The sequence below is a fragment of the Cytobacillus sp. genome, assembly GCF_964223445.1.
Lineage (GTDB): Bacteria > Bacillota > Bacilli > Bacillales > Cytobacillaceae > Cytobacillus.
Genome location: NZ_CAXQGS010000052.1, coordinates 1 through 57,671, shown reverse-complemented (window position 1 = coordinate 57,671; position 57,671 = coordinate 1). Strand labels below are relative to the sequence as shown.

At 37.4% G+C, this 57,671-nt stretch carries 54 protein-coding genes; 19 read left to right on the top strand and 35 right to left on the bottom strand.

From position 1 onward, the window contains the following. Positions 1 to 61: 61 nt before the first annotated feature. A complete protein-coding gene (locus ACEQ1T_RS09325; RefSeq protein ID WP_206839657.1) occupies positions 62 to 628 on the top strand; it encodes a sigma-70 family RNA polymerase sigma factor in 567 nt (188 codons plus the stop codon). Continuing rightward, a complete protein-coding gene (locus tag ACEQ1T_RS09320) occupies positions 621 to 1,700 on the top strand; it encodes a hypothetical protein (RefSeq protein ID WP_370222621.1) in 1,080 nt (359 codons plus the stop codon). Before ACEQ1T_RS09325 ends, ACEQ1T_RS09320 begins: the two co-directional genes overlap by 8 nt. Positions 1,701 to 1,742: 42 nt before the next feature. On the opposite strand, the gene ACEQ1T_RS09315 is transcribed toward ACEQ1T_RS09320, so the two are convergent. After that, complete coding sequence (locus tag ACEQ1T_RS09315) at positions 1,743 to 2,033, bottom strand: hypothetical protein (protein ID WP_206839652.1); 291 nt, start codon at positions 2,031 to 2,033, stop codon at positions 1,743 to 1,745. 140 nt (positions 2,034 to 2,173) lie between these two features. Between ACEQ1T_RS09315 and ACEQ1T_RS09310 the strand changes: the two genes are divergently transcribed. After that, complete coding sequence (locus ACEQ1T_RS09310; protein WP_206839651.1) at positions 2,174 to 3,235, top strand: AbrB family transcriptional regulator; 1,062 nt, start codon at positions 2,174 to 2,176, stop codon at positions 3,233 to 3,235. 43 nt (positions 3,236 to 3,278) lie between these two features. On the opposite strand, the gene ACEQ1T_RS09305 is transcribed toward ACEQ1T_RS09310, so the two are convergent. Further along, positions 3,279 to 4,031 carry a C39 family peptidase gene (locus ACEQ1T_RS09305; RefSeq protein WP_370222618.1) on the bottom strand — a complete coding sequence of 251 codons (753 nt, stop codon included), beginning with the start codon at positions 4,029 to 4,031 and terminating at the stop codon, positions 3,279 to 3,281. Between the two features lie 301 nt (positions 4,032 to 4,332). On the opposite strand from ACEQ1T_RS09305, the gene ACEQ1T_RS09300 reads away from it, so the two are divergent. Next, the gene (locus ACEQ1T_RS09300) at positions 4,333 to 5,268 is read left to right on the top strand and encodes a MerR family transcriptional regulator (protein WP_370222616.1); all 936 of its coding nucleotides are present in this window, start codon (positions 4,333 to 4,335) and stop codon (positions 5,266 to 5,268) included. A 156-nt stretch (positions 5,269 to 5,424) separates the two neighbouring features. Here the strand turns inward: ACEQ1T_RS09300 and speD are convergent, their stop codons facing one another. Next, positions 5,425 to 6,249, bottom strand: a complete 825-nt coding sequence (speD, locus tag ACEQ1T_RS09295) for an adenosylmethionine decarboxylase (protein ID WP_206839921.1) — start codon at positions 6,247 to 6,249, stop codon at positions 5,425 to 5,427. Positions 6,250 to 6,485: 236 nt separating this feature from the next. Between speD and ACEQ1T_RS09290 the strand changes: the two genes are divergently transcribed. After that, the gene (locus tag ACEQ1T_RS09290) at positions 6,486 to 7,628 is read left to right on the top strand and encodes a CAP domain-containing protein (protein WP_370222615.1); all 1,143 of its coding nucleotides are present in this window, start codon (positions 6,486 to 6,488) and stop codon (positions 7,626 to 7,628) included. A 148-nt stretch (positions 7,629 to 7,776) separates the two neighbouring features. Next, positions 7,777 to 8,205: a cell wall hydrolase gene (locus ACEQ1T_RS09285; RefSeq protein WP_019379782.1), complete on the top strand. Its 429-nt coding sequence runs from the start codon at positions 7,777 to 7,779 to the stop codon at positions 8,203 to 8,205. 445 nt (positions 8,206 to 8,650) lie between these two features. Here ACEQ1T_RS09285 and ACEQ1T_RS09280 read toward each other — a convergent pair whose 3' ends face one another. From ACEQ1T_RS09280 to ACEQ1T_RS09260, 5 genes are all read right to left on the bottom strand, one after another. Beyond that, the gene (locus ACEQ1T_RS09280) at positions 8,651 to 9,250 is read right to left on the bottom strand and encodes a YdcF family protein (RefSeq protein ID WP_370222614.1); all 600 of its coding nucleotides are present in this window, start codon (positions 9,248 to 9,250) and stop codon (positions 8,651 to 8,653) included. A gap of 122 nt (positions 9,251 to 9,372) precedes the next feature. Next, the gene (locus tag ACEQ1T_RS09275; protein WP_206839645.1) at positions 9,373 to 10,008 is read right to left on the bottom strand and encodes an FMN-dependent NADH-azoreductase; all 636 of its coding nucleotides are present in this window, start codon (positions 10,006 to 10,008) and stop codon (positions 9,373 to 9,375) included. A gap of 220 nt (positions 10,009 to 10,228) precedes the next feature. Continuing rightward, entirely contained in the window at positions 10,229 to 10,378 is a 150-nt protein-coding gene (locus ACEQ1T_RS09270; protein WP_370222612.1) for a hypothetical protein, read from the bottom strand. A gap of 190 nt (positions 10,379 to 10,568) precedes the next feature. Continuing rightward, positions 10,569 to 11,798, bottom strand: a complete 1,230-nt coding sequence (locus ACEQ1T_RS09265; RefSeq protein WP_370222610.1) for a CNNM domain-containing protein — start codon at positions 11,796 to 11,798, stop codon at positions 10,569 to 10,571. Positions 11,799 to 12,246: 448 nt separating this feature from the next. Next, positions 12,247 to 13,308, bottom strand: coding sequence for a multicopper oxidase domain-containing protein (locus ACEQ1T_RS09260; protein ID WP_206839640.1), 1,062 nt, complete (start codon positions 13,306 to 13,308; stop codon positions 12,247 to 12,249). A 356-nt stretch (positions 13,309 to 13,664) separates the two neighbouring features. On the opposite strand from ACEQ1T_RS09260, the gene ACEQ1T_RS09255 reads away from it, so the two are divergent. Beyond that, a complete protein-coding gene (locus ACEQ1T_RS09255; protein ID WP_370222608.1) occupies positions 13,665 to 14,495 on the top strand; it encodes an undecaprenyl-diphosphate phosphatase in 831 nt (276 codons plus the stop codon). Between the two features lie 334 nt (positions 14,496 to 14,829). On the opposite strand, the gene ACEQ1T_RS09250 is transcribed toward ACEQ1T_RS09255, so the two are convergent. Next, positions 14,830 to 15,393, bottom strand: a complete 564-nt coding sequence (locus ACEQ1T_RS09250; protein WP_370222606.1) for a DUF1836 domain-containing protein — start codon at positions 15,391 to 15,393, stop codon at positions 14,830 to 14,832. A gap of 143 nt (positions 15,394 to 15,536) precedes the next feature. On the opposite strand from ACEQ1T_RS09250, the gene ACEQ1T_RS09245 reads away from it, so the two are divergent. After that, positions 15,537 to 16,184 (top strand): hemolysin III family protein, encoded by a 648-nt coding sequence (locus ACEQ1T_RS09245; RefSeq protein ID WP_206839637.1) that lies wholly within the window; start codon positions 15,537 to 15,539, stop codon positions 16,182 to 16,184. Between the two features lie 44 nt (positions 16,185 to 16,228). Here the strand turns inward: ACEQ1T_RS09245 and ACEQ1T_RS09240 are convergent, their stop codons facing one another. Both ACEQ1T_RS09240 and manA read right to left on the bottom strand, forming a co-directional pair. Then, positions 16,229 to 17,602, bottom strand: coding sequence for an N-acetylmuramoyl-L-alanine amidase (locus tag ACEQ1T_RS09240; protein WP_370222603.1), 1,374 nt, complete (start codon positions 17,600 to 17,602; stop codon positions 16,229 to 16,231). Between the two features lie 365 nt (positions 17,603 to 17,967). Then, complete coding sequence (gene manA / locus ACEQ1T_RS09235; RefSeq protein ID WP_206839635.1) at positions 17,968 to 18,915, bottom strand: mannose-6-phosphate isomerase, class I; 948 nt, start codon at positions 18,913 to 18,915, stop codon at positions 17,968 to 17,970. A 236-nt stretch (positions 18,916 to 19,151) separates the two neighbouring features. Between manA and ACEQ1T_RS09230 the strand changes: the two genes are divergently transcribed. Further along, positions 19,152 to 19,766 (top strand): CotY/CotZ family spore coat protein, encoded by a 615-nt coding sequence (locus ACEQ1T_RS09230; protein WP_370222601.1) that lies wholly within the window; start codon positions 19,152 to 19,154, stop codon positions 19,764 to 19,766. An 89-nt stretch (positions 19,767 to 19,855) separates the two neighbouring features. On the opposite strand, the gene ACEQ1T_RS09225 is transcribed toward ACEQ1T_RS09230, so the two are convergent. Both ACEQ1T_RS09225 and ACEQ1T_RS09220 read right to left on the bottom strand, forming a co-directional pair. After that, complete coding sequence (locus ACEQ1T_RS09225; protein WP_370222600.1) at positions 19,856 to 20,227, bottom strand: hypothetical protein; 372 nt, start codon at positions 20,225 to 20,227, stop codon at positions 19,856 to 19,858. Between the two features lie 11 nt (positions 20,228 to 20,238). Then, a complete protein-coding gene (locus ACEQ1T_RS09220) occupies positions 20,239 to 21,426 on the bottom strand; it encodes a ParM/StbA family protein (RefSeq protein WP_206839632.1) in 1,188 nt (395 codons plus the stop codon). Positions 21,427 to 21,605: 179 nt separating this feature from the next. Here ACEQ1T_RS09220 and ACEQ1T_RS09215 point away from each other — a divergent pair, with 179 nt between their 5' ends. Both ACEQ1T_RS09215 and ACEQ1T_RS09210 read left to right on the top strand, forming a co-directional pair. Further along, on the top strand, positions 21,606 to 22,385 hold the full coding sequence (locus tag ACEQ1T_RS09215; RefSeq protein ID WP_206839630.1) for a CsxC family protein: 780 nt from the start codon (positions 21,606 to 21,608) through the stop codon (positions 22,383 to 22,385). Positions 22,386 to 22,981: 596 nt separating this feature from the next. Next, a complete protein-coding gene (locus ACEQ1T_RS09210) occupies positions 22,982 to 24,559 on the top strand; it encodes a hypothetical protein (RefSeq protein ID WP_372530242.1) in 1,578 nt (525 codons plus the stop codon). Between the two features lie 55 nt (positions 24,560 to 24,614). Here the strand turns inward: ACEQ1T_RS09210 and ACEQ1T_RS09205 are convergent, their stop codons facing one another. Continuing rightward, positions 24,615 to 25,325 carry a CsxC family protein gene (locus ACEQ1T_RS09205; RefSeq protein WP_206839626.1) on the bottom strand — a complete coding sequence of 237 codons (711 nt, stop codon included), beginning with the start codon at positions 25,323 to 25,325 and terminating at the stop codon, positions 24,615 to 24,617. A gap of 355 nt (positions 25,326 to 25,680) precedes the next feature. Between ACEQ1T_RS09205 and ACEQ1T_RS09200 the strand changes: the two genes are divergently transcribed. Further along, on the top strand, positions 25,681 to 26,472 hold the full coding sequence (locus ACEQ1T_RS09200; protein WP_206839624.1) for a CsxC family protein: 792 nt from the start codon (positions 25,681 to 25,683) through the stop codon (positions 26,470 to 26,472). A 355-nt stretch (positions 26,473 to 26,827) separates the two neighbouring features. On the opposite strand, the gene ACEQ1T_RS09195 is transcribed toward ACEQ1T_RS09200, so the two are convergent. Further along, on the bottom strand, positions 26,828 to 27,631 hold the full coding sequence (locus ACEQ1T_RS09195) for a CsxC family protein (protein ID WP_206839622.1): 804 nt from the start codon (positions 27,629 to 27,631) through the stop codon (positions 26,828 to 26,830). A gap of 287 nt (positions 27,632 to 27,918) precedes the next feature. On the opposite strand from ACEQ1T_RS09195, the gene ACEQ1T_RS09190 reads away from it, so the two are divergent. After that, positions 27,919 to 28,179 (top strand): DNA-binding protein, encoded by a 261-nt coding sequence (locus ACEQ1T_RS09190; protein WP_206839621.1) that lies wholly within the window; start codon positions 27,919 to 27,921, stop codon positions 28,177 to 28,179. Positions 28,180 to 28,333: 154 nt separating this feature from the next. Here the strand turns inward: ACEQ1T_RS09190 and ACEQ1T_RS09185 are convergent, their stop codons facing one another. From ACEQ1T_RS09185 to ACEQ1T_RS09165, 5 genes are all read right to left on the bottom strand, one after another. Further along, on the bottom strand, positions 28,334 to 28,513 hold the full coding sequence (locus ACEQ1T_RS09185) for a hypothetical protein (RefSeq protein ID WP_206839619.1): 180 nt from the start codon (positions 28,511 to 28,513) through the stop codon (positions 28,334 to 28,336). Positions 28,514 to 28,921: 408 nt separating this feature from the next. Then, positions 28,922 to 29,368, bottom strand: coding sequence for a Mov34/MPN/PAD-1 family protein (locus ACEQ1T_RS09180; RefSeq protein WP_370222595.1), 447 nt, complete (start codon positions 29,366 to 29,368; stop codon positions 28,922 to 28,924). Next, positions 29,343 to 32,636, bottom strand: coding sequence for a hypothetical protein (locus tag ACEQ1T_RS09175; protein ID WP_370222593.1), 3,294 nt, complete (start codon positions 32,634 to 32,636; stop codon positions 29,343 to 29,345). Before ACEQ1T_RS09175 ends, ACEQ1T_RS09180 begins: the two co-directional genes overlap by 26 nt. 337 nt (positions 32,637 to 32,973) lie before the next feature. Beyond that, entirely contained in the window at positions 32,974 to 33,657 is a 684-nt protein-coding gene (locus ACEQ1T_RS09170; protein WP_206839614.1) for a sulfotransferase family 2 domain-containing protein, read from the bottom strand. A gap of 41 nt (positions 33,658 to 33,698) precedes the next feature. Further along, a complete protein-coding gene (locus tag ACEQ1T_RS09165) occupies positions 33,699 to 34,802 on the bottom strand; it encodes a DUF563 domain-containing protein (RefSeq protein ID WP_370222591.1) in 1,104 nt (367 codons plus the stop codon). Between the two features lie 319 nt (positions 34,803 to 35,121). Between ACEQ1T_RS09165 and ACEQ1T_RS09160 the strand changes: the two genes are divergently transcribed. From ACEQ1T_RS09160 to ACEQ1T_RS09150, 3 genes are all read left to right on the top strand, one after another. Further along, positions 35,122 to 35,865, top strand: coding sequence for a hypothetical protein (locus tag ACEQ1T_RS09160; protein ID WP_206839612.1), 744 nt, complete (start codon positions 35,122 to 35,124; stop codon positions 35,863 to 35,865). A 180-nt stretch (positions 35,866 to 36,045) separates the two neighbouring features. After that, positions 36,046 to 36,537, top strand: coding sequence for a hypothetical protein (locus ACEQ1T_RS09155; protein ID WP_206839611.1), 492 nt, complete (start codon positions 36,046 to 36,048; stop codon positions 36,535 to 36,537). 9 nt (positions 36,538 to 36,546) lie between these two features. Next, the gene (locus ACEQ1T_RS09150) at positions 36,547 to 37,506 is read left to right on the top strand and encodes a glycosyltransferase (RefSeq protein ID WP_206839610.1); all 960 of its coding nucleotides are present in this window, start codon (positions 36,547 to 36,549) and stop codon (positions 37,504 to 37,506) included. Positions 37,507 to 37,540: 34 nt separating this feature from the next. Here the strand turns inward: ACEQ1T_RS09150 and ACEQ1T_RS09145 are convergent, their stop codons facing one another. The 14 genes from ACEQ1T_RS09145 to ACEQ1T_RS09080 form a co-directional block, all read right to left on the bottom strand. Continuing rightward, positions 37,541 to 38,413, bottom strand: coding sequence for a glycosyltransferase family 2 protein (locus ACEQ1T_RS09145; protein ID WP_312886190.1), 873 nt, complete (start codon positions 38,411 to 38,413; stop codon positions 37,541 to 37,543). 577 nt (positions 38,414 to 38,990) lie between these two features. Continuing rightward, the gene (locus tag ACEQ1T_RS09140) at positions 38,991 to 39,629 is read right to left on the bottom strand and encodes an rRNA adenine N-6-methyltransferase family protein (RefSeq protein ID WP_206839608.1); all 639 of its coding nucleotides are present in this window, start codon (positions 39,627 to 39,629) and stop codon (positions 38,991 to 38,993) included. Positions 39,630 to 39,700: 71 nt separating this feature from the next. Further along, positions 39,701 to 40,522, bottom strand: coding sequence for a sulfotransferase family protein (locus ACEQ1T_RS09135; RefSeq protein ID WP_370222588.1), 822 nt, complete (start codon positions 40,520 to 40,522; stop codon positions 39,701 to 39,703). A 194-nt stretch (positions 40,523 to 40,716) separates the two neighbouring features. Further along, positions 40,717 to 41,730 (bottom strand): NAD(P)-binding domain-containing protein, encoded by a 1,014-nt coding sequence (locus ACEQ1T_RS09130; protein WP_370222586.1) that lies wholly within the window; start codon positions 41,728 to 41,730, stop codon positions 40,717 to 40,719. 53 nt (positions 41,731 to 41,783) lie between these two features. Continuing rightward, the gene (locus ACEQ1T_RS09125; protein WP_370222585.1) at positions 41,784 to 43,295 is read right to left on the bottom strand and encodes a UDP-N-acetylglucosamine 4,6-dehydratase family protein; all 1,512 of its coding nucleotides are present in this window, start codon (positions 43,293 to 43,295) and stop codon (positions 41,784 to 41,786) included. A 361-nt stretch (positions 43,296 to 43,656) separates the two neighbouring features. Beyond that, the gene (locus ACEQ1T_RS09120) at positions 43,657 to 44,388 is read right to left on the bottom strand and encodes a GT-D fold domain-containing glycosyltransferase (RefSeq protein WP_370222583.1); all 732 of its coding nucleotides are present in this window, start codon (positions 44,386 to 44,388) and stop codon (positions 43,657 to 43,659) included. Positions 44,389 to 44,427: 39 nt separating this feature from the next. Then, positions 44,428 to 44,976: a DUF4214 domain-containing protein gene (locus ACEQ1T_RS09115; RefSeq protein WP_206839602.1), complete on the bottom strand. Its 549-nt coding sequence runs from the start codon at positions 44,974 to 44,976 to the stop codon at positions 44,428 to 44,430. Between the two features lie 21 nt (positions 44,977 to 44,997). Beyond that, positions 44,998 to 47,361 carry a glycosyltransferase family 4 protein gene (locus ACEQ1T_RS09110; RefSeq protein ID WP_206839601.1) on the bottom strand — a complete coding sequence of 788 codons (2,364 nt, stop codon included), beginning with the start codon at positions 47,359 to 47,361 and terminating at the stop codon, positions 44,998 to 45,000. A 343-nt stretch (positions 47,362 to 47,704) separates the two neighbouring features. Next, the gene (gene gmd, locus ACEQ1T_RS09105; RefSeq protein ID WP_206839600.1) at positions 47,705 to 48,667 is read right to left on the bottom strand and encodes a GDP-mannose 4,6-dehydratase; all 963 of its coding nucleotides are present in this window, start codon (positions 48,665 to 48,667) and stop codon (positions 47,705 to 47,707) included. Positions 48,668 to 48,858: 191 nt separating this feature from the next. Beyond that, complete coding sequence (locus ACEQ1T_RS09100) at positions 48,859 to 49,977, bottom strand: glycosyltransferase family 4 protein (RefSeq protein ID WP_206839599.1); 1,119 nt, start codon at positions 49,975 to 49,977, stop codon at positions 48,859 to 48,861. 20 nt (positions 49,978 to 49,997) lie between these two features. After that, positions 49,998 to 50,456: a dTDP-4-dehydrorhamnose 3,5-epimerase family protein gene (locus ACEQ1T_RS09095; protein WP_206839597.1), complete on the bottom strand. Its 459-nt coding sequence runs from the start codon at positions 50,454 to 50,456 to the stop codon at positions 49,998 to 50,000. Further along, the gene (rfbD, locus tag ACEQ1T_RS09090; RefSeq protein ID WP_312886181.1) at positions 50,453 to 51,304 is read right to left on the bottom strand and encodes a dTDP-4-dehydrorhamnose reductase; all 852 of its coding nucleotides are present in this window, start codon (positions 51,302 to 51,304) and stop codon (positions 50,453 to 50,455) included. The genes ACEQ1T_RS09095 and rfbD overlap by 4 nt, the downstream gene beginning before the upstream one ends. Before the next feature lie 9 nt (positions 51,305 to 51,313). Continuing rightward, positions 51,314 to 52,261 carry a dTDP-glucose 4,6-dehydratase gene (gene rfbB / locus ACEQ1T_RS09085; RefSeq protein WP_206839595.1) on the bottom strand — a complete coding sequence of 316 codons (948 nt, stop codon included), beginning with the start codon at positions 52,259 to 52,261 and terminating at the stop codon, positions 51,314 to 51,316. Further along, a complete protein-coding gene (locus tag ACEQ1T_RS09080) occupies positions 52,254 to 52,997 on the bottom strand; it encodes a sugar phosphate nucleotidyltransferase (protein WP_206839593.1) in 744 nt (247 codons plus the stop codon). Before ACEQ1T_RS09080 ends, rfbB begins: the two co-directional genes overlap by 8 nt. A 413-nt stretch (positions 52,998 to 53,410) precedes the next feature. Here ACEQ1T_RS09080 and ACEQ1T_RS09075 point away from each other — a divergent pair, with 413 nt between their 5' ends. The 3 genes from ACEQ1T_RS09075 to sat are packed head-to-tail and all read left to right on the top strand — an operon-like array spanning position 53,411 to position 56,973. Next, positions 53,411 to 55,174: an SLC13 family permease gene (locus tag ACEQ1T_RS09075; RefSeq protein ID WP_206839592.1), complete on the top strand. Its 1,764-nt coding sequence runs from the start codon at positions 53,411 to 53,413 to the stop codon at positions 55,172 to 55,174. Positions 55,175 to 55,200: 26 nt separating this feature from the next. Continuing rightward, positions 55,201 to 55,821: an adenylyl-sulfate kinase gene (gene cysC / locus ACEQ1T_RS09070; RefSeq protein ID WP_370222581.1), complete on the top strand. Its 621-nt coding sequence runs from the start codon at positions 55,201 to 55,203 to the stop codon at positions 55,819 to 55,821. A gap of 12 nt (positions 55,822 to 55,833) precedes the next feature. Next, positions 55,834 to 56,973, top strand: a complete 1,140-nt coding sequence (gene sat, locus ACEQ1T_RS09065; RefSeq protein ID WP_206839590.1) for a sulfate adenylyltransferase — start codon at positions 55,834 to 55,836, stop codon at positions 56,971 to 56,973. 81 nt (positions 56,974 to 57,054) lie between these two features. Here the strand turns inward: sat and ACEQ1T_RS09060 are convergent, their stop codons facing one another. After that, positions 57,055 to 57,489 (bottom strand): hypothetical protein, encoded by a 435-nt coding sequence (locus ACEQ1T_RS09060; RefSeq protein WP_370222580.1) that lies wholly within the window; start codon positions 57,487 to 57,489, stop codon positions 57,055 to 57,057. Between the last annotated feature and the right edge of the window lie 182 nt (positions 57,490 to 57,671).

Here is a 57,671-nt window from a genome sequence, read left to right as displayed (position 1 = left end):
CTGTCAGGAAACAAAAGGCAGCCGGAATCGGCAGCTGGCAATTTAGCAAGGAGGCAGTCATGTGAGCTCTGATGATTATGTAAAACGGTCAATTGCTGATCAAGTGGATCGTGCTCTCGTTCTTGAAATGATCATGGATGAGTATGGAACCGTTTTGAAGAGATTGATATACAGCTATGTGAATGATTGGAATGCGGCCAGCGATTTAACACAGGATACCTTTATTACTGTTTATGAGAAGCTGGAAAGTTTCCAGCAAAGATCTTCTTTTAAAACATGGATTTTTACAATCGCTATTAATAAAAGCAAAGACTATCTTAAAAGCTGGCATTATCGAAATATGGTCCTGAATGAAAAGGTTTTTTTCCTGAAGAAGGATAGAGAAAAAGATCCGGAAGCTTCATTTCTTGAACGGGATGAACATCAGGAATTGCTAAAAACGATTGAATCCCTCACAGTAAAATACCGGGAAGTCTTCCTTCTCCATTATTACCAGGATCTCAGTCTGGCTGAAATAAGTGAAACCCTTAATATTCCTATTTCTACTGTTAAAACAAGACTGTACAGAGGACAGGAAAAAGTGAAGAAGATACTATCTGCTGCAGAAAGAGGTGAACAGCATGGCTGATCTGAATCAGGAAGTGAAGAAAGAGTTGAATGCTGCATGGACGAAAGATTCTGTTTTCACAGAAGAAGAAAAACAGAGAGTCAGAAACCGAATCGCCACTTCTGCTGCTAAAGGCAGGAAAAAAGACTATGTTCCTAAGCTTCTTTCTGCCGCTGCAGCTGCTGGGTTTGTCCTGTTGATTGGCGGGATTGCCGGAATCCAGACAGATGACTTTAACAAGCAAAATGGACAGGAGACTGTCATTTCAAATAAAGATTTTTATTCCGGCCTTACAGAGGGTGCTATGCTAAATAACTGGAAACTGAATGGTTACGAGAAGGATTCATATGGCCGCATAACTGCAGTTTTTACTGGAAAGGCAGCGGTTACAGGCATTCTGGATTTTCAGGATGAAATTGTATACTTTCAGCCTGATCGTGATTCTTTAAAATTGCTGCCGATCATGGATGGCAAGACCATAAAAATAACTTTTAATGAAACCGATCAGGAGATGCTAAAAAAGGTATTTGGCACAGCCGCACCCATTAAAGCAGAAAGTGTTTCTTTAATTTTAGATGGATATCGCGCACCGGAAGGCGCTGTACATCAGGCTGAAGTCTTGGAGCTGGCAGCCCCAAAAGAACCTCAATTCCATGCTGTTCCATTCCAGCTGGCCCTAAATATTAATGCGGAACTGGTCCTGCCGGAGCCTTTAAACCATGTGTATAAAGAATTTTCTTTAAGAGGAACGGATGAGATCTTAAGAGGTTTAAGCCCGGCAGAAGTATTCCAGCTGTACTTATTTGCTGAAGAAATTGAAGATTATTCTACTCAATATGCATTGTTTAACCATGATCCGGAAATCGGAAAACCATTCCCTACCCTGAATCATTACCTGAATGCTATAAGCGAGTCGCCATCGATCCCAGAAGAACAGACATTATTGCATAGGGTGAAGAATGCACATTTAGAAGAAGTCATTAGCGATGACTCTTCAGCATATATTTCCATATCTGAAGAGGATGGCTTTGGATTCGGCCTCAGCAAAAACAGCGAAGGAATATGGAAAGTAAACTGGATGCCAACCCAATAAATTGGCTGAGCTTGTACCGTTAATGGTGCAGGCTCTTTATATTTACCTAAATAGGCCACCAAAGAACACAATGATTGCTAATACGGATGAAAGAAACAGGGTGAGGATAATGGAAAATAATACATGAAAACCCGCTTGCCAGTTTTGGACTTTCTTTAAAACAAAAACACTCACGAGGAAGACAATGACTGTCAGAAGCAGAAGAAGCGAAAATGGACGATGGCCGATATTATTCAGATAAATATCATACAGAGGCGAAAAACCCAGCAGCAAAAATAAACCAAGACATATAAACGATAAGATGAAAACAAAATGGCTTAGTTTTTCCGGCATGGTTAGTCCCCCTTCTATAAAATGGACTTCTCTTAATAAATTGTATGAAAACATATGATTTTATAAAACTTGTAATTTATTCATTGTTTTTATATGGTATAAATATCTTTAGGTATACTAAATAAAAAGAAGGTTTTTTTGTGAATAAAAATTTATTGATCACTTTTCTTACTGCTGTATTAGGTGCAGTATTATTTTCATTAATGCATATTCCGGTCGCCTTTTTGCTTGGTGCATTGACTGCTGTTATGATTGGAAGCCGGCTCAGCAGGATTCCGTTTTATTGGCCAGCCGGATTTCGTGATGCGGGGATTATCATCGTCGGATACAGCATCGGGCTTTCATTTACACAGGAAGCAGTTCTGCTTATCCTGCAGAAGCTCCCTTTTATTTTGCTCGTTACCGTCTGCATGGTTCTCTTTAGCGGCATATCTGCACTTCTCATTGCGAAATTAATGGGCATCGACTATCCCACGGTTTTAATCGGCAGTATTCCCGGAGGTCTGTCTCAAATGATTCTTCTGGCAGAGGAAGTCAAAGGAATCGATATCACGGTTGTTACCTTTATGCAGGTCGCACGGCTTTCCATGATTATCTTCATTGTTCCTGTACTGGTATTCGGACCTTGGCTGAATGTCCCGAGCGGTTCCGGTTTTGAAGCCGCAGAACCTTTATGGGGTCATTTATTCCCAGATATTTTACTCTTTGTCTTTGTTTCTTTTGCCGGCATAATCCTAAGCAAACGCCTGAAGCTCCCTACCCCGTACCTTCTCGGTCCGATTATGGGAACAGCGGCCCTTGTCCTTTCCGGTATAAATGGACCCGGACTCCCGCCTGCTGTTTTGGATTTATCACAGCTATTAATCGGGGCTCACATCGGCATGATGATGAAGCCTGAAAAGCTGGACAGTAAGGTCAAAACCATTTCTCTGGCTGCCTTAAGCGGCCTGCTGCTTATTGCGTGTTCGGTGCTGCTTAGTTTTATGATTATGCACTTTTTTCACCTTTCCCCTGCCACCAGCTTTTTAAGCCTGGCACCCGGAGGAATGGACCAAATGGCCATAATGGCTCATGAAACCGGCGCCGACTTAGCCATAGTAACAGGCTATCAGCTATTTAGGCTGTTTTTTATCTTCTTTGTAGTACCTCCGTTTTTAAAATGGAGCTTTTTAAAGTTTAAGAAATTGGAATCCACAAGCTAAAAGAAGGGACTGCTAAGCGGCAGCCCCTTCTTTTGCTATTTATTTAGTTAATGACAATGGCCTGTGATCCCATTAGCTCCCAGGCTTCTATAAACTGCTGTTTGGGCACCTTTTTATTTTTTGTGCCATACGGGTCGTTAATATAAATATATTCCTCATCATATCCGGTAATTGCAACACTATGCATCTGGAATGTCACTTCAACTGGCCCCCCCGGTGTATTCCAGGTTTCAAAGGATGCTGCTGGCGATAGGCTTGCAGTTGTAATAATCCAGACTGGCGATCCTTCTGCAATTTTTTCAAGAAGCACATCAAATGGCTTGCCAGTCAGATTCTCGGCACGTTCAGGAAAATACTTTTTCGCCAGTTCGAAAATCGGCCCCTGATAAACGCCTAATCCTGGTCCATCCTCCATGTTGCCGACAAAGCCTTCATTGGGATTCCCGTATTTACCTCCGTTATATCTAAGCGGCACCCGGTTAATTTCCTGTGCTAATTTATTTTTAGATACTTGAATGCCTTCATAACTTATAATCATTGCTAAACTGGTAATCTCACATCCATTATACAGACGGGGATTATCCATTTGATTGTACAATGGCACATCCAGGAGAACGGATTTCTTCTGAATTTCCTGCTTTACAATCGGTACATGCTTTGCCTCGGCATGCGGAACTGCACTATAGTGAATTTCATTTTGTTTTGACGGTTCATTGCTCCCCATCTTTATGCTGCCAAAAGTAAGCGTCAAACTGACCCCGGCTGCAACAGACATAGCAATAATTCTATTACCCAATTTACCCTGCTCCCTCTTAATCTAGCTGTTTTTTTTATAACATTCCAGTTTGATAAACTCAGCTTCCATTGTGACATAGCCGCCCTGATATGACAAATAGCTTGCTGACTGGCAAATTCTTTATGTTTTTTGTCAAAATGAATCCTTTTTGCTTTTTTCTGATGAATATCGTCTTCTTTTGATAGCTTTTGTCAGGCGGCAGGAAAAAACGGGATATCATGCTGAATAGTTAGTTAGAAGTTGTTTCGGAACTGGCATCCGAAGGATTCAGAATCTATTTTTTATGAAAGGGCTGAGTAAAATGGATACGCAATATATGAAAGCTTATACAATTAAAGAGGTTTCGAAAATACTGAATGTGCCTCCTGGAACATTAAGGCAGTGGGAAAAGGATTTAAATGGACTTTTGCTGATCCCCCGGTCAAAACAGGGAGCCCGCTTTTATACAGACCATGAAATTGCATTGCTTGAAAAGGTGAAGCAGATGCGCGACAAAAATTTAAGCAAGGATATGATCCGTGAATTAATGCAGAAACATATGGACTTTGCTTCTGAAACCGGTTTAGAAGCAAATGAAACATCTTTGGCGGCTATAAATCAGGAAACAGGATTACATACAGAGCATCAGGCTGCAATGGACGCCGAACAGTTCATGGCATTGATGGATAGTTTCAGGGACAGTTTAATTGCAGATGTCAGAAATGAAATTCGCAGCGGCGTTCGAAAGGAAGTTTTAGACGAAGTGAAAAAAGAAATTAGCAAAGGATCATTGCATACTGTTAAAAGCCTGTCGGATTCGATCTATAAATCAGGAGAAAAAACGAAAGCAGAAATTGAATCACTTGGCGCAAGGATTGAGCAGTCTTCTGAGAATACTTCCGAAGCGTTCGGAACCCTATCAAAAAGGGTGGCGAAAAATACGAAACGCACTTCAGATCAAATTCATCATTTGACAAACAAGCTGGCAGAATCCTCGGAAGCATCTTCTGAAGAGTTCAAAACCATGATTCATTACATTTCATCTTCTGCAGAGGTGACCAGCACCGAAATCAGCTCGCTGATTGAAACGTTAAACACAGACAGAGAAATTTATATCGATACCATAAATAAAGAACGCGAACAATACTGGCATGAGGTAAAGCAGCGGGAGGAGGTTTTTCAGGATATGATTGTCTCATTCCGAAGCGCGGCTGCTGCACAGGAACCCGGGAAAAAATGGTGGGAGTTCTGGAAATAGGTTATGTGATTTATTTTTGTTGTGTGTCAATTAATTTATGTTCATTCATAAAAGAACCAGGAGAATATGTTCTTCTCCTGGTTTTAATTTTGCCTTCTATCTGATGCTTTTTGGTTTGGGTTTTAATAGAGGCCCATTTACTGGGAGCCTTCACATTCAATCTGATAATGAACCCGGATTAATGTTTTTCCCGTAAAAAATTTCGTCCATCTCCGTTGTGAGCCGCTCAGTGATCTCTTCAGCTTCCTGGGGATCAAGCTTGTCCTTCGTGTAACCAAATAAATAATTATCCAAATCAAAATCCCTTATTTTACATTTTGTGTGAAAAGTGTGTGCCTGATAAATATTCACGTCAATCATATCAAAATCTTCTTTTGCTTCTTCAGGAATATAATTTTGGATCGAACTAATATCATGGTCGATATAGAGTTTTTTCCCGTCCTTGTCCCGTGTAAATCCCCTGACTCTGTAGTCGATTGTCATGATATCCGTATCAAAGGAATGGATGAGGTAATTAAGGGCTTTTAGCGGGGAGATTTCTCCGCAGGTTGATACATCTATATCAGCCCGGAATGTGCTGATTCCTTCGTCCGGATGATATTCAGGATAGGTATGGACGGTAATATGGCTTTTATCGAGCTGCATGACTACATTATCAGGCAGCGGGCCAGGAGATTCATCATAAGATTCATCCGGGACTTCTACTACCGGTCCTTCAGATACCAGGACGGTCACACTTGCGCCTTGTGGCACATAATCCTGCTGTGCAACATTCAGGACATGGGCTCCAATAATGTCGGAAACATTCTTTAATATTTTTGTAAGCCGCTCCGCACTATATTCCTCATCAATATAGTCTATATAGGCTTCTCGCTCTTCCCTCGTCTTGGTGTAACAGACATCATACATATTAAAGCTGAGTGATTTCGTCAAATTATTAAAGCCATGGAGTTCAATTCTTTGTTCCGGTGTTAATTTCAACATTTCTTCCCCCTTTGCAGCAGCTATGCATCTGTTCATTTTTATAATTATGTTACCCAAACTATCCTTTTAAAAACAGAAAATATCTAATCGCGCAGCCAAAAGCGTTAGAGAAACTGCCAAACGGGGTAGAAAAATAAGGAAGGCATCAATGTTTTGCATTTCCGTATTTTTAAAACTTATAATGAATGGGCATACCTTTGATATGGGTAGAAAGGTATATGGGAGGAGATTTATTGAGGAAGTTTTTATTTATTTTTATCCTGTTAATTATCGGTTTTGCCTTTTCACAGCCAGATGGGAAATTGGCAGATGAATCTAATTCAGGAACTGTAATTGATAATATAAAATCTGAAATTCAGCTTTTAAAAGACAATGAAGATGTTCTAGCTATTTTAAGCGGTGTGATGGAAGAGGCACAAAGCTGGGCAGATGAATTCCTTCAGACATTCGGGCAATATACCGGCGAGAAAAATCAAGCTCCAGAGGATAAAGCCGAAAAGCCTGTTTTGGAAGCCCCTGATGAGCAAACCTTTTCTATTCATAATATAGAAATAGGCGATGATAAGACGGAAATCGAAAGCAAGCTCGGCCCCTCGAAACGTTCCTCCGCAAATGAATTTGGAACAGATTGGCATGCTTATCATGATCAATATCAAAATTTTGTAATGGTCGCTTATGACAAGCAAGAGAAAGCTGCAGGCATATATACAAATCAGGATTTGATTTCTTCATCAAAAGAGATTGCCTATGGAACGCCAAAGACTTCAGTTTTGCAGCAGCTTGGAGAGCCGCTGGACAAAATGAGAAAGGGCTTTGTCATCTATCAGCTTGAAAAGAATCGGGATTATGATCTATACGAAATGGATGGGAATTATGTAACCATATTCTATGATAAACATCGTGACAATACTGTAACTTCAATACAAATAATCAGTAAATCACTTGAGGAACAAAAAAATTCCTTTTATGCTGATGCCAGCAGCTCTCTTAAGGAAGGGTTTGAATATCAGCTTTTCGATATTACCAATGCCGAGAGAGTAAGTCACGGAGTGCCTGTTATGGAGTGGGATGATACTGTGAAGGAAACGGCGCGAAAGCACAGCAGCGACATGGCGGAAAACAATTACTTTGACCATACCAACCTGCAGGGCCTATCCCCTTTCGACAGAATGCAGGCGGATGAAGTTTCATTTATGGTCGCCGGGGAAAACCTTGCTTCCGGCCAATTCAGCAGTATCTTTGCTCATGAAGGATTAATGAACTCACTCGGCCACCGCAAAAATATTCTTCGTGCCGATTATGAATTTTTGGGTGTTGGCGTTGCTTTTAATTCAAAGTCACAGCCTTATTATACGGAAAATTTTTATGCCAAATAAAAGCTCCCGCTTCTGCAGAAGCTTTTTTCGTGGCTGTTCACCTTTATGTTCGTTCAGCCTAGTGTGAAAATGACGTATTTAACATTTCCCTCTTTTGTGCATACCATATATCATCCTATTTAAAATTAGGGAGATGAGGGTGACACAGATGGCAGTTGTGAAGGCACGTGAACAAGATATAGATTTGCTGGCCCGCCTCCTTCGTGCTGAAGCAGAAGGAGAAGGCCAGCAGGGCATGTTAATGGTAGGAAATGTGGGGATTAACAGAGTCAGGGGCAATTGTTCTGATTTTATAGGAATTCGTACTATTCCGGAAATGATTTATCAGCCGCATGCTTTTGAAGCAGTCCAGAAAGGCTATTTTTATCAGCGTCCAAGAGAAGTGGAAAGAAGACTCGCAAGGAGGGCTGTAAGAGGGGAACGGATTTGGCCAGCCAAATTTGCTCTATGGTATTTCAGGCCTCCTGGGGATTGTCCAGCTACATGGTATAACCAGCCTTTGGTTGGAAGATTTAAGCTTCATTGCTTTTATGAGCCTACAGCGGAAGAATGCGAGAACATTTACAATACATTTTAAGAAAAGCGGAAGCGCCTTGCCCAAAAAGGAACGCAGACTAAGAACGCCACGTCCTGTGGCAACGTCTGCATGACCCGCATCCTCCCAAAAGCTGCCGCTTTTGGTCGTGCGATGATTATGCTGACGAAGCCTTCCTTGTCCTGCGGGCCACAAGCACAAGTCGAGCCTCTCAGAAAGGCGTTCTTTGCTTTTTGGGAGGATTGTCCGAAATGTGGAGGCGACTGCCCAGGGACGACAGTCATAAGACGGTTCCTGTAAGAAGGTGTTTTTCCTTCTGAAAGGAACGGCTTATGACCCCGAGTCCCTAGGAGCCACAACAAGACAAGCTTGTGACCTCGAGGGGGTAGGCTGCTTGCGCTAGACAGTTATCGACGTTCAAAATTTTATACTTATCTTTTAAAAGAATCCCTGCCACTTATTTTTGGCGGGGATTTTTTCCTGAAGATTATATTTCGAGATCGATCAGAATGCCCTTTTTCACGTAGTCAATTATTTTCCCGGCTTCATTTAACACTCTTTTTCTCCCATAATGATCCTGCATCCATTGTTCCTTCCCTGTTGCACCATCATCAGAACATACAAGAGAATAGTGAATCCACTTCGGCATATACGTCAATAATGTCATGTGCAGCCTTCTCATGTGAAAAGGAGCCGTCACAATGATGATATTGGATATGTTCTCCAGACCGCACATCCGATCCATAACCAGCATAGAGGCAAGCACATTTTCTTTTGTATGAAGAGAGATATTCTCAATGAAAAGGTCTTTTGAAGGAATTCCGTATCCTATTGCTTTTTTCATTAACATTTCTGCTTCCGTCAATTCATCGCCAGGCCACTTTACACCGCCGGAGAAAAGTAATTTACTTGCCCTGCCCTCCTGATAGAGTCTGATGGCCTGAGGAAGTCGATATTTTGCTGCTTTGCTGCTTCCTGGCACAAAAATTAAATCCCCATTTTGCAGATTATCTTCAATCCCATAGTACAGCAGCTTGGATATATCATCCTCATTTAAATGACTGGGGCTGAATTCCGAGATTTTCACAAATCTCCCTCCTTTCGTTCCCAGCTTTTTAACTGCCTATATTATACTATTCATCAAGGACAAGAACTCTACTATATATGCCTAAAACATAAGAAAAAGCAGCGGAAATCCGCTGCTTTAGATTAGAATGTTTTGCCTTTGTCTTTTGCACGTGCAATAGCATCAGCTTTGATTTCTTCAGCTTTATCTGGCATAGCGTTGTGCCCTTCCACGAAAAGACCCTCGAATGAAGGAACACCGAAGAATTGCATTAATACGTTCAAATAGCGGTGACCCATTTCCATCTCTGCTGCAGGACCTTCTGAATAGATGCCTCCGCGCGCCTGGATGTGAATTGCTTTTTTATCAGTCAGTAATCCAATTGGACCTTCTGCCGTATACTTAAAAGTTTTGCCGGCTACTGCCACAGAATCAAGATACGCTTTCATTACTGGAGGGAATGAGAAGTTCCAAAGCGGTGTAACGAACACATATTTATCGGCTGCAACGAATTGTTCGCTTAATTCTGATAAGCGGCCTACTTTCGCCTTTTCATCTTCTGATAATTCCTCAAAACCTTTACCGGACTGAAGCTTACCCCATCCGCTGAATACATCCACATCAATTTGCGGGATATTTTCCTTGTATAAATCAACATGAACTACTTCATCATTTGGATTGGCTTCCTTGTAGGAATCAATAAAAGCCTTTCCTGCTGCCATGCTATATGACACCTTATCGTCATGTGGGTGTGCTGTAATATACAATACTTGAGCCATAATTCAATCACCTTTCCATTTTGAGTTGACATTTTAGTTTGAATCAGAAATAAAGTATGTATTCATCTGCAGTATGAACTTTTTTATTCTTAATCCGAGATAATCATATTCAAAATAAAATAGAATTTCAAGTCATCTGCTCATGCCTATTTTTATTACCCTTATTATTTGAAAATTAATCCACTGAAGATAAAAAAAAAGACCCAATACGGGTCCTCAATTATTCTTGTTCTTCAGTTGAGTATGGATTAGTTCCGATATTTTTTCTCATATCGTCTGTCAGTTCAAAAGGAATGCTTGAGTTTGCTTTGTCATCTTTTTCATAGTTCATTTGCACGCTACCATCATAATGGAACGGTTTATTTTCCATGCCAAGGTCACCCCGAATAGTTTATTTTTATTTTATTATACACTGAAAAGGACCTATTTTATCAGAAAAATTCAAAAATTATATATTTATTTTCCTGCTTCTATTGTCCCCATGAAGCAGCCATTTTTATTCGGATTATCAAGAATTAAAAAAAGCATTATTCCCAATAGGAAATAATGCTCAAATTTCATCAAGGGGTCTTTTTCTTAATTTCCACCAGTTTAAGCCTGTTATCCTCAATTGATTTTACTTCAAAATGAAGGTGATGATAATCCAATGTTTCCCCTTCTGCAGGGAAATGGCCTAGTTCTTTCAATAAGAATCCGGCAAGAATATCCTCATCTTCAGGAATTTTTGTTTTAAAAGCTTCATTAATTCTCCGGATTGAGAGTTTCGCGTGTACAATAATATGATTTTCAGTCAATTCATCAATAAGGATCTCGCTGCCTTCATCCGTTTCATCCTCTATTTCCTGCCCCAGCATGGCTTCAAGAATATCTTCATGTGTAATGATCCCTTTTGTTCCGCCATATTCATCAAGAACAATGGCAAGATGTTTCCTTTCTTTCATCATCATTTTGAATACCTTGTCAATGCTATGAAATTCATATACAAACAAAGGCTCCAGGTCAGTAAAATCTTTTAAGGTTTTTGCAGGGTGACTGGACCAGGCCAGCAATACCTTTGAATGAAAAACTCCGACAATATTGTCCATATTGTCTTTATATACCGGATACCTAGTAAAACGGTTATTCATTACAATATCCTTTGCCTCTTCTATCGTCGCTTCAATAGGAATGCCTTCAATGTCCATTCGCGGGGTTTTCAGTGCGTCGCTGACATCTAAATTATAAAAATCAATGATCCCTTTAATTCGCTGTGTTTCTTCTTCATGGAAGGTCCCTTCGCTTGTAGCGATATCAACCATGGTAATGAGCTCTTCTTTTGAGACAGATACAGAATCTGCTTCATTTTTAGAAAGGAATTTTATGATGGCTCTTGTGAACTTTGATATTAAAAATGTTACCGGCTTCAAGATAATCATAAGAACTCGAATTACCGGAAACACAAGATAGGCAATTTTGTCGGCAAAGCTTGCAGCAACTGATTTTGGCAGAACTTCTGCAAATAAGATAAGTGCTACAGTTAAAATCCCTGTCGCCACACCCACATTAAAGCCATAATCCAGCGCGATGATGGTAACCAGTGTCGGCAGCATGATATTTGCAATATTATTGCCGATTAATATAGAAGTAATCATCTCATCTGGTTTCGAAACAACCTCTAATATTCTTTGGGATTTTTTATCATTGTTATCAGCTCTGGATTTTAATTTCATTTTGTTAACAGCAGTCAATGCCGTTTCACTTCCCGATAGGAAAAAGGACATAAACATAAAAAACAAAATAGCAATAAACAAAGTTGGTTTCCTCCATTTTTATCAATACATTCATTCGTAATTGTTTTTACCCGATTTGCACAAGCAAAAACTGTGCCCGGCAAATTTGAATAATTATCCATTCATTATAAAGTAAATGAAAGCTTATCGAAAATAATAAGCATTTTCGATAGGCTGTTGTTGAACAAATATTCGTTTTATCAAAAAAAAAAGCTGACTAAAAAGCGGTTCCAATTGGAATCGCTTTTGGTCTTATCTCGATTTTTGTGTGAATTTAAAGGAATGCTATAGTCATAACATGAACTTTTTCAGCACTTATAATACTTGTTCCTTTATAACTAATAATCCACCCACTGTCCGGAAATAACATTCCTGCAGCCTTTCAATTCTAAATAGACTGCCAGAAAAAGGATTCCATTTTCATTTTGTATCTTGTATAATTTATTTTAAGTTGAGTTTTTATTTATATTTAATGGCTCATTGTGGCCTTACCGTCGTCTTCACCGGTCTCAGTTACCTTCAGGATGGCGACGGCTCCTTTTTGTGCGTGGTTAAACTGGTGAGTCACAATTGGATAGCTGCCTGCCTTGGTAACTGTAAATTCGACTACTGCACCGCCGCTTGCAGGGAGCATAACCGTTTGGAGACCTTGATAGCGGTTATAAGGGTTGCCATCAATGTATACATTATCAAACACAGTACCAACTACATGGAAAGAGCTTACTTCATTTGGTCCTATATTATTAACATATATCCTCACCTTATCCCCTACTTTAGCCAGAAGCGGATTATCCTTAAGGGTGAACGTATCCCCATTAGTATTGGGGTCTCCTTCCTTTAAAGCTTTTGTGGAGAAAACCACATGACTGGGAACGCCGTTTGTAAAATCCTCCAGATCGTTGTACTTATACCACTCGTTTTGAATAATTGTATATTCCCTATCAATCTCTTTGTCAGTCGGATATCCGTCTTTGGGCTTTACAATTATAGTTCCGTGCATTCCATTTGCTATATGTGATAATACCGGTGTCGTACCGCAATGATACATAAACACGCCTGGTTTATTTGCAGGGTAACTGAATGTTCCCGTTTCATCAGGATGAACGTTGGAGAAATCTTTTGAAGGAGCTGCGTGTACAGCGTGAAAGTCCATGCTGTGCGGTATTGCAGGATCCATATTTTTTAAGGTGAAGTTGATTGTGTCCCCTTCATTGACGACAACTACAGGGCCTGGCGCTTCACCATTAAACGTCCATGCTTTATAGAATTTTCCTTTGTCGATTTCAACATTCGTGATTTGGGAAGTCATTTCCACATTTACTTCATTCGGTCCGACTCTATCAATTTTCAATGGGATGGGTTCCTGATTTAAGTTTTTATGCGGAGCGATTGCCTCGGGCTGAGCTGTTTCTGCCGCCAGAACCTTTTCCTCAGGCTGAAGGGAACTTTCCAGTGCTGCCCCCTGGCTGCATCCCGTTATTAACCCTAAGCCAATAGCCGAAGTAAGCAGATATTTTACTCCTTTTTTCATCTTGATTTCCTCCTTATACTCGATTGGTATATCTGCTTTTATCATATGGTAAATATGGACTGAATTTGGTGATTTTTCTCACAAGGCATTGAAATTCTGTGAAGAGTTTGTGAATTAGTGATCAACATTTTAATATTAAAAAGGATAGAAGTGTTATTGCTTTGAACAGCGATTATGATGCTATAATCGCCTGGTATTTCAATCATGCCGACGATATAAGTGCATTTCAGCTAATTAATTGACACTTTACATCTATATTACTTTGTAAAAAATTGTTCCTATCTATCATAAATGGTTTATAATCATTAAATGGAGTTTAGTTGCATCAGATGGATAAAAGGAGAATTAATTAGAAGATGGATTTTATTATGATATTAAAAGCGATTATTTTGGGATTTGTTGAAGGAATGACTGAGTTTGCTCCTGTGTCCTCTACAGGACATATGATTATTGTGGATGATATGTGGCTCAATACAAAAGAGTTTTTATCAAAATATGAAGCTAATACTTTTAAAGTCGTCATTCAGCTCGGTTCCATTTTAGCGGTTGTAATTATTTTTAAGGAACGGTTCATTGAAATGCTCGGTCTTGGGAGAAGAAACAAAAACACTGAAGAAAAACAAAGCCGTCTGAAATTGTCTCAAGTGATTGTAGGGTTAATTCCTGCCGGGATACTTGGCGTTTTGTTTGAGGATTATATTGATGAACACCTGTTTTCAACTGAGACGGTTTTGATTGGTTTGGTGATTGGTGCATTTCTGATGATTTTTGCTGATATTTTTGGAGGCAAAAACCCGAAAACCGTTTCAGTCGATCAAATCACTTATAAACAGGCTTTATCTATTGGATTGATTCAGTGCTTCTCACTTTGGCCAGGGTTCTCCCGTTCAGGTTCAACCATTTCAGGAGGCGTCCTGCTTGGCCTGTCACACCGGGCTGCAGCTGATTTTACTTTTATCATGGCTGTGCCCATCATGGCTGGCGCGAGTTTTCTATCATTAATAAAAAATCTCGAGTATTTTTCAGTCGATGCGCTTCCTTTCTTTATTGCAGGCTTTATCAGTGCATTTGTGTTTGCCTTGATTTCGATCCGCTTCTTTTTGAAGATGATCAATAAAGTTAAACTTATTCCTTTTGCTATTTACAGGATTGTACTTGCAGGGGTTATATATTTCATTTTTCTATAAACAATGAACCCGGGCCTTTGTGGTCCGGGTTTTCTTTTGGTTAATTGTCCGAAGTCAGGGCAAATTCGGACTCTCACACTGGGATTTCGCCTCTTTCTGTCCGAAGTCGCGGCAGGTTCGGACTCTATGAGCGTCATGTCATTTTCTCCTGTCCGAACCAATTGCATATTATTAAAATAAATTTTTAAAGAAGCTGAAAATCACCCACGGAATCCACAGTACGGTACGAATAAGTAAGGAGATCATAATGGAATCCATAAATTCATTAAATATTTCCCGCAGCAGCCCTGTTTTTCGTTTATCTCTTTTCTTGATGGAGTTTCCCGCCTTCCTATTATTGATCCGCTTTATTTTTCACATCGTCTACAATGCGTTCAGCTGCTTTTCGATATAAGTTGCTCATGTGAACGAGTGAAGTGGCCAGCAGGACTTTTTCAAGCTGGGCTGACTGATCTTCATTTAGCTCTTTTGCTTCCTCTGCTGCCCTGGATGCCTGATTTTCCAGATCACTCTTAAATGCGTCGACATTCAGTTTAGTTAAATCGAGGTAAAGCTGATAAAAATGGTCCAGGTCCATCCTTCCTTCTGCTGTTCGTGTGTTGATGCCATTTAACAGGCTTTTTATATCGTTTATGGACAGTGCGCCTTTAAGCTGATAAATAAAAGCAATTAAAATAAGGTGCTCCTTTGAATATTTTTTATTTTTGACAGGAAAGAACAATTTCCCTTTTGCATAGTTATTTATCATTGTCTTTGTCAGCACTTTTTCCTCTTCGTTTCTCGTCGTGCTGCCAAAAGAATTTTCAAATAGCTGGATCACCTGATCCATATATAAGTCTATCTGCGGGATATCTTCCAATTGAATCTGATTATCCGCAATGAGTTTTTCCGTTTCCATATTCATCCCTCAAATCTTCACCTGGTATTACATAAATTCTACTTAAAAAAGCGCAAGTTGTAAATATTGACTAGATGATGTTTTATATATATTATATTAAGTAGTTATTAAAACTACATAAAAGAACATTAGGAGGAGATATTATGAATTCATACATCCGGGAGCCCATAAACGGACTGACCCATTTGGCAGGAGCGATATTATCCTTTGCCGGATTGCTTGCCATGGTTATTAAAGCCTCACTGACCACATCGTCACCGCTTGCCATTGCTGCTGTTGCTATTTTTGGAATCAGTTTAATGCTGCTCTATTCAGCATCAGCTACCTATCATATGGTGATAGCCAAAGATAAAGTCATTGCCTTTTTAAGAAAGCTTGATCATTCCATGATTTATGTATTGATTGCAGGTTCCTATACACCTTTTTGCCTTATAACATTAAATGGTGTGACCGGCTGGGTTCTGTTTTCCATTGTTTCTGCTGTTGCTTTATCAGGGATACTGTTTAAAATGATCTGGTTCAGCTGCCCCCGCTGGCTGTCAACAGCTTTATACATTGCAATGGGGTGGATTATTGTTTTTGCTTTTTCGCCTCTTTCTGAGTCTTTAAGCAGTACTGGTGTAATGCTTCTTTTACTTGGAGGCATCCTATACACGATCGGCGGAGTGATTTATGCGATTAAACCAAAATTCCTGGAGTTTAAACATTTGGGTTTTCATGAGATTTTTCATATTTTCATTATGATGGGAAGCATGGCACACTTTCTTTGTGTATTCATGTATGTGATTTGACAGATAGTTAAAAAAGCGGACACCCCTCATGTCCGCTTTTTTTATTAGCTGCCTTCTGCATCCTTCAGAACAGCTTCTAATTTCTGATCAGAAAATCTGACCATGTTTTTGTAGATGTTCATGATAGATTCAGCATAATTAGTACCAGGTACAGCCCATTTCCCATTCAGTTCCTTCCAAAGCTTCGCCGAACCTCTTTTCACAAGGCTGAAACGCGGATCGGCCAGTGGATATTTAGAAGGCAGAGGCTGTGTGGAAGCATAGGCATATAAATGCTGAATATGTGCCAAAACTCCTTCCTCCTGTGTGGAAAAGCTTGCTCCTGCGGCTCCATTCCCTGTTGCGCCAATTCCGGCAAAATTATTCTGGCCAGGCTTTACATCACCGGTAAAGCGCAAATAGTTGGTTTCATGCATGGCCTGTGCGAAAGCTACATCCCCTCTGATACCATAATATTCTCCGATAGCCGAATAGAATGAACCTAAATTGGCGGCGTTTGGATTAAACTGTTTTGCATATTGATTCATATGCTCTGGTGACAAATGGGTTACTCCCAGAATGGAATAACCTTTTGGTTCAGAAGGCACTGCCGGCGGAGCGTCTGACAGTATATAGGCATCTGCTATTCCTGCTTTCTTTACTGCTTCCAGTTGTTTTTCTGCATTTTCCTTCGTACTGAAAGCACCGGCCTGTACCCTGTACCAGACCGTGCCTGAAATTTCAGCAATAGCAATAACTGATTCAATGCTTTTATTTTTTAGAGCGGCAGCCCTTTCCTCAGCATTCTTTCTATTTGTAAAAGAACCGGCTATCACTCTGTATAAATTACTGGGATCGACTGGTTTTGGCGGCTGCGGCGGGACTGCCGGTTTGGCTTTAAGGCTAAAGGCTTTTGCCATTCCATTAACATGTCCCTGTGCCACTCTTTGTCTCCACAGTGGATCTTTCATTAAAGCGGCATCTGCAGAATTATCAATAAACCCATTTTCTGTTAATAGGGCTGGCATGGCAGATTCACGCAGGACATGAAAGTCAGCTTTCTTCTTGCCTCTATCGATGAGCTGATTCAGTTTTGTGACTTCAGCATGGATAATATTCTGATAGCTGGCTGTTTGGGAAGTGCTTCCAAGGCTGTTATGAATAAAATCTTCATACCCCTTCGCTGCACCATTCGCGGCATTACAGTGTATGGAGAGGTAAAAATCCGCCCCCCAGCTATTGGCTTCAGATGTCCTTTGGCTCAAACTTTTAGTCGTATCATTTTCACGGCTCATTTTAACTTCTATATCCTGATAGATGGTCAATAAGATATTTTTTATATTTTTTGCGATATCAAGTGCAATATCTTTCTCTCTTATTCCGTTTCCCTGAGCTCCTGGATCAGTGCCTCCGTGTCCAGGATCTAAATAAAGCTTCATGGTCCTCACTCCTTTTTAATTAAATGCTATATCAAAGTTTTGGAGCTTCCCAGTTCATTATAAATCAATTTAACTCAGCAAGTACTTGCTTGTAATATTGTATGTTTGACAACAAAAATGGCTTGTACACGTGACCAGGCAATTTTGATTCTTATAGCTGGAAACACAAAAAATTGGCTTTTATTGGCGAGATTCTAACCCGATAGCTACCTGCAGCATGTTTTCATGATAATAAGAAGCACGGCTCATTTTCTTCGTGAGATATGTAAATTCAGTGAAAAATATAAAGCAAGCCAAGTTTAGGCTTGCTTTTCTGGCCAGTTCAATTTGCTTTGTGAAAATGTGAAGTATGATACGGGTTTATATCAGGGGTGAGAAACGATAGCCTCAAATTGCCCCTCGAACGAGTACTTTGTTATTTGGGCCGGCAGGATAAGGTGGTCGCCTTTTTTCAGATTGTATCGATTTTTTCTTATGATTAAACTCCCTGTCCCGTTTATTATACTGATTAGTATAAATGGCACTGCTTTTTTCATCGCAGCATTCTCTTGTATCTCCCATTTGCTTACAGTGAAGTTTTCAGTTTCCAAGTACTTTATAAACCGATTTCTGCCCTTCTTTACATACTCTGGCTGAAGTTTTGGCAAATAATGAGGCACTGTCGCCACTTCAATAGCCTGTCTTAAATGAAGTTCGCGTTTCTTTCCATTGCTGTCTATTCTGTCGTAATCGTATAGTCTATAAGTGGTATCCGAACTTTGCTGAATCTCCAGAATAAGAGTCCCTTGCCCTAGTGCATGAACGGTCCCGCTGGGTACGAATATAAAATCCCCTTTCTTGATTTGGATTTTATTCAGAAGTTTTCCCCATTCCTTTTTTTCGATTAAACTTGTTAGTTCTTCTTTAGTTTTTGCATTATGACCTAAAATGATATGAGCATTCTCTTTACAGTCCAGGACGTACCAGCATTCATTTTTACCAAACATATCTGTCCCATGCTTTTGTGCATATTCGTCATCAGGATGAACTTGAACAGATAAATCTGAATTGGCATCAAGCAATTTTACCAGAAGCGGAAAATTTTGTGCAGGATGGTTTCCAAATAATTCTCGATTATCTGTCCAAAGTTCACTAAGCTTCTTCCCAATAAACTTTCCGGATAAAACTGTGCTATCGCCATTTGCATGTCCAGATATTGCCCAGCATTCACCTGTCTTTTCAGAATTAATATTATAGCCAAATATATTTTTAAGAGCTGTACCTCCCCAGATCCTTTCTTGGAAAACAGGCTCTAAAAATATTGGCTGTTCCACAAAGTCCCTCCTAAATTAGTCTTATGTACTTTTAATATATGTTTTTTAATAATAAAGGACTGGACATGTTATTCAGATTTTTATAACTCCATTATTTAAATTTTTATTCAAAAGCTACAGTAATAGAAATTCATCAACAAACTTTTTTCACTCTTAATAGGCTAGATTCTCACTCGATATTTTCATTCCAGCCGTATGCTAATGATGAAGATAATTTTTAGGGGAGTGAGAAATTCATGGGTATGTGCGGCAAGAAATATCTTAAGGATCATGACAAGCACGATGACTTCTGCGAGGTACATGAACACGACTGCGATTGCCACTGGAAATCAGAGAAAAATAGTGATAATTTTAAATTCCATCACAATTTTCATAAAAATTGTGTAGAAGATGTTCTGGAAGCTATTGATAAAGCTCAGAAAAAGGTGAAAAATGAGGATGATTGCAAGACATCCTGTAAGGATTCCATTGATAGGCTCATGGGAGGATCCAAAAAGCCGAAGAAAAATACGATCCCATTTATCCTCTATTGTGGAGACTGTGAACCATTTAAGGCCACCGGCGTGACGACATTTACTCATCACTCAAAGGAGAAAAAGTTTGCATGCATTACGTCTTTTATTTTTAAAATAAAAGAATTTGATGGTAAATGCGCAGTTCTGGAATTATTAACGTTCAAGCAATGCAAATCATCAAGAGATCCATTTAAACACGCTTCAAAGGATTTTTGCTCTCCTTGCAGCCAAATAGATTTTGAAAATATTGAAGATCTAATTGGTACAGGTATTTGTATCAACGTGGATCTCTCATGCTTCTGTGCCGTTACTTGCCTGCCTGCTGTCCGCATTTAGAGCCTTGTAAGTGATTTTCTTGAAATGAAATTAGAAGTTAAAAAATTCAAACAAAAAAGGTGTACCTCATAAGGTGCACCTTTTTACCTTTATCCCCCAAATGCCTCAAGAACATTGACTACTTCATTAAAATCCAAATCCGCTTTTTCTGTTTGATTATTAAGTGGATAACCCTGCTTTTCTTTAATATTTAAAGTAATGGATCCGCCCTCTATCAGCCTCTTCAATTCCGCTATTTCAGCTAAAATTACCTCACTGCTGCTGCCTGCTGCTTTAGGATGCAGATAGTTATGAAGTGCCGATAAAAGCAGATGCATTAAAGTCTGATTAGCTGCATGGTATTTTATCTGCTCCTCCACTTTTGCGGATACAGAGATATTGTTTCCAGTTTTCACATCAATGAAGGATTCGGAAATCGTTATAGCTGTTTTATTAAGATAATCCGTATATGTTTTGGACATTAGCGTCATCCCTAACTCTTAACGGAAATGGCAGTGCTATTTCCTTTTTCCTTTTTAATTTGATTCATTTTTGCCAAAATCATCAAACCTTGAACATTAAGCTTTTCCATCCCCTCAGGAAACATCAGCTCAATTGGACGGCCTCTCTCGGACCATCTGACTGCAGCTTCGAGAATCTGCTTTTGTGCCAACTTGGCCGCTCCACCGACTGCAATATACCGGACTGCCCCTTTAATCTCTCTCGAACTGCTCCGCACCCTGTCAAAATGCTCCAAGTATTTTACCGCCATTGATTTTAGCTGCGGAATAATATATTTGCTGATATCTTTTCTTACTCCCGCAAACGGCTCCACATACCATTCCGAGATCCCCGCTGCCAATTTCTCCTCTAGCTCTGCTCGTGAATCGAAGCGATACAGCTCATTTTTGCTTACCTTTTGAATGATATGGTCAAGAAACTGATTAATGCCAAACGGTTCACCTTCTATAGAAGCAACTGGTTTATTATTCTTTATTCCTACAAAATCCACAGAATCTCCACCAAGATCTCCGATAATAATTCCTTTTTCTGATTCTTTAACAAGTTCATGATTTGTTATTCCCAGAGTTTCCTGGTCCCGGGTTAAACCAAGGTAGGCACAGGCTCCTTCTGCCCCGATAATAACATCATTAATGTTAAGCTTGACTTCGAGCTCTTTTGGTTCACTCAATCCTGGCACCTTGTGGAAAATTATTGTATGAGAACCAATTAATTTCTCTTTCAGCTTTGATTTACGCTCCTTATACTGTGTTGTCGGTAAAGAAACAGCTAATTGATCGATAGAATAGGTTATTTCTAATTCATCAGACTTCTGAAGGGCTGCATGATAAGCTGCTAATCCAAAAAGCAAAATATACGTTCGGTCCTCATCAACTTTTTGATTATTAAATGAAGTTAAACTAACATCCTTTTGTCTGGCAGCTCCCATTCCAATATAAAAGATTTCTCTTTTTTCTTTAACAGCTCTGCTTTTTACTTCAACGATCAAATTCTCCTCAAAGATAATATCCTCATCGTCATATGGTTTTTCATAAAACTCGCTGTCAAAAAGTGCAATTGCATTTGGAAGCTGGTACTCGGATATCATTCCGCTATCAGAGGCCATCGCTTTATACCAACTGTTCCCTATATCAACCGCCAGAAAATTTCGTCTATCCATTTTCCCTCACTCCTCCTTTAGAATCTTATGCGGGATAGGAGTCCAGTTGTGCCCGTCTTTTCTTATTAAAATTTTTACATATTGGGTTATAAAGGCTCCTTTTTCTATTAGGGCAGGTGCCTATACATAGTCATTTAACACGCATAGTATGCTATATCTTGACTTCAGGAGGCCCCAAAATGTCTGAATCGCATAAAGATAAACATGAGAATGAATGCAAAGCGATTACTCATAATTGTGAATGTGAAAGCTGCATCGAACATCATCCGCATGTCAGCATTGGTAAAATCGTTACAAAGGTACCTGTAGTGCTGGCTGAACTTACCTTACAAATAAATATAGATGCCTTAATAACATTTCCAGAGCCAGTTCTGGAAATAAAGGACATTAAGAAAACAGTTAAATTAACACAATGCAGACTATTATTACCTACAAACAAATTATTTATTAAAGGCTTTGTCCGGAAGAACATTCAATATGCGAGCCCATGCCCGGACATTGAAATGCACTCAGGTAAAAGCATTGCTTCTGATTTGCATTCATACACTGTGGATGTACCCTTCCAATGTGTGAGTGAAATTAAAAAATTCTTAACAAAGCCTGAAATGCCGGAAATGAACAATAGAAAGGAATTTGACTTTCTTATCTCTAAACCTTTGCCTTCAGGCCATCCCGAGAAGGATGAGCTGCAGACAAAGGATCTTTCCCAGTTCCACCAGGAAAGCACCCAGCATTATAACGAGCTTCCGTTTTGTGAACTAATATCCAGCAGAATAATAGAATGGGATGAAGCCATCGACCGGTCTCCACTTCCCAACTGCACTCCGTTGGGAGAAGGAATTTTTACAAAGGTTGAGGAAAAAATGGTCTTGGATATAACATTGAAGGTACTGCAAAAACAGCAGATCCGCGTATCTTCCACAACAAATGATGATGATTGTTTTCATCACTGTGATTAACGCTCAAAAAATCACTAACTTGAAGGTAAGGAGGGGATTGGAGAGGATGCTTTTTTAGACAGCACCTTCCTGGAATCATGAGAAATGACAGTAATCCTATTAATAATTTAAAAAAAGATAATATTGAGCAGCCTGCCCAGCAACTTTACTATTATTCTGGGCAAGGGAATCCGGACAGCAAAAAGAGTGAAAGCGAGCCAAACAAGTCTAAGCCTGCAGGGAAGCAAGTAAAGAAGTCAAACCCTTTATTTTCGCCCAAAGGGACTTCCCTACCTTTTATTTTGGCGCCGCCAAAATTAGAAGACAGGCAAATCACTCGTTATAAAGAAAAGCCCTCAGGAACAACTTTAGATAAGGCATTGATTGCTAAGCCGAAGCCTGTTAAAGAAAAGGGTCAGTTTGTCAATAAAAAAAGTATAAGTATTCCAAAAAGGTTAATGGATTTGCTGACCCCATTTTCTCCGATGCTCAGCTGGTCTCCTTCCTTACCAAGTAAATTTTCAAATAGTATTTATTATAAGACAATCGGAAGAAATGGCCAGCCTGGCTATGAAAGCCACTTCAAGGAAAATACTTTGCAGATCAGAGATAATGCATTGGATAAGGCTGAAGAATCTCAATATTCTCAAGAAAATACGAGTTTGGATGAAGAAGTAATGGAATCCAATTTTCTTAAACAAGAAAAGGAACTGGATTTAAAGACTAATTCAAACAAAAATGAAGTACTGGATTTGGTTCATGAGTTCTCTGCAATCCTTGAATCTACAAGCGAAGCAAAAAAAGAAGAGACTTCTATATTAGATGATCTGTTAATAGATGATCGAGATTACAAGAAAATAGACAAACAAGTCCATGAAAATGAATTTACATTATTAGTGGAAAAAGGGTTGTTACTTAAGGAAGAAAGTCAAGATGAAAAAGTTCAGTTCGATGAATCCCCTGGCATTTATTATGAACCGAGAGTAAATAATGATAGTTCATTGGAGAGTGAATTTGTTTCATTGCTGGAAGAATCGTCTTCATCAGAATCAGACATTGATTCATCTATACAGGATCAAGTCTTTTCTTTGATGGCTGAATCTTTGTTTGGCTGTAGTGAGTCCAGTTCCTTTATGGCAGAAAAACACTCTGAAAATAATACTGAACTTGAGGAATCCTCCTCTTCAGGTGAGGAATCTAAATTTTGTTTTGGATATCAAATGAAAAATAATGATGAATCCTCTGATGAAAAAAAAGAATTCATGCATGATTTTGATTCCCTGCAGGAAAAATTATCCTCTTTTATGGAGGAATTATCCTATATAAGTGATCAGGTTTCATCAATTATAAGTGGGGAAAGTACTTCACATGGAATGTATAGAGCAGCTGCTGATAATGATAAATATCAAAAGATATCGTCTTTGTTAAAGGATTTTTCTTTCATGATGGAGGATGATGAATCTATTCATGGTGCAGATGCTGCTCAAGATGAAGTAGATCATAATGATATAAACGATAAAAGCACCAATCTTATTGATAAGTTCACATCAGAACTTGATTCATCTAACAATTTGGACGAATTGGACCTTTCTAAAAGTGAATCTTCCAGTATGTGTGAAAACACTAAAGAGGTATGTAACGAGAAAGGTGAAATATGTCTTTTCGACCACCACAGCTCCGTACCCTGCCGGACAGGGCCAATCGTAAAGGTACCTGTAATGGTGGCAAAATCAGAATTAGAAATTAATCTATTTGAATGCTTGCCTTTCAAACTAACAGTCAAAGAAATTAAAAAATTGGAATGGTCGGTTGAATCACTGCGCTGCCGGGCACTGCTGCCATCAAATATTGCTTTTATTAAAGGGGTGATTATAGCTAGAATTATTTATGAAAATAATGATTCCCTGCAAATGGTAAAGATACCCCTTCCTATTGAGCATATGATTGATTTATACTGGCTTTCCACCCCAATGCTGCCAGAAGCTAACGCCAATAACGAATACACGTTTCTAACTAAAAATGGAAGTAATTCCCATCATGAATTCTTTCAGCAATTTACAGATGAAATCTATTGCCAGCTTCAAAAGATACATGTTGTCTGGCATGATAATGTCGGATCAGGGTCAACAGTGGAAATCCAGGCCAATGCTATATTATGTCTGGACTTTTTCCAAAAGCAATATGTGGAATTATAATGAGAGGGTATCTTTTAAGGATACCCTCTTTCCGTATTAACATAACAGGCTTTTCTTATCCGTTGCCGTTGCCGTTGCCTAATTGACGCTGAGTCAATCGAACAACAAGATTAACTTCCGCTTTTTCAGTAATTTTATCAAATCTGCCGAATCTGTCAAAATCGCTTAACACGTCCACTTGTGTTACATTTGCATTCAGCAATTTACATTTGATCGGTTCGTTTAAGAATTCAAAAGTAAATGAACCAAAGCTGCAGCGGTCTGCCCCCATGCCATCTTTTGCAAGTTCTCTAATTTCATTGGTCTGGCTGCTCTTATTGCTAAATTGCCAATCAATATCCGGGAGACCGTCTACTAAAGAGTAACACTTGAAAGGAGCATTGACACTGTAATCTTTCACACTGCCTTCACACCCGTCCACATACTGAATGTTCTTATGAATATAACCCTCAACATACAGCTTTACAGCAGTTGGAGCAGTATCTGGAAATCCCTCGGGAATAACAGGTACTGCTTTACATTGAGTTAAATACACATTTTTTCTAATGTTTTTAATATCCGTTGCAGGAGAAGGAAGATAAATATCTGATTCTGTTAAAGTTTGGATCGGAACATCACCTAATACAACCGTTTCCTCTATACTGCCTGTATTTGTTGCATCTCCTACATCACAAAAAGATGTATGAGATTTTGCTGTATCGCATGCCGGAAGGGGAGGACATTTGTCTTTGCCGCTTCCACACCCGCATGAATGGTTCCTCTTCATACAATCACTCCTTAAATAGTTTTTTAGTCAAATTGAAAGCAAGCTTAATGGTTTTCATTGACTCACTATTATATATGTAAGAAAGAGCTATATGGAGTGGACAAGTATATCATGGCATATATATCAATTCTTAATATTATTGAAAAAACCGCATTTACCCAAATTATTAAACAAATTCCGGCACATTAAACGACAAAATAGATATGGACTAAATCCTCTCCTATCAAACTATGCAAATGCCAAAAATAACTGCTCCTCCGGCAAAAATCCACTAATGCACTACTTCATTCATCTATAGTTTGTCTCACTTTCTGCATATGATAAATTGAGCTTAATTAATAAAGGAGGAAAAATTTTGAAAAAGGATAATAATTGTATTAGTACGAACCAATCCGCATCTGTAGAACAGTGCGAGAGTTTTCCGGTAACTCCTATTACAACACCTGGTGGAGCAACACCTGGAGGAGAAGCAATTTTAAGAGTTCCGGTAACTCTTGCTGAATTGAATGTGAGAACCAATCTATCTGCAAAAATTCATTTCCCTGATCCAGTGCTGGAAATCAAGGCTATTAAAAAGAGGGTTAAAATTGTGCAGTGCACACTCCTTCTTCCTGGAGCTGCTGGTTTTGATCCTTTTGCACCTTCACCAACGCCAATTCCTTTATTTATAAGAGGTTTTGTTCGTAAAAATATCCAGTACGCTACTCCATGCCCACATTCATATGGCAGCTCATGTGTTTCATCCGAATTAAAGTCATTAACTGTTGATACCCCATTTGAATGTACTACTACAATTGCTGCCGAAGATTTCCTGAACCCGCCACAGCGTCCGATGTTTAATTCTGAATCAGAATTCGATTTCTTTAGATCCCAAGATTTAGGAAAAGGTTTTCCTGAAAAGGACCATTTGCTTTCAAGCGATCTTTCCCAGTTTCATCAGGAAAGCCGCCAATTCTATAATCAATTTCCTTTCTGCGAATTGCTCGCAAGCAGAATTGTTGAATACGATGAAGCTATAGATCGTCATCCACTGCCAAATCATGCTGCTTTCGAAGAGGGAACCTTCCAAACAATAGTAGAAAAAATGTTCCTCGAATTTACAATTAAAGTTTTACAAAATCAGCAGGTTCGTGTGAATGTTCTATAATCTACCTTTCTCTAAAAATTAAAACGGTTAGACTAATGCATTATCTTGGCAATTTCAGAACGAAATTGCTAAAGATAATGCATTATTATTTCACCAAGTTATCGAATTCATAAAAAAAACCCGTTAACGGGTCAAAAAAAAACGATTTTAATATATTCAGAGTTAAATCAAAAATACAGTCGACTGCATTTATCTAAACTGTTTATGTATTTTACTCACTCCAACTCCGCTTTGCTATTCCAACTAAATCATTCTGAGTCCGGGATACAGACTCAGAATGAACAATCTGCATATAAATGGGTGATACAGTTTTCCAGCTTTCATCACTGGACAGGATGAGAAGATAATAACCGCTTTATCTTATGCGATACATACCTTGAATCTTTTCTACAAATTTTTCACGGGCAGTTGCTGGTGTCTGTGCATTTTTTTGAGCTGGCCAAGGCAAATTGCAAGGTCCCTTTTTCGGCGGCTGTACGAACCTCGGATTAAATTGCTGGGTTTGCAATAATTTAAAGAATAGTGTTATTTCCATTTTTTCAGTAATCTTATCGAACTGGCCAAACCGGTTGAACTCCTTAAAAAGATCGAGCTCATTAACTTCTGAGAAAATTAATTTACAGTCAATCGGTTCATTATAAAATTCGAATGTTCTTGAACCACCCATAGAATGGTCAGCACCATGTCCCGTTTTATCAAGAAATCTTCTTTCATCCACTGATGATTTTCTGCTTAAAAATTCAATCGGATGATTAAATACCTGAACTTGCTGATTACAGCTAAAAGAAATGTCGGTACTAAAGTCCGTAATGTACCCGCTGCATTCTTCTACATATTGAATATTTTTATGCACAACACCAGTAATGAATAACTTAACATACCCTGGATTTTGAACTGATGGGATTGCTTTACACTGTGTGAGGGATACATTCTTGCGAATCCATTTAATTTCCCTGGCAGCTGTTGGAAGCTTAATATCGGCTTCGACATCCGCCTGGAGCTCCACCTCTGCCAGAACGACAGGAATGTCATAAACAGGAACCTTTTGAATGTCCGCAATAGGGGCAAAAGATCTGTTAAAACAATCTACTGTCTTGGCTTTCGAGATGTCGCAGGCTCCGCTATGACCTTTATTGCCGCACCCCATATTTTTCTTCATACATTTCACTCCTTATATTTTTTAAATCAAAGCAGAAAGAGTACAAAATAACATAATTGAGTAACTTCTTTCTTTTGACCTACTATTTATATATGTATAAAAGACAAGGATGGCATGGACATTTATAATAAGCTGGAACATTTTTTTGGACATTCATTACATAAGACGCAATCAATCTGTCTTAAGTGAATATTGCAGATACCCCATTTTTTAAATTAATTAACGTTCCGAATTCAGCAAAAATGCGTATGATAAACTAACTTTTAAGATTGGAGGGAGAATTACATTTGTCAAACACAAACCTTCGAAAAGAAAAGCTTATTTATTGTTCTGTCGTTACTGAGCTCCAAGCAGCCCAGGTTACAAAAATTTGCCAGGATTATGGTATCCAATCGGTAATCAAACTGAAACCCTATGTAGATATATCCCAGCTGAAAAAAGCATTAAGAACGAAAATGAAGGATAAATTATATGATCCATGCCCCTGTGGCAAAGGGAAGAAATTTAAATTTTGCTGCTATAAGGACGAATTGGAGATAGAACTATAATGTTCTTAATTATAGGAGAGGCAGATTTTATAAATTGATAAATTAAATGTTGGTTAATAGATTAAAATGTAAAGGGGAGCATTACTATTTGCCCCCCTTTTTTTAAATGGTAGACTTAAAAAACTCTGAATACTAATAGATAATATTAATATTCTTATGCCTTTTTAGCGCGTAATTTCTTTACGTTGGAGCCGCAGCCGCAGTCTCCATTTCCAGTTCTTTTTTTCTTGTAGCCCGCTCCCTTTATCGAATTTCCCATGTAAATTTTATTTTCATCTTTTTTTTGTGGATTACCTGTTTGATATCTCTTTGGCAACTCCCTTTTTTTATTCAAATGAACTCCTCCTACCACAAATAAATCCACCACAATATATATTATGAGACTTTTAGCTGCAACGTGTTCAGGCTAATACCCAATTTAACGATACAGAGTAATAGCATATCAGGACAGGTGAATTTGTGGCCTTTTTTCCCCGCTTGTATGGTGATGAAGGGAAATTGCTGCTTCAGGCATTGTATACATATTACTGCTGCAGTTTCTGCTGGGGAAAATATCCTGCCCCTTGCTCGCAATTGATAAAACATCATAGATAATCTTTGGTAATATTAGCAGAAGTGATCTAGTACTTATCCGCTCTGATTGTTTTGTTGCTATATACAATCGAATAATATTTAATGTCACAAGAGTAAAATAGTTAAAAAAGAATAACCGGCGCCTAATCGGTACGCCGGGTTTAGTGGACTAATCAATAATTTTAAGACTTAGTGGATGGTACCTTTTTTCTACTACTTTATAGCCTTTAACTTCTGTTTTTCCTTTATAAAAGGAAACAATAAAATAAGGCAACTCAGGATAGGAATTATTATTCATATCATGTGTAGATGGAACGGCTGGTGAAGTAGGGTGCGAATGGAAAATTCCAGATAGCCCCTCACTCAATTGTTCCATTTCCTGAACGGCTGCCTTGATGGATTCAGCAGACATCATAAACCGATTCCTATTTTGATATTCATTTTTTATTTTCCATAAAGTAGTACATTGGCCCTTTGCTCCTGAAAGAAGCCCGCAAGCTTCATACGGCAAATTGCTCCTGCAATAGCTTATCATCTCTTCATAAATTTTTTTCTTAATTACTATATTAAATTTATTTAAATGATTTTCGCTAATCTTCTTTCCATTGGTTCCCATAGTTATTCCCTGATTGCGCTGGCTGTGTCGTTTTGCTGCGCAATGTGAAAAAGTCCATTGCTGCTGTGTTTGTTTGTTTCGGGAGCGGCTGGTATTGCCCTTGACTGGGATGGTATTGCCCTTGACTGGGGTGATATTGCCCCTGAAAGTTTTGGGGGCGTGCGCTCCCTCCTTGCTGCTGAGACAGCATTCTTTGGAACCAGCTGGCGGATTGCTGGCTTTGCTGCTGTCCCGCCTGCTGCTGTCCCGCCTGGTACTGACTTTCCTGAGGCTGGCTTTGAACTGGCTGTTCCTTATCGGGTGAACTTTGCTCGGAAGGATTTTGAAGTCCAGCTGTGTATGGAGATAGGGGCTGCTTGATATACTGTTTAATAAAGTTCTCCTTTTCCTCAAGGTTGGATTCCAAGGCAGTAAATTGGGCTTTCATTTGTTTCATTTGTTTTTCCCAAATCTCCCTGTCCTTTTCATATTGTGAGATTTTATCCTGATACTGTTTCATATCTGCTTTGAACTGATCTAATTGCTGGTTCAAAGCCCGTTCACTTTCTTTTTTTACTTTATAAATTTCAATGTCCTTCGCCTGTAATTCTGAAGCCAGCTGAGCATTCATCTTTTCAAGCTCTTCCATTTTTTCAACCGTTGCTTTCGTTCTCTTGAGCTCACCTTTTAACTCGTCAATTTGTTTAGACCAGGAGCCTTTCTCTGCATCAAATTGGTCAGATTTTTCTTTATATACATTTACCTGATCCTGAACATGCTCCAGGACCTGAAGGTAAGAATCTTTTTCACGTTTATAGTGATCAGTTAATGAATTAAACTCCTCTATTTTTGTTTCAAGATCTTCTTTAAGTCTGAGTTTCTCAGATTCGAATTGTTCCAGACGTGTGAGTGAATTTTGAGCTTTGTGAAGCTCAGTTCTCATTATCTCTATCTGATTCTCCAACTCATCCTTTCTTGCTTCTGACTTCTCATAGTCATCCTTTATTTTTACTAGCTCCTCCATAAGCACACCCTTCTCCTTTTTAATTTGATTAAGCTCTATATTCTTTGATTCCAATTGGTGTTTTAATGAGGATGTCATCCGTACTAATTGTTTCATTTCTGTAAATACCTGGTTTAAATTTGCCGTGATTAAATCCATGCGTTTTTCGTCTGACTTCCGATGAGAAGAAAGGACTGAAAAGTTTTCATTGAAAGCAGCATTTTCTTCCTCCAGTTTTGCAAGCTTTTCAAGAAGACCGATTTTTTCTTCTTCAAAACTGTTATTCTCATCTTTTAGCTTGCCCATTTCAATCTCACGGCTTTCCAGACGGTTAAGCACTTCCATTTTTTCTTTCTCTTTTTGTTTTAGTTCTGTCTTTAAAGCTTCCATTTCTGCCTTAAGATGACTGACTGACTCTGCTGAATTATTTTTTTCAGACTCCAATTGGGTTATCTTTTGTAGATAAGATACGTTTTTCTGACTTAATTGTTCCTGATTTTGGATTAAAACCCGTAATTCTTGGCCCATTTTTTCGTTTTCTTTGATTTTCGCTGATGCTTCCTCTGATATCTTTTTAAAATTTTCCTCCAGAGATTTAGCATTTTCCTCAGCCTGGAGCATTCTTTCGGTTGCCTTTGTTAATTCACTGCAATAACTTAGATTTTCTGTTTCCAATTCACTTGCTTTCGCTGTAAGTATGCTGATTTTTTGTTCTGCTTCTTTCAGCTTCTGGCCAGCCGGTTGCAATTCATTTTGCAGGCATTCAATTATTGTCTTATTATCATTTCTTTCCTTGTGTAATTTTTCCAATTCTAATGTTTTATCAGCAAAATCCTTTTCTAACTTTTGATTATGCTGCAGTAAATCATTTTGTTTCTCCTGAAGCTGCTGAAGCTCTGAAGTTTTATCCGCGAGTTCCTTCTCCAGTTCCTGATAGGTCTGTTCAGAAGTCTGAATATGCTCCTGTAAATGATTATGTTCCTCCTGCAATTGCTTCAGCTTTGATGTTTTATCCGCGAGTTCCTGCTCCAGTTCCTGATGGGTCTGTTCAGAAGTCTGAATATGCTGCTGTAATTGATCATGCTCCACCTGCAGGTGTTGCAGCTTAGATGTTTTGTCAGCGAGTTCCTGCTCTAGTTCCTGATGGGTCTGTTCAGAAGTCTGAATATGCTGCTGTAAGTGATTATGCTCCTCCTGCAGGTGTTGCAGCTTAGACGTTTTGTCAGCGAGTTCCTGCTCCAGTTCCTGATGGGTCTGTTCAGAAGTCTGAATATGCTGCTGTACTTGATCATGCTCCACCTGCAGGTGTTGCAGCTTAGATGTTTTGTCAGCGAGTTCCTGCTCTAGTTCCTGATGGGTCTGTTCAGAAGTCTGGATATGCTGCTGTAAATGATTATGCTCCTCCTGCAGGTTTTCTAGCTTAAATGCTTTTTCAGTCAATTGACTTTCTAATTTTTGATATTTCTGTTCAGCAGTCTTGTTATCTTCCAGTAAACGATTATATTCCTCCTGCAATTTTTCAAGCTTTGAAGTTTTCTCAGCCATTAGATTCTCTAATTGCTGGTTCTTCTGTTCAGCTGTGATATTTTCTTCGAGTAGCTGATTATGTTCCTCCTGCAGCTGTTCCAGTTCAGAAGTCTTTTCAGCCAGAACGTTATTTAATGATTGGTAATCTTTTTCGACTGACTGGAAATTTTGTAATAATTGCATTTTCTCATCTATTGCCTTCCTTAACTGCGATGCCAATTGATTTTCTTTTGCTTTTGATTCATCTGCGCTTTTTTCATGCTCACTTAACACCATTTTCAGCTCATTAACACTTTCCATAGCTGTTTTGAGCTCCTGATGATTATGTTCCTTTTCCACTTCTGCTTCCTTTAAAGCTGCCGTTTTAGCTTCAAGCAATGTTTGGAGTTCTTCAAATTGCTGATCCTGATCTTTTAGGTCGTGATTGAGGTTTGAAATTTCCTCTCTTAAGCTATTTATTTCTTTTTCCAGCTGATTTTTCTCTTCTAAATGTTTTGCCGTTTTCTCTCTATCCCATTTGGAAAACAATTTTGGATTGAGTTCACTTTGCATGAGCCTTTCATTTTCTTCAGTAAGTCTCTGCATATCCCTTTTCAGAAAATCATTATCATATTTCATCTGCTTTAATTGCTCAATATAATTTTGAACAACTCCATCATGGTTAGCGCGAAAATAAGAAAGCTCCGATTCAAGATGTATTACTTTCTGCTGCAGCTGAACATAAGTCAGTCTTTCAACTCTGCTCCTTCTTAGCATCATATTCCTCTCCTTTAGGCAGATACCCATTCCTTTATCTCCTAGTTTATGCCCTTCAGCTAAAAACGTGTAATGATGCAGAACCAATAAATTATTTAAAGAAGCACTTTGCCTGGATGGCTATCCGAAATAAAAATACTGTATCTAACATATATGTATTCAGGAAGAATAGGTAAATTATCCAAGAATCAATTAATGCCAATTGATGCAAGCCCTTCAGTATGGATTAAATTTATTTGCTTTTTAAGCCGTGCAAAAAAGGCTAACTCAAAGGTTCGATTACATCGATCATTCGAGTTAGCCTTTTCATTTTTTCGGTTAGGAGCTATGCTTCCATTTATCATTTCAAAGAATTTATTTCTTTCTGTAATAACCCTTTCCCGTACTCATACAACTGAAAGTCAATTTCATTTTTCTGCTCGATCAGCTTTCTGATTTCCGCTGGAACCTGTTCCATTTTCGGACGTCTTTTAGTTACATTGTGCTTATTATTATAAGGGGCATTCCATCCAAGCTTATTTCTCATAATTGCCAGGGACTCATTAAAACGCTCCGTTATTCCAACCATCAAAAAGTGTTCTTCGATATTTTTTTTAGCTTTTTCTATTGATGCAGTACCATCCCCGGAAATCATTTTTGTTTGTAAGTTATGAATTTGATTTTGTATATTTCTATCCTCACACAAAATAAACTCCTTTAAAGTTAAAGACATAGCTTTTTTATTTAAAGGGTGCCGAGGGCTTTCCCTTAGAAAGTAATAAAAGGAAATGACACGGTCTACAGGATGGCGGAGCATTGTGAGATACTGAACAGGCTGCGATAAAGCTTCATGCAGACCAAATTGAAAATGGCCCTGTATCCACTTTACAGAAGAGAGTCTTGAGTTAGGTGTTCCCTTTAGCTTATTATAAGCGTCCTCATGTCCAGCATAAAAGGAACGGATTTGATAAATACCATACTGTTTTTCTATTATTTTCCTCATGGAGGTACCAGCTGTTTTTGGTATGTGGATAAATATTATCACTTTTCATCCCCCGTAATTCATTATTATTCATTAAGCATTTGTTAAAATACTTTTAAAAATTGGTTCAGATGCTCTGTGTTCAATATCCAGCTTGCTTTAATGCCAGGAACATTTAGTTCAGTTGTTTGACCGACAAAATAATGCAGCTTGCCTCCCGTGGATGTATTCACTAATACATCACTCATTTTAAAAAATGTATTAGAAGTAAGGATAAGAACTTTGGGATGATTTTGCTGAAAGACACTGTTATACATCCCTGAACCTGAAGTGCCTGCTATAACCTTTGCATTGCGGAATAAATTAATTTGCTCTGATATTTTTAGTTCCTGAGGGTGAATAATTTTATAGCCGTTTAAAGAAAAAATCCTTTCAACAGCTTTCTCATTCAGTAAACCTCTCCGCTGATTTTTCAATTTTGACCTGGAGACATAAATCTTTTCAGCCCCTGTCCCCCTGTCATAGTAGTCACCGATTCTTTTCCATGTTTTATAGGCAAATGATGAGGTGTATTTTCGTAGACAAAAGGATTGAACTGGTATATGAAGTCTTTCACATACGATGGGATTGTCCAGATATACAATTTGCCTCGTGCTAATTCCGAAGGGTTTAAGCAAATCGAGCTTCCAGCTGGTTCGATCTTCTGGATTCATAATGAATTTTACCTTTTTAACATCAATATACTTTGTAATCCATAGTCTTGAGATAACCTCTAATAAAAAATGCCCGAAGCCGCTTTTCTCTCCGCTTAAAAAAATACAATCACCTTTTTGATATTTCGTATTTTCTATATTTACCTTTAGTGAGAATCGATTTAATCGTTGATTATAGGTCAGATGGTTTGTTGAGGAGTTAAACTGGTAATGTCTGAAGCTATCAGGAAGAATAAATTTTCTGTTATGGATAATTGTCTGATTCCTTATGCATAAAGTATTTCTAAGACTTGCAACATAAAAATCCTGTGTTACACATTCATTTGGCAAGTTTATACCTGGAAAAGGCAGCACGGGTGGAACGATTTGAGTTCTTTCTGGATTTCTTAAATGATATAGAGTATTCTGCGGTAATATTCCTAATTTAAATTCTTTAAAGTCTTTGGCTGCACATATTTCTCGGTACGGAATCACCTTCATGTAATTTCTGCTCACAATTTCACCCTCCAAAAAATTTCCGGTACAAAATATTATATTCTTCCTAATGTGGATGGCTTGGATTATTGTCCAGACAAAGGGCAAATAAAGGTTAAAATATTTAGGCTCGGCCCTGTTAACTATTGTGAGCACACTGCTTCTCAATCGGAATATATTAACATTGGGTTAAAGGTTTATGGAGATTTATGCTTTCTGGTTTGGGTAATCAGGAATGGTGTCTGAATTTACGCAAAAGCCCATACACATAGCAGGAGAAGCAGCATAACATACAAGTAGGTTTAACCCTAATATAATAAAGCGAGAGGATGATCAGTTAATGGATTTTAAGTCAATTAACGGCGGACAGGAGACTTTATGTATAAAAGTAAATAAAGTTTATGACTGGGTAACCCGCCAAGTTGATGTGCCACTTATTGCTTTTAATGCAAGTGATCTAGCAGCTGGAGCAATTGAGTTTGACTGTGAAAATGGCGGTGTAACGCCAGATACAGACCCATGTGCAGTTCTAGGAGGAAATTACACAGTTGAATGTTTTGCAACTGATGAAAATGGTACTCCTGTTGACCCTCTAGCACCTGGATCAATTCTTTGCCAGGAAATCCCTCAGCCGGATGGCCGTGCAAGCGGGCAGTTCCAGTTGCCAGATGGATCAACAGTTACTTTGCAAAAAGTAAAGGTTTTAAAGAAAGGTTTTGTAGTTGTACGAGTAACAAATCCAAATGGCTTGTCATGTACAACTGGGCCGATTCCTTGGGCTGTATCTGAGAAATTCTTCTTATGTGCGCCTCCAGGAACTTTCCTGCAATGTGAAATTACAGACTTTGAATGTGATGCCAACTTGATTTGCCGCGCAACTGCTACGCCTGGTGAATTCGAATTCCAGCAGCTGGATATTTCAATTAACCTGTGTCAAAACGTTCAAATGGAAGCTTTGGTAAAGCTTGAAATTACAGCTGAATTCTGCCAGCCGCGTCCTGACATGCCTTTCGTTTGTCCGCCGCTTGCGTTCCCGCCTCAGTGCCCGACTGTATTCCCGGGACCTGGTCCATCACCAGCTTAATAGATCATGAAAAACTAGAATCTAAGAGGAGTGCCCGCTCCTCTTTTTTTACATTTAAAACGCTGATTGATAAAGTTTTATATTTTACTCAGCTCTTACCCTCAGAAACATTAACATTTACCCTTACTTAAAGGCATAAAGTGTAAAGAAAACATTTGGTAATGGAATAGGAGTGATACCTTGTTTTGGAAAAAGAAGGAACCTGAAATTGTTAATAGTATCGCCTGGTTCAGTTATTCCATTATGCTTCCTGAAAAGGAGGAGGAAGAAGAGGATATTATGGTAGTTGGAAACTTGAATATAAGAAATATCGGTACAGCTGCATTAAATAATCCCCTCATTTGTCTGCGGACAAAACCTTCGGAAAATGTGCGGCTTGGCGGAAAGATCGGTTCAGTAAATCATACCGCTCTCATGATTGATGGTTCTAATACAGAAGCCTGGGTATATATAGATGATGACTGGAAGGAAAAAGCATTAAAGATCGGTGAACACTGGTTAAAGCCAGGAAAATCCAAGGCGCTTGAGCAAGGGACAAATTTAAATTTTGGATATGAGCTGCAGGTTTCTTCCAAGAAAAAAGATAGATTCGTTCTTGTGGACGGTTTTTTTTATTGTGATGAACAAAAAGATGGAATCGGTGCCTTAAACAGCATTTCTATTAATTTTTAGGTGAATGTTATGAGAATATTATTTATTTCTTCAGGTTATACAGGGATATATAAATTTTTTGAACAATGGATTATGAAAGAGCTTCAAAAGAAAACCAATGTAAAACAATTTGATCCCCTAACTGGCATTGGAAAGCTAAAAACAATGGTAAATCAGTTTAAACCGGACATTGTCATTGTCCTTCTGGGCTTTAAGGTCCCTTTAAAAATAATCCAATGGGTAAAGACACAAAAGATTAAGACGGCAGTCTGGCTAACGGAAGATCCTTATTACATGGATAAAACGGAAGTGCTAATACCCAATTATGATTATATCTTTACTATCGATACGGCAGCCAAAGATTTCTATATTAAAAAAGGGCACCAGCAAACTTTCCATTTGCCATTAGGAACTTCAACAGAAATATTCAAGCCTATTCAGGCCGGACCAGCTTTTATAAGCGATATATGTCTGCTGGGCTATCCATATCCGGATAGGGTGAAGCTTATCCAGGTTCTTCTGGAAAAAACACCTTATAAAATCAAGGTAATTGGCAAATGGAGAAATAAATTAATCCGGCTGCAAAATCACCCCAGATTGAGAATTCATGATATTTGGGTGGAACCATCGATTGCGGCTCAGTATTATAACGGAGCAAAAATTGTATTAAATACGCACAGGCCCTACAATTTACATCAAAACAAAAATCGGATTGGCATTAAGGGCAATAGCATAAATAATAGAACCTTTGATGTAGCAGCTTGCGGGGCTTTTCAGTTAATTGAGTACAAAGAGGATTTGCCAATCCACTTTATCGAAGACAAGGAGATCGTATCATTTAAAACGGAAGATGAACTGCTTCAAAAAATTATTTTTTATATTAATCATGAAGAAAAGCGCAAGGAAATTTCGGAACTCGCAAACAAGCGCGTCCTTAAAGAGCATACATTTGAAAAAAGGATGGAAGACATGCTGAGTAAGCTCCAATGACAATAGTAAGTAAAGACTATCATTGGCAATTAACCTACTCCGCATCTTCACTGTTCCATGGTTTTGTTCCGCGATGCAGTTTTCTCTGAACCCCTTTGTCATGTACCCGATGTTCATCGGTTAATGCATTTATGGGATAAAAATCCCAATGCCTTACAAGCTTTCTAAAAAAAGCTGCGTCACCGGCCTTCCAATTGTCAGGGTGGTCATCCCACCCTTTCACTACCTCTAAGCAGGATCGACTGTGCATAAAGGAATTATGATCAACCCTCCCCATTGGATATCGTGTAACTCCAACTAAGGGGCGTATAAAAGTCCTTGTAATCCTATTCCCTGTATACACAATGACTTTTTGTCTGCCATATAAGACATGAATTTTGGGGTTCATTTGAAACGCCGCTGCCATTCTCTCGAATCGGGTTGGATAGTATATATCATCATCAGTTAAATAGGTTACTAAATCTCCCGTTATCCTTCCGAGTGCCAAATTAATGCAGGTTGCATATCTGGTTGTTTTTGGGCGATCCTCGGGACTTACTCCTGTCTGAATTAGTGTAATCCGGGGATCTTTATCAGCAATTTCATTTAATACATTTTTAGTTTTTGCATTAGAATTGTCATCTACAACAATGAGCTCCCAATTGGGATATGTTTGCTGCTGAACACTTGCAATGGCCTCACGGACTCTCTGAGGACGATTATAACTTGTTAAAATACAGCTTATTTTCAGGTTAGGTTTATTTTTGGTGGCTTTAGACATTTTATTCACCTTGCTTTTTTCATTTTCTGTGCGGGCTTTCTTCAATAGGGCTTTTTTTTGCCTTAAAGATAAATGAGGAGTTATTCCGCTGGTTTTCTTTCTGAGAAAATTTCCCTTGGTGACTCCAGCAAAATTTTGAACTACCACCAACAAATAATACACCTCCCTTACTGTTGAATAGATAAAGCCGCTACACTAATGTATTCATTAATTGATGGACTTAGCTCTCTTTTAAAAAGGTTCAGTGGTTCGTTATTTTTTAACTTTGTAGTTTGGCTGTAAAGGTTTCAGGATGCCATTTGAAGTCTTTACATTAATGATTCTTTTGGCTGAGGGCATTTTTCTGCCTTGATACGATGCATTGGAGGAAATCTTTTTATTAACCTCATGGCAAAAGCACATAGTCTCACCGCCTTTTATTCGCACTGATTCGCGCTGGGCACTTCAAAGGTCCCTTAGTAAGTTTGAAGCTTTCCGTTTACATATTTTTTTGTAGAGTACCCTGCTTTTGTACCCTTCACCACAGGCATTTTATAATTGTTTGCTGTGAGCTTAACCGCTTTTCCGTAATTCGGGTCACTTCCTAAATAATATTTATTAACTTTTTTACAAAGACACATAGGAGCACCTCACTTTCTTAAGATATACTATTCGTGAGCTTGTCTTCAGTTTGTGCTAATATACATATTCTTCAACTTTTTTAACTAACAAATTTTGAATCTCTTTATGGCAAAATTCTTATTATGTCGTCAGCTACTTGAAAACTTAACTCAGGCCTTCTGCTTTTTACAAACTTTTTTAATTCCTGGATGGTAGGGTAATCATTCAAAATAGGATTGGGACCAATAAAACATCGGGCATCATCAATTAAAATTACATGATGCCTAACATGATGCTTTAAAATCTGATCTAATTCATCCAAAATAGGAGTATCTCTATCCCCTCTGGCTGTATCTATTGAATCTGGTACATAATGTCCGTCCAGCCAAAATACACAAGGTACATTAATAGACTTCAGCATGTCCCCCAATACTAAGGAGCTATCACCATGCACAATATTCACATGTGATTGGCTGGAAAATTTTATTTTTGCTTCATTATATAGGTCTTTATCTAATTCTATTGAGACTATTTTATTGAAATTATTTAATACTGCCTCAATCATGGCACCTTTATAAGTACCAGTCTCTATTAACACCTGTATGTTATTTTTTTTCTGGTATTTCTTTACTGTTTCTGGTCTGATTTTGTAGGGTTTAGCTTCCAATAACCAAAAACGCATAGTCTCTTCTCTTGTTAATGAATTAGGCAAATATAAGTTATTTCTCCAAAACTCCAATATATTTTTATACTTATCTTCCATAAATAATCACCCTTTATTTGTTATACCAATTAAACCCGGAAAACTATAAATAAGGATTTTTCACGGTTAGCTTATTTTTCAAAAAAAGATCGATATAATAAATCAACTTTTTTCCTGAATATTTCAGAATTGAAAAAATCGATTGAGTGGCATGCCTTGTAGCATAGGCTATAAAGCTCTTTAATATCATCTTCAATATATGGATCATTTAACAATCTATCTAAGCTCACCCTGCTATGCTGTAATGAAGGGTCAATAAAATGATTTAACTGCCTTTTTAATTCTATCTCATTTTTTTCGATTTTAAGATTGAAAGTCTTAGAAAGAATTTTTAAGCATCCAAGACTATTGTCCAGGAATTGGTTATAATCAAAGATGAGCCTTTTATGGCCTTCTGTCTTTTTCAAACTTAATAACGTTCTTTGCTGCCAAAGCTTCAATGCTGTAATGTCTTTAAAGTTATATGCTTTTTTGAATGAATGAATAATGTCTACGGGATTACGAACCAGGATTACATAATGGGGAGTGACAGATAGTTCATTTAATACCTCATTCCATAGTGCAATAAAATGGCATGTTCTTGGATCTTTCCATCCCCATACCTCTTTATCTAAATATTCTTTTGTTATATAGTCTTTCAATTCTTGTTTTAAATGGATGTAATCCTTCTTGTGCCACCATTCATGATGAATATTGTTTCCAACTGTTTTAAGCATCTTTTCATGGATCATTACAATTCTGCTGTTTTCCCAATAGCCTTTTGGATTTGTGCGGTCAGCAGGATAAAGATGGGATCCTACATCCACTCCCATTAAATTTATCGCCCTGGTCACCATTGAAGATCCGCATCTTCCTGATCCTATAATGCAAATTGCTTTATTTTCTCTAACCATAGTTTCTCCTTTCACATCAGTTGTTTTAATAAATCTGCTTTTTTCTGAAGACTTTCCGGTAAGCAAATAGATGATTGGTAATTTGTTATTTTTACTGGGAAAATTAATGATAAAAGTTTGGAAGAAACTACTGCTGGCATTATTTTTAGAAGGAGGATAGCAGATGTAGATTTATTAGATGATTTTTTAACTGTTTACTTTTTTTCTGAGATATATTTTTGTACCATTTCCAGATTTTTGATATCAGTCAGATTATACTTACCTATTTCTTTTGTCCCCCCTAGTCCATTTGCAATTCCAATCACTTGTGTAGGCGATTTAATAGAATCAACGATTATATCCCCTTCATTCCCAATAATCCCCCCTGATACTAATTTTATTTCCTCTATTGATGACTTACCTTGCACCTCCCTAAAAAACTTTTCAGTATAGTCCATTAAAGGTATTAATGAGTATAGAAACCCCAATCGTACATCAAGCCGAAAAGAATTTAACCTTTTTTTACTGCTGTTTTTATAAAATTCATGAGTAAAATTGTTTATGCCACCATCCAAAACTAAGGCATTTTCCTTTAAACTTTGAATAATATTATGATTAATTACTTGTTTAGAAGATATAAAGGAAATAATAGCATCAAAAAAATCACTCATCTCTTCAAAATTTTGTAATTGTTTGATCCTATTTAATGAATATCTAGGAAGAATTAAGTTAAGCGCATTTACCAATAAACTAACCTTATTTTTATCCCGTGAATAAATATATATCTCTGCCCCTCGTTCAGCCAATCTTAACGCAAGTTTCCCAGCTATATTGCCTGCACCATAAATTAAGATTTTTTTATCCTTAAGAAAATCTTTAAAATAATTCAACATGTAAAGGTCTGCAGCTTCTACAGTCGCATCATTTGGTTTGTATGACTTGACAATTGAGGACTTTATAGTTTTTTTTGCAATACTCTCGAGATCAACATTTTTTTTGGATTCAACATCTATTAGAATATACTTGACCTTGCCATCGAGAAAATTTAAACATTTTTCTGCTGAATGAATATTTGAAATTAAGAAATTAATCGTTTCAAATCCAAGTGTTTTTCTTCTTGGCAAGACAGTAAAGGGAGCTGAATCTCTAGATGTCATCCCTACTGTTGCTACAGTTATTGAATTAGGGGCAGTAAAACTTTTCAATTCTTTTTTTATCTTCTCAATCATTTCAGCTTATTTTCCCTCCTTTTATACCTGAAATTGATTGGTTTTTTATTTTTTCAATATTGATCTTTAATAATTTTATCTAGCATTTGCCCAATTTTTTCAGGATAATGGATTACAGCTTCTTTAAGTTTTTCTAATTGTCCTTGTAAATTCTCACTGCTTTTTATTTTGGGAACAGCAATCATAACATTAGGGTGTTTGGTTTTCACTATTTCCTCACTAGTGTAAAAAAGTGATTCATTTAATTTTTCTCCCTGACGTATTCCTGTAATTTCTATTCTAATATCTTTGTCTGGTTCATAACCATATAAGCAGATCAGCCTTCTGGCAATATCAATGATTTTAACTGGCTTCCCCATATCCAGTACGAAAACCTCTCCCCCTTTTGATAGTGCACCTGCTTCAAGAACAAGTTGCACTGCTTCAGGGATGGTCATAAAATACCTCACCATATCTGGGTGTGTTACGGTAACCGCTTCTCCTGACTCAATTTGTTTCTTAAAAATGGGAATTACACTTCCGCGGCTTTCCAGCACATTTCCAAACCTTACAATTGAGAACTTCGTTAAACTTTCTGATGCAGCAGCCTGAACAATCAGCTCTCCAATCCTTTTAGTTTTCCCCATAATATTAATAGGCTCGACAGCTTTATCAGTTGAAATAAAGACAAAGCGTTCAACAAAGTATTTAGATGATGCCTTGACAAGATTTTCAGTTCCAAAAATATTGTTTCGTACTGCTGCTCCTTCATTCATTTCCATTAATGGAACATGTTTGTGAGCTGCAGCATGAAAAACAATAGTTGGTCTATACTGTTCGAAAATTTGTTCAATGTGATTCTTATCCTGAATATCCGCTATTATTAAATGTATTTGAGTTTTGGGAAACTTTTCTTTAATATCTGCAGAGATATTAAAAATACTATTTTCTCCATGGCCAAGTAAAATCAGCCTTTTTGGACTGTATCCGGCAGCCTGCTTAACTAATTCACTTCCGATTGAGCCTCCTGCTCCAGTAATTAAGACGGTTTTATTTGAAATATATTCACTAATTCTCTTTGTAGGCCTAATGATGTCTCTTCCAATAAGATTTTTTACATTAATATTAGGTGGTTTACTATTAATCTTTTTTTCTGCCTGTTTTTTAGTATCCTTTACCAACTGTTCGTTGCCATTACTAAATGAAGCATTAATCGAAGGAATATTATTATTGAAGAAAACTCTAATTGGCCCGAAAAAAAATAATGCTGTTGTAACAAATAGAATTAATAAAAAGAATAGATTTGATTGTATGCTCATGAAAATCAAAACGTATATACAAAATAAAAAGCTGGCAATTAACAAATGCTCTTGCTTTACAATTGAAAATTCTTTTCTCAACAGTAATTTGTACAGGCACAATTGAACTAATGGTACATAGACTAATAGTGCAAAAACAGCTCTTAAATCCATAATTTCAATAATTAGCGCCTTACTTTCTGCAGCTATTAAAGAATATATAAATATACTGGATATAAAGAGGAAATGAAAAATATATTCTTTTGTAAATTGGATCAGATTATTCATTGTTTTTAATGCCCATCCTTTCCTTAGAAACATTTTGATGTTCTTTTTTTGCACTTTATATCAAGTTGGATTGAAAATCGTTTTTTTATTATCCAGTATGATAGTTAATATAAAAATGCAAGTTGAGTATTCTTTAGGGTATCGATGTACCATCACAATACATCGTATTCAAAAAGAATGATTTTGTATGGGTTAGTAACCTCTTGTCCAAAAAAATAACCTGTTAGTTTTAAACTAACAGGTTTTAAAATTATAAGATTTATAAATCTTTTTCGCATAAAGCCTTTAAGGTCGGCTTTTCAATGATTATTGTGCGAGTAGAAATTAAGGGTGCAATTTAAGAAAATCATCAGAATTCCAGCTAAATATCATTATCTTTATTATTGGGATTATTTGTATGATTTTTATTATATTCATTTGCGGTTTTATCAAATCTAAATTCACGGCCTTCTATTATCTTATCTATAGCATGGCCAAAATCAATAGCAATTTTACCAGTATCACGCACAATTCGGGGTACAAGAATCGAAGCAGGTAATCCTGCAGAAACTAGTGCCACCTCCCAATTCGAATTTCTGCATAATAAATTGTGTACCTTTTGGAGATCCTCCATACCCTCCAGATTAATTGTGTTGGTAACTGTTACTCCTTTTTTCTTAAATAAATGCTGAGCCTCTTTTGAACGTCTTCCCACCAAAACAACTTTTTGCATTCGAAGCCATTCCCAAAAATCCTGGCTTCTTATTAGTTCATGGGTAACCCAGGCTGAACATACATGTTTCGGTACAATTTGAAGTGCCTTTAACATTTCTTTTGCTGCTAGGGCAGCTCTTCTATCCTCATAAATACGAGATGTTGAACGATGGAGACCAACAATATCCGTCATTTTTAATGCTTCTCTAATATCAGTCTGCATCTTCTGAGGATTCTCAGTTGCTCCATTGTATTCTCTATAGTTCCATCCCTTAATCCAATCAGGATATGTGGTCCATGCCAAATTAATCTCACTATGGCCAAATCGGGCAAGTGAAAGGGGTTTCTTCTGAAGAAAAGCCACTTTCAATAATTTAATAACATCTGAGGTTTGCAGCATGTCATTTTCATACTCACCTGGTATCTTCCCCATAATTTATTAATCCCTTCTGAAATGAGTTTTTAACTTCTTTATTACCATTTCGGCGGTTACTTTCTCTGCAATGTTTTGTGATTTTAGTGTGAGATTCCTGTTATTTATTTTAATTTTGCTGTTAAATTCTCTGCTTGTGATTATATGAATAACTATATCCCTCTTATCCTTATTTGACCCCTTTGCAGAATATGAAAAGGAATAGTATTCCTTTTTGTTCGGTTTCCTGTTTAGTAATTCCAGAAACACTCCATCTAAAAAATGTTTACCCTTTTTTTTCATAATTTGATGAAGCCGGCCAAAGATCGTACTGTTATTATTTTTCTTTTCATACAGTGGATTACGAAAAGAATTATTAAGCTTAACGATTAATTCTTTACTTTTAAAAAAGGAACTTAGAATTACCTCTTTTTCTGTTCCTTTTTTTAACTTTTCCACATGATCCTGAAAGCCCTGCTGGTCATATTCACGATTTAAAATTTCCCTATATAACTCTTTAACAAATTGAGAATTTTCTTTGCTATACATTTCTTGAATTATTTGAAGTATCTTCAAATCACTTTCCTTCCTCCTTTTTTATTTTGGCAGACTTTGTAAGACATTTTTATATTGTTCTGCAAGTGATTCCCAACTCAGCTCTTGTTCAGCATATTTATATGCATTATTTACGATATTCAACGATATATTTGGACTATTAACCAAACTAGGAATCTTATTTGCAAATTCATTTAAACTGCAAATAATTGCATGATTTCCATTTGAAATTTCGTAGCCTCTCGCTCCAAAGTTTGTTGTTATAACCGGAACTTTCTTCCCAAAATATTCTGCAAGCTTCATATTTGAGCCAGAACCTGTGATAATTGGATTTATAGCAGCATCTGCTACTCTTAAGAGAGCATCTTTAAACTCTTCATTTAATGTTTTAAAATGTAAAACATTTTGAGGCGGTGCTTTTCCAGCTGAGTTACAAACCGATCCAATAATTAAAAAGTAATAATTTTTTAAGTTCAAAGCCAAATCTTGTTCTATATACTGTAAGGCCTTCACGTTCGGGTAATGATTGCTGCCAATAAATACAATAACCGGAGCTCCTTTAAAGAGATTTTTAATGCTTGAAAAGTCATCGTTAAAATAATCATTATCTTTTAGTTTTATACCATTTTTTATAGTAGCAATCTTTTTTGGATTCATATGGAACATCTCTATGAATTGGTTTTTATCCTCAGTTGACACCGTTATTACTAGGTTGCTTTTTTTTAATGCAAGTAACTCTATTTTTTTCACTTGATTAATTAAAAATTTGTACATGGGATGGCCCTTTAATATTTCACTTTTAAGTTTTGTCTCTACATTTAAGCTTTCATATATCAACGGTTTACTTTGAAGATCTTGTATTAAAGGAATCATATAAGGGTGAGCAGTAACTATAAACTCAGAATTTCTATAAAGTAACTTGGTTATCTTCATTAGTAAATTGTTTTTTGTGCACATATAAGAATTAACAATATCACTTACACTTATATGAAACTGCTTTTTTATTTTCATGTTTTCTTGAATATGTTCAGGTGTTTTTGGAATACTTACTTCAAGAAAGTTCTCTGTAATTCGCTTTTTTTCAATCACTTTAGCATTTGTAAAGCAAAGTAAAATAATTTTATAATATTTTGATAGGCCAGAATATAATTGTTTAAGTCTAACTTCTCCTCCTGATAATGCTGTGGACACTTTAAAATCATTAAGGACAAGAATATTTTCTCTTTTTTTTCCTTTTGTGATATTATCAATTTCCTTCTTAAATTTTAAAACTATTCCTTTCCAAGAATAGTTTTGGTCGATGTGTTTTTTTCCCTTCATTGCGATAGTCTTTAATCTTTTCCTATCTTTTATCGCTGTATCTAAAATTGCTGCAAAATTATTTTTGTCAGCCGCTAAATAATCTTCACCTGAAGTCAAATTGAGGCCGCGAACTCCCATTTCTGTTGAAATTAAAGGCAGACCCGCTGAAAGGAATTCAACAGTTTTTAAATTAGTGCCTCCACCAGAAAACATTGGATTTATAGCAAAATCTGAATTAGAAAGAAGTTCTTTTTTCTGTGAGTTGCCAATTCTCCCCAAAAGTTCTACATTACTTCTGCTTACATTTTTAAATTGATTACAGCAATCACCTGCTATAACAAAATTTATATTCTTGCACTTCACTGCAAGATTATTGATGATAAAATTTACAGCTTCATAATTCGGGGGATGTTTGCTTCCAATGAAAAAGGCAGTGGGCTTTTGCCGGTGGTGTTTTGTCGGGATATTTGTCCATTCTTCAGGAACGATGCCATTGGGGGCAAGTTTTATTTTGTCTATATTTACACCATAAGATTTAACAAAGCCTTTCCTGTCCTCCTCTGATACTGCAAAAACCAGGTCAGCCAGCAATACCATCTCTTTTTCAACTTCAAAAAAATACTTAGTATACTTTTTTGCTTCAACTCCATCCCACATCTGCTTTGCCAGATCTGCCTCATTGTTATAACTGTTATATATTCTTGGTTTCTCATCAAATCCAAAAAATAAGTCGTAACCCAAGGTAAATGGTGAATCATGAATTATAATATCGCTTTGTTCGTATAGATTAAGAAAAACTTCGTGATACTTATTTGGATAATTGGACGCCAAGGTTGAAACTAAAGCAGAATATTCAATTCCAACCTTTCCGCGTAACTCTTTGTTAAGGCGACCGTGAATATCTAAATCATTTGGGACTAAATATTCCCTGAAGGTTTTCGAATATTCAACAATCCTTACTGATTTATGAGGGTGTGATGAAGAAATGAGGGTTACATCATAATGATTACTTAATTCATTATAAAAGTGAAAATACCTGTGTTCACCTCCGGTAGCAGGAGGGTTTTTCGCAGGGAAAAAATTAAGAACAAGGATTTTTTTCATATGCTTAATTCCCCTTTACTTTTTACAAACAAGAATTTAAAAATAGGCTCTATTTTTAAAGGTTGTTGTTTTTGTTTAAGAATTCTGCCCGTAGATTTCCACTGCAGGTACAGAGCGAACCCACGGGAAGAATGTGAGCCTCCCCTGCTTCGCCTGCAGGGTATTAAAGTTCCCTCTCCTCCCGCAGGACATGGAATAAGCTTCCTCGAATGTTCAACCGCAAGCAGGAAATGCGTCAGCATTTTCGAAGATGGAGTGCAAACAGCGAAGGTCAATTCTGCAAATTAAACTAAATTATGAAAAAGCAATAAACATTTGAAAACAGCCTTGAAAAAAACTGCCCTTATTTTTTAGAGTTTCTCTTTAAATCTTCTTCTACCATCATTTCAATCAAGTTTTCAAAGCTTACTTTAGGCTCCCAATCCAACTGTTCTTTGGCTTTTTGGGGATTTCCTATTAATAAATCAACTTCTGCCGGACGGAAAAATTTCTCATCGGCAACAACATAATTCTCCCAATTCAGTCCAGCATAGTTAAACGCAGTTTGTACCCATTCCCTTACAGTATGTGTTTTGCCGGTAGCGATTACATAATCATCAGGACTGTCCTGCTGCAGCATTTTCCACATGGCTTCAACGTAATCACCAGCAAAACCCCAGTCTCTTTTTGCATCCAGATTTCCTAAACGGAGCTCATTTTGAATTCCCAGCTTTATTTTTGCAACAGCATCAGTTACTTTCCGTGTCACAAACTCAATTCCTCTTCTTGGTGATTCATGATTAAACAATATCCCCGAGCATGCAAAAAGATTGAAACTTTCTCTATAATTTACTGTAATCCAATGCCCATAAACTTTTGCCACACCGTAAGGACTGCGTGGATAAAAAGGAGTCACTTCAGTTTGTGGGGTTTCTACAACTTTTCCAAACATTTCACTGCTGGAAGCTTGGTAAAAACGAGCATCCAAATCAGATAAACGAATTGCTTCCAGCATATTTGTGACTCCGAGCCCTGTTACTTCTCCTGTGTAAATCGGCTGTCTCCAGGAGTCGCCAACATAGGATTGAGCAGCTAGATTATAAACCTCATCAGGTTTCGCTATCTTAATTGCTTCGGTTAAGGATGTTTGGTCGCGAAGATCCCCTGATAAAAATTCAATTTCGTCTTTTATATGTTTTATATTTTCATAATTTTGTGTTGCTGTTCTTCTTTTAAGTCCATAAACTTTGTAGCCTTTATCTAGAAGTAAATCAGCAAGATAAGATCCATCCTGTCCGGTTATACCAGTAATTAATGCTTTTTTCATGATATACTCCTTTCCAAACTAGTATATTGCCAGGTAACTTAATATTTTAACTGCAGATTATAATTCTTAAATGACCCAGCTTATTTTCATTATATGATTAAGAAGGACAAGAGTTACGAACTTTGGAACATTATTCCAATCCAACAATATAATTAAATGTGTATATTAATAGCATTTTCGAACTCTCTGCTTCACCTCTTTGATGGCAATTGGCCAATTTGATTTAGCCGCAATCGGTACTTTTCACCGATTGCTTTAGATGACAATTTAGTTTCAATAGTCCTCTTTCCAACTAATCCAATTTTATCGGCGTATTTTTTATCGAATACCAGCTTTCTCATCGATTGAGAAGCCTGTAAAAGGTCAGGTTCCGCCCATCGCTGATTAGATGTGTATGGGCCATAATCCTGTCCAATATTTTTTAAAGTAAAATCGACTAAACAGGAATTGTTATTATTCATGAATTCCAGGTTGCCAGACCAATTTGTAGCTATAACCGGCTTACCTAGAAACATGGCTTCTGCCAAAGGTAATCCAAATCCTTCGGATCTATGAAGAGAAACATAGCTGTCAGATACATATAGCAAACCATTTACCGTTTTCCGATCAAGTACTTTATCGATAAAAATTATGTTTTGATATTCCTCACATTTTTGTTTAAGCACCTCAAGCTGACTGGAATTGGAACCATTATTAATTTTAATAGCGAGTGCAACTGAATGGTTTTTTCCGGGAAAAGCCATCTTAAATGCATCTATAACTGCCATTGGGTTTTTTCTTCCCAATGTACTGCTAACGTCGAACATTGTAAAAAATAAAAATTTATTTTCCGGAAGATTGAAGTCTTTTCTGGTAATTACTGAAGGTATTTCTACGAAAATAGAGTGAGGAATTGTAATAACCGGCTTTCGAGTTCTACTTGAAATAACATTTGAGGTAAAACTGGAAGGAACCCAGACTTCATTAATTAATCGAAGGCTTTTTAACCAGGTACCAGGGAGTTTTTCCAGTTCCCAATGCCAGTACCCAATATTATATCGGTTCAAAAACCATTTCTTTGGCAAGTTGTTTTTTTTATAATGTATAAAAAACTGGTCAGAATTTATAAAAAAGATATTCGTATTAAAAATTGGTTCTTGTACTTCCTTGTGTATCCAGGAGAAGTCATTTTGCCTGGCTGGACAATGCGAAAAATTTATTATGCAAAAAGGGATTCCTGCCGATTGCAGTGCCCTTGCAGCTGAACGGCATGCTTCCCCTAATCCAAATTCAGCTCGGGCATATCCGATCAAATTGACACCTTTCTTCATAGATCAATGTCTTCCTTTCCCTACCTGAATTTTGTTTTCCAGTCAAACCCGATCAAAGGATCATCCCAAGCTATTCTTTTCTCATCAGGTTTTTCTTTATCATAAGAACAAGTTGTAAAATAAATAATTACCGCAGGCTTTTCCCCCAGGACTCTATAACCATGTGCAACACCCTTTGGAATAAGGAGCATAATTTGATTCTCTTCACCCATGTAATAGACTTCGGTCTTACCAAAGGTAGATGAATTTTCTCTTAAATCATGTAGTACCACTTGTGCATTACCTGAAGGAAAGAACCATAAATCATCTTGTTTTTCATGGTAATGAAATGCTTTTATTACGCCTGGATAGCTCATAGACCAGGAAGCCTGCCCAAACCTTGACAGCAACTCCGGCTCATCATCCCTGATAAGCTCGGCAAAAAATCCCCGGTCGTCACAATGCTTTATAAGCTGTTTAGTTTTTACGCCTTCTATCATTTGCTTAACTCCTTCCGTATAAAGTCTTTCAATGCATACTCCCAATGCCTTGGAGTCTTAATGCCTTGATTATTAATTGCCTTATGTTCCATGACTGAATATGCGGGCCTTGGTGCGGGAACACCATATTCTGCACTGGTTATAGGCTGCACTCTGGCAGGGTCATAACCTGCTTCTTCAAAAATTCGTTTTGCAAATGTAAACCATGTACATGAGCCTGTATTGCTAAAGTGATAAATACTATTTTCCTTATCAATTAATTGTTCAATAACTGCTGCTAAGTCATTAACATAGGTTGGTGACCCAATCTGATCATTGACAACTTTTATTTCTCTGTTTTCCTTTCCCAGTTCAAGCATGGTTTTTACAAAATTTTTCCCTTCATGTCCGTAAAGCCATGAAGTGCGGATAACCGTAGCATCACTATTGGTTAGCACTATCCGTTCTCCAAGCCATTTGCTCATTCCGTAGACCGACAGAGGATTTGGAATGTCATCCTCCGTATAAGGACTTTGTTTTTTCCCGTCAAAAACATAATCTGTACTTATATAGATAATTCTTGCATTTACTTTTTTCCCTGCTGAAGCTATATATCCGGCACCTAAACTATTGACTTCAAAAGCTTTCTTTCTCTCTGATTCACATTTATCTACTGCAGTATAAGCTGCTGCATGTATAATAATATCGGGTTTCAGCTGGTTAATTATGAGGTCTGCCTTTTCTTTATTTGTTATATCGAGATCTCCTTTTCCCAGACTGTAGCTATGATGCTTACTGCTTAAGGATTTTTGCAGTTCCCTGCCTAATTGACCTTCACCGCCAGTGATTAATATATCTATTTTCCTCACCTTTTTCTTTTAGCATCTGGATTTATACCAATTAATCGTTCTGCTGATCCCTTCTTCAAATGAAACCTCAGGCTTCCAACCGACTTCCTTTGATATTTTGCTTGAATTCATTGCATATCGCCTGTCATGGCCTTTACGGTCGTCAATATACTTGATAAGACTCTTATCTTTATTTAACTGGTTTAAAATAATTTGGATAACCTCCAAATTTGTTTTCTCATTATTACCGCCAATATTATAAATTTCACCTGCAATTCCCTTTTCTAAGACCATTTCTATGCCCCTGCAATGATCTTCTACAAAAATCCAATCTCTTATGTTTAATCCATCTCCATATAAAGGAATTTCCTGGTTATTAAGAGCGTTTGTAATTGTTTTAGGGATAAGCTTTTCTGTATGCTGCAAAGGTCCATAATTATTGCTGCATCGTGTAATGATAAGAGGAAGCTGATAGGTTTCATAAAAAGAGCGGACAAGCAAATCAGAGCTGGCTTTACTTGCGGAATAAGGATTATTGGGTGCAAGAGGAGTCTGTTCTGTAAAGGGAGAATCTCCTGGAGAAAGGGAACCATATACTTCATCTGTTGAAATATGAATCATTTTATCTGCTTTTCCTTTTAAGACTGCCTGCAATAAATTAAATGTTCCTTGAATATTAGTCCTGATAAATGGATGTGCGTTAAGAATACTCCTATCCACATGTGTCTCAGCGGCAAAGTTAATAATGGCATCATATCTCAAATCAAAAACTTCATTTAATTCCACTTCATTTCCTATGTCACATTTAATAAAACGATAATTATTAGAAATCTCAAAGGCCTGAATTTCCTTTTTATTTGAAGCATATGTCAAAGAATCTATATTAGTAATATAATAGTTTTTGTTCATTAGTATTCTTGAAATGAAGTTTGAACCAATAAATCCTGCTCCACCAGTGACAAGAAGATTTTTAACCATTATTATCCTCTTCTTTCCTATTTTCATAAATAAACTTTTGAGCCAAAAATAAAGAATGATGGGTTCCTGCATCAATCCACCAGCCATTTAAAACATCATACTCCAGCTGGTTTTTTTGTATATACAGATTGTTTACATCTGTAATTTCCAGCTCATTTCGTTCGGATGGCTGAATGTTTTTGATAAGATTGAATACTTCCTCATCGTACATGTATATTCCAGTTACACAATAATAAGAAGGCGGGATGCTTGGCTTTTCATGAATAGAAAGTATTTTCTTTTCAATTAAATCTAATTTCGGAACACCGTAACGTGTCGGGTTGCTGACTTTCTTTAAAAGAACCCTCGCCCCGTGCTTCTGGTTTTCGAAAGCTTTTAAATGGAGTGTTAAAGTATCTTCAAACAAATTATCACCCAGTACCACTGCGAATTTTTCTTTATTTATATAATCCCGTGAAGCTAAAAGTGCATCAGCAATCCCTCCCCCTTCATTTTCCTGGGCCCGAAATGTAAGTTTTACATTGAATTCCCTTCCATCACCTAAAACCTCTCTAAATACGCTCAAGTCCTTTTCATTTGTTATGATAAGTATCTCCTGGATACTTGCTTCCCTTAATTTGATAATTGGCCAATAGATCATAGGATAGGGGCCAACCGGCAATAGATGTTTATTTATGATTTTAGTAAAAGGTAAAAGACGTGTTCCTGTCCCTCCCGCAAGAATGATTCCTTTCAATTTAGATGTCTCCCTTCGCAAACTCTTATCAAGAAAAGGCTCCATATTAATTAAAATCTTTAAAGAAACACTGATAGTCAGGGAATTTTCATTTGGGATATCATATCGCTGTTTCTTTAAAGACTTTCTCTTCGTGTTGTTTCAATTTTGAATGATTGGCCTATGGCATTTCATAAAGTTCTTAGAAAATTTGTATTACCTTAAGGTACTACCTGTCTAAATTACTTTATGTTTTTTCGCTCTTATTGTTATAGGCAACTCCATTAATTCCTGTCCAAAATATTTGGCAAGCCGCTAATCTTTTCCCGAAAAATGTTAATTTATTGAAAAACGAGGCGAATATCTACGCAAAAAAGAATTTATCACATAGGTATAATATGATTACTTATTTGGAATTGTCAGGAGAGATTTCTATGAATATCGATGCAATTTTTTTATGCATCATTCTTTCCATCATGTTTTTTGGTCTTATTAAGGAATGGTTTTCGGCGGAATTTATGGTTTTTCTCACGCTGGCTATTCTTATATTTGCGGGAATTACAACTCCATCCGAAGCTTTTAAAGGTTTTGCAAACCCGGCAGTCCATACTGTTGCTTTCCTTTTTATTGTAGGAGCAGCTGTATCCAAGAGCGGCATACTGCACGTCATAATTCAAAAAATATTAAGCAAAAGTAAATCAATACAGTATGTATTGTTTCGCTTGATGGTGCCAACAAGTGCCATGTCTGCGTTTATGAATAACACTCCAATTGTAACCATGCTTATCCCCGTCCTTCAGAAGTGGGCAGCTGCAAACCATGTAAAACCATCTAAACTGCTAATTCCTTTATCCTATGCTGCTATTCTCGGAGGAACTATTACTCTAATAGGGACATCAACAAATCTAGTTGTTCAGGGTTTATTAATTGAAAAAGGCTTAAGCGGATTCAAAATGTTTGATTTTGCCTATATCGGCTTACCGATTACGGTTGCGGGAATTTTATATTTTGTAACGATAGGTCATCGGCTTCTGCCCGAGCGGGCACATAATTTTGAACTTTTTCATGATGGAAAGCTGCCTTTTATCCACAAATTTAGTGTCGAAAAAAATTCAACATTAATAGGAAAAAGCATAATGGATGCTATGCTTCGCAATCTGGAACAATTATTTTTGGTTGAAATAATCCGAAGCGGGAAACCCATTATTCCTGCACCAAATGATGAAACCATTCAGGAAGGTGATATTCTTGTTTTCTCAGGAAACCCTGATGGATTATTAAAGGTATGCCATATTATTGGATTAAGACGCGTTCTGGGGAACAAAGGGAATCATATTAACCTTCCTGCTACTTTTTTAGAAGTTGGAATTTCAGAAAAATCTCCTTTAATCAATATAAAAGTTAAAGAAAGCAATTTTCGGTCAAGGTATAATGCAGCAATTGTAGCCATTAAAAGAAATGGAAAGTTTATAACTTCGGGTATTGGAAATTTTGTGTTAAAGAAGGGAGATACACTTTTATTACTGGCTAAAAATGATTTTTTGAGGACATGGTCGAATGCTGAAGATTTCTATTTTATCTCTCCTATTGAAAGTAAATATAGAAATAAAAAAAAGGAAAAATTTGTGGTCATATTGATTCTTATAGGAATCATTATTTCATCGGCATTTCAGCTGATATCCATATTCAGCCTGGCATTAATTTCTGCGCTAATCGTGATTTTAACAAAAGTTATTACTGTTAACGAAGCAATAAAATCCATAAACTGGAGTGTCATCATTATTATGGGGAGCTCTATTGGAATTGGCAACACCATTGAATCTACTGGCCTGGCAAAATTTATAGCTTCCTTTCTAGCAATGTTTCAGAGTTTTACGGGCATAATAGGAATTTTGTTTTTATTCTATCTAATTACTTTAATCATGACTGAACTCCTTAATAATCTTGCTACAGCTGCTATTATGTTTCCTATTGGCTATACCGTTTCCCTTCAGTCCGGTTTAGATCCAAAGATGCTTGCAATGCTTACAGCCATATCCGCTTCATGCAGTTTTCTTACCCCGATAGGCTACCAAACTAATTTACTTGTATATGGTCCAGGGGGCTATAAATTTTCAGACTTCATTAAAGCTGGGCTCCCTTTGAGTTTGATATGTATGGTTCTATCTGTTTTTATTGCCTATTGGATTTGGATTTAAGATCAGATTTAAAGGAGGAAACAAGATTGGGAAGTAAGGATAAAAATCAACATATAGTCTGGCACGATTCAGTAATTAAAAAGGAAGACAGGCAGAAAAAAAACGGCCATAAAAGTCTGATGGTTTGGTTCACCGGACTCTCCGGTTCCGGTAAATCAACAATAGCCAATGCTTTGCAGGCAGAACTATTCAAACAGGGAATCTATGTCTATCTTTTGGATGGTGATAATCTTCGCCATGGAATCAATAGAAATTTATCCTTCTCAGAAACTGACAGGAAAGAAAACATAAGGAGAACCGCAGAAGTCGGCAAACTTTTTGTTGATGCTGGTGGGGTAATATTGGCAGCATTGATATCTCCATTTGAGGAAGATCGTCAGAATGCAAGATCATTATTTCTCGAAGATGAATTTATAGAAGTGTACGTAAAGTGCTCACTCCAGGAATGTGAGAAAAGAGATCCGAAGGGGCTTTATAAAAAAGCAAGAAGTGGTGTAATTAAGCAATTCACAGGGATTGACCAGCCTTATGAGGAACCTGTAAATCCGGAAATTACCATTGATACAGATAAGCTCACAATAAATGAAGCTGTCAAAAAAATTGAAACATATTTGAAAAAACGCCTAAATCTAGATCCTGATGAATAGGAGTGATAAAAGTTGACGATAAGTATTCCACATGGTGGAAAATTAATTGATAGAGTGGACTTGAGCTATGACCTTTCAAATATCGATGCTGAAATTGATATAGATGGCATGGCCTTATCAGATCTTGAATTAATTGCAAATGGGGCTTTTAGTCCGTTAACTGGATTTATGGGACAGACTGACTATCAATCAGTTATAAATACGATGAGATTAGAAAATGGAACCATCTGGAGTATCCCAATTACTCTTCCGATCTCTAAAGAAGCCTTAGGGAAACTTAAAATTGGTGAAAGGATAAAGCTTAAACATAAAAACAAAGTATATGGGGTTTTGGACCTTCAAGAGGTTTATAAACCTGACAAAACAGAAGAAGCCATTAAAGTTTTTCAAACTGCCGATCATCGTCATCCAGGGGTAAAAAAGCTTTTTGATCGTTCAGAATTTTACGCAGCTGGACCTGTAACATTAACAACAATACCAACCAAACACCATGGATTCCAAAAATATTCCAAAACGCCATCAGAAACAAGGAGAATTTTTATAGAGAACAATTGGAAAACTGTTGTCGGCTTCCAAACAAGAAACCCGGTGCACAGAGCACATGAATATATCCAAAAAACCGCTCTTGAAACGGTGGATGGCTTATTTTTGAACCCGCTGGTTGGGGAGACAAAATCAGATGATATTCCAGCAGATATTAGAATTAAAAGTTACGAAGTGCTCCTAAAAAACTATTATCCAAATGACCGGGTTTACTTGGCTGTTTTTCCAGCTGCAATGAGATATGCAGGTCCAAAGGAAGCTGTTTTCCATTCCCTGGTACGTAAAAATTATGGCTGTACTCACTTTATTGTAGGTAGAGATCATGCCGGTGTTGGAGAATATTACGGAACATACGATGCACAAATAATCTTTGACCAATTCAGCCCTGAAGAATTAGGAATTGTCATCCTGCCATTTGAACATAGCTTCTACTGTTTGAAATGCGGAAATATGGCGTCAAGCAAAACTTGTCCTCACACGAAAGAACACCATCTCCACTTATCAGGCACAAAAGTGAGGGAAATGCTGCGCAGCGGAAAGACACCCCCTCCCCAATTTAGCCGACCGGAAGTGATTGAGGTTTTAATTAATGGCCTAAGAGATACTTAAAATAAAAGGACTCCGGAGCAATCCGGAGTCTTTTACATTTAGAATCTGTTATTGGATATCACATACATAATGGAAGATTTCTTATATTATGTGATATCCGAATTCCCCAATCATATGTTCATCACTATGAAAGTCTGAACCGCCTGTAATAAATTTATTGTATTGACCAGCCATTTTTTTATATCGTTTGACATCATTCTTATCATGCTTTCGATGCCACACTTCAATTCCATCCACTGGAAGCTTCAATAGCTCAGCAATAATATGATCATCATGTACAAGCCTTGGGTGAGCCAGTACAGCTTTTCCCCCTGCGTTTTGAATTAATGTTATCCCTTCTAAAGGGCTTAGCTTCAATTTGTCTTCACTGCAGGGTTTTCCATCTCCAAGATATAAATCGAATACTTCTTGAGTATGTTTTGCATATCCCTTTTCCACCACTGCTTTTGCAATATGCGGACGGGCAATGACTTCTCCCTTGCTGTACTTTCTGACATCTGCAGAAGTAATGACCATCCCAATGTCGCAAAACTTTTTAATAATAACCTCCGAACGATTCTCCCGATGTTCTCTAATTCGCTCTAATACCTTTGGAATAACCGTGATTCCCGGAATTGAATTAAGTACAAAATATAAAGATAAAACTATTGATATCTTAGGCTATGGAATAAATGAAACTCCGGAGTTATCAAAGGTAT

What these genes read in the sequence shown, in the direction of transcription:
- ACEQ1T_RS09320 (WP_370222621.1), top strand. Translation starts at nt 621, where the DNA reads ATGGCTGATCTGAATCAGGAAGTGAAGAAAGAGTTGAATGCTGCATGG.
- ACEQ1T_RS09315 (WP_206839652.1), bottom strand. Translation starts at nt 2,033, where the DNA reads ATGCCGGAAAAACTAAGCCATTTTGTTTTCATCTTATCGTTTATATGT.
- ACEQ1T_RS09300 (WP_370222616.1), top strand. Translation starts at nt 4,333, where the DNA reads ATGGATACGCAATATATGAAAGCTTATACAATTAAAGAGGTTTCGAAA.
- ACEQ1T_RS09285 (WP_019379782.1), top strand. Translation starts at nt 7,777, where the DNA reads ATGGCAGTTGTGAAGGCACGTGAACAAGATATAGATTTGCTGGCCCGC.
- ACEQ1T_RS09275 (WP_206839645.1), bottom strand. Translation starts at nt 10,008, where the DNA reads ATGGCTCAAGTATTGTATATTACAGCACACCCACATGACGATAAGGTG.
- ACEQ1T_RS09270 (WP_370222612.1), bottom strand. Translation starts at nt 10,378, where the DNA reads ATGGAAAATAAACCGTTCCATTATGATGGTAGCGTGCAAATGAACTAT.
- ACEQ1T_RS09260 (WP_206839640.1), bottom strand. Translation starts at nt 13,308, where the DNA reads ATGAAAAAAGGAGTAAAATATCTGCTTACTTCGGCTATTGGCTTAGGG.
- ACEQ1T_RS09255 (WP_370222608.1), top strand. Translation starts at nt 13,665, where the DNA reads ATGGATTTTATTATGATATTAAAAGCGATTATTTTGGGATTTGTTGAA.
- ACEQ1T_RS09250 (WP_370222606.1), bottom strand. Translation starts at nt 15,393, where the DNA reads ATGGAAACGGAAAAACTCATTGCGGATAATCAGATTCAATTGGAAGAT.
- ACEQ1T_RS09245 (WP_206839637.1), top strand. Translation starts at nt 15,537, where the DNA reads ATGAATTCATACATCCGGGAGCCCATAAACGGACTGACCCATTTGGCA.
- ACEQ1T_RS09240 (WP_370222603.1), bottom strand. Translation starts at nt 17,602, where the DNA reads ATGAAGCTTTATTTAGATCCTGGACACGGAGGCACTGATCCAGGAGCT.
- ACEQ1T_RS09230 (WP_370222601.1), top strand. Translation starts at nt 19,152, where the DNA reads ATGGGTATGTGCGGCAAGAAATATCTTAAGGATCATGACAAGCACGAT.
- ACEQ1T_RS09225 (WP_370222600.1), bottom strand. Translation starts at nt 20,227, where the DNA reads ATGTCCAAAACATATACGGATTATCTTAATAAAACAGCTATAACGATT.
- ACEQ1T_RS09220 (WP_206839632.1), bottom strand. Translation starts at nt 21,426, where the DNA reads ATGGATAGACGAAATTTTCTGGCGGTTGATATAGGGAACAGTTGGTAT.
- ACEQ1T_RS09215 (WP_206839630.1), top strand. Translation starts at nt 21,606, where the DNA reads ATGTCTGAATCGCATAAAGATAAACATGAGAATGAATGCAAAGCGATT.
- ACEQ1T_RS09205 (WP_206839626.1), bottom strand. Translation starts at nt 25,325, where the DNA reads ATGAAGAGGAACCATTCATGCGGGTGTGGAAGCGGCAAAGACAAATGT.
- ACEQ1T_RS09195 (WP_206839622.1), bottom strand. Translation starts at nt 27,631, where the DNA reads ATGAAGAAAAATATGGGGTGCGGCAATAAAGGTCATAGCGGAGCCTGC.
- ACEQ1T_RS09180 (WP_370222595.1), bottom strand. Translation starts at nt 29,368, where the DNA reads ATGGGAACCAATGGAAAGAAGATTAGCGAAAATCATTTAAATAAATTT.
- ACEQ1T_RS09175 (WP_370222593.1), bottom strand. Translation starts at nt 32,636, where the DNA reads ATGATGCTAAGAAGGAGCAGAGTTGAAAGACTGACTTATGTTCAGCTG.
- ACEQ1T_RS09160 (WP_206839612.1), top strand. Translation starts at nt 35,122, where the DNA reads ATGGATTTTAAGTCAATTAACGGCGGACAGGAGACTTTATGTATAAAA.
- ACEQ1T_RS09150 (WP_206839610.1), top strand. Translation starts at nt 36,547, where the DNA reads ATGAGAATATTATTTATTTCTTCAGGTTATACAGGGATATATAAATTT.
- ACEQ1T_RS09140 (WP_206839608.1), bottom strand. Translation starts at nt 39,629, where the DNA reads ATGGAAGATAAGTATAAAAATATATTGGAGTTTTGGAGAAATAACTTA.
- ACEQ1T_RS09135 (WP_370222588.1), bottom strand. Translation starts at nt 40,522, where the DNA reads ATGGTTAGAGAAAATAAAGCAATTTGCATTATAGGATCAGGAAGATGC.
- ACEQ1T_RS09130 (WP_370222586.1), bottom strand. Translation starts at nt 41,730, where the DNA reads ATGATTGAGAAGATAAAAAAAGAATTGAAAAGTTTTACTGCCCCTAAT.
- ACEQ1T_RS09125 (WP_370222585.1), bottom strand. Translation starts at nt 43,295, where the DNA reads ATGAATAATCTGATCCAATTTACAAAAGAATATATTTTTCATTTCCTC.
- ACEQ1T_RS09120 (WP_370222583.1), bottom strand. Translation starts at nt 44,388, where the DNA reads ATGCTGCAAACCTCAGATGTTATTAAATTATTGAAAGTGGCTTTTCTT.
- ACEQ1T_RS09110 (WP_206839601.1), bottom strand. Translation starts at nt 47,361, where the DNA reads ATGAAAAAAATCCTTGTTCTTAATTTTTTCCCTGCGAAAAACCCTCCT.
- gmd (WP_206839600.1), bottom strand. Translation starts at nt 48,667, where the DNA reads ATGAAAAAAGCATTAATTACTGGTATAACCGGACAGGATGGATCTTAT.
- ACEQ1T_RS09100 (WP_206839599.1), bottom strand. Translation starts at nt 49,977, where the DNA reads ATGAAGAAAGGTGTCAATTTGATCGGATATGCCCGAGCTGAATTTGGA.
- ACEQ1T_RS09095 (WP_206839597.1), bottom strand. Translation starts at nt 50,456, where the DNA reads ATGATAGAAGGCGTAAAAACTAAACAGCTTATAAAGCATTGTGACGAC.
- rfbB (WP_206839595.1), bottom strand. Translation starts at nt 52,261, where the DNA reads ATGGTTAAAAATCTTCTTGTCACTGGTGGAGCAGGATTTATTGGTTCA.
- ACEQ1T_RS09075 (WP_206839592.1), top strand. Translation starts at nt 53,411, where the DNA reads ATGAATATCGATGCAATTTTTTTATGCATCATTCTTTCCATCATGTTT.
- ACEQ1T_RS09060 (WP_370222580.1), bottom strand. Translation starts at nt 57,489, where the DNA reads ATGGTCATTACTTCTGCAGATGTCAGAAAGTACAGCAAGGGAGAAGTC.